At 72.8% G+C, this 56306-nt stretch carries 52 protein-coding genes and 1 pseudogene (1 of these 53 running past the window's edge); 28 read left to right on the plus strand and 25 right to left on the minus strand.

Annotated features, from left to right (window positions below):
• Positions 1-127: 127 nt before the first annotated feature.
• Positions 128-1777 (minus strand): DNA repair helicase XPB, encoded by a 1650-nt coding sequence (locus tag ACFVST_RS20110; protein WP_390153556.1) that lies wholly within the window; start codon positions 1775-1777, stop codon positions 128-130.
• A gap of 124 nt (positions 1778-1901) precedes the next feature.
• Positions 1902-4538, minus strand: a complete 2637-nt coding sequence (locus ACFVST_RS20115; RefSeq protein WP_390153559.1) for a helicase-associated domain-containing protein — start codon at positions 4536-4538, stop codon at positions 1902-1904.
• 194 nt (positions 4539-4732) lie between these two features.
• Between ACFVST_RS20115 and ACFVST_RS20120 the strand changes: the two genes are divergently transcribed.
• From ACFVST_RS20120 to ACFVST_RS20130, 3 genes are all read left to right on the plus strand, one after another.
• A complete protein-coding gene (locus ACFVST_RS20120) occupies positions 4733-5353 on the plus strand; it encodes a hypothetical protein (RefSeq protein WP_390153562.1) in 621 nt (206 codons plus the stop codon).
• A 71-nt stretch (positions 5354-5424) separates the two neighbouring features.
• Positions 5425-6621, plus strand: coding sequence for an HAAS signaling domain-containing protein (locus tag ACFVST_RS20125; RefSeq protein WP_390153565.1), 1197 nt, complete (start codon positions 5425-5427; stop codon positions 6619-6621).
• Positions 6622-6686: 65 nt separating this feature from the next.
• Positions 6687-7304, plus strand: coding sequence for an HAD family hydrolase (locus ACFVST_RS20130; protein ID WP_390153567.1), 618 nt, complete (start codon positions 6687-6689; stop codon positions 7302-7304).
• A 7-nt stretch (positions 7305-7311) separates the two neighbouring features.
• On the opposite strand, the gene ACFVST_RS20135 is transcribed toward ACFVST_RS20130, so the two are convergent.
• Positions 7312-7581 carry a hypothetical protein gene (locus ACFVST_RS20135; RefSeq protein ID WP_390153734.1) on the minus strand — a complete coding sequence of 90 codons (270 nt, stop codon included), beginning with the start codon at positions 7579-7581 and terminating at the stop codon, positions 7312-7314.
• A gap of 194 nt (positions 7582-7775) precedes the next feature.
• On the opposite strand from ACFVST_RS20135, the gene ACFVST_RS20140 reads away from it, so the two are divergent.
• Complete coding sequence (locus ACFVST_RS20140; protein ID WP_390153570.1) at positions 7776-8159, plus strand: cold-shock protein; 384 nt, start codon at positions 7776-7778, stop codon at positions 8157-8159.
• A 27-nt stretch (positions 8160-8186) separates the two neighbouring features.
• On the opposite strand, the gene ACFVST_RS20145 is transcribed toward ACFVST_RS20140, so the two are convergent.
• The 4 genes from ACFVST_RS20145 to ACFVST_RS20160 form a co-directional block, all read right to left on the minus strand.
• Positions 8187-9080, minus strand: coding sequence for a 1,4-dihydroxy-6-naphthoate synthase (locus ACFVST_RS20145; protein ID WP_390153573.1), 894 nt, complete (start codon positions 9078-9080; stop codon positions 8187-8189).
• Positions 9049-9792 (minus strand): futalosine hydrolase, encoded by a 744-nt coding sequence (locus ACFVST_RS20150; RefSeq protein ID WP_390153576.1) that lies wholly within the window; start codon positions 9790-9792, stop codon positions 9049-9051. The genes ACFVST_RS20145 and ACFVST_RS20150 overlap by 32 nt, the downstream gene beginning before the upstream one ends.
• Positions 9793-9875: 83 nt before the next feature.
• Positions 9876-10376 (minus strand): DUF2771 domain-containing protein, encoded by a 501-nt coding sequence (locus ACFVST_RS20155; protein WP_390153579.1) that lies wholly within the window; start codon positions 10374-10376, stop codon positions 9876-9878.
• 92 nt (positions 10377-10468) lie between these two features.
• Positions 10469-11914, minus strand: a complete 1446-nt coding sequence (locus ACFVST_RS20160; RefSeq protein ID WP_390153582.1) for an MFS transporter — start codon at positions 11912-11914, stop codon at positions 10469-10471.
• A gap of 491 nt (positions 11915-12405) precedes the next feature.
• On the opposite strand from ACFVST_RS20160, the gene ACFVST_RS20165 reads away from it, so the two are divergent.
• The 3 genes from ACFVST_RS20165 (at position 12406) to ACFVST_RS20175 (ending at position 17702) form a co-directional block, all read left to right on the plus strand.
• Positions 12406-13317 (plus strand): DUF3027 domain-containing protein, encoded by a 912-nt coding sequence (locus ACFVST_RS20165; protein ID WP_390153585.1) that lies wholly within the window; start codon positions 12406-12408, stop codon positions 13315-13317.
• Between the two features lie 237 nt (positions 13318-13554).
• On the plus strand, positions 13555-16620 hold the full coding sequence (locus ACFVST_RS20170) for a sacsin N-terminal ATP-binding-like domain-containing protein (RefSeq protein WP_390153588.1): 3066 nt from the start codon (positions 13555-13557) through the stop codon (positions 16618-16620).
• Positions 16621-16841: 221 nt separating this feature from the next.
• On the plus strand, positions 16842-17702 hold the full coding sequence (locus ACFVST_RS20175; RefSeq protein ID WP_390153591.1) for a DUF5707 domain-containing protein: 861 nt from the start codon (positions 16842-16844) through the stop codon (positions 17700-17702).
• 40 nt (positions 17703-17742) lie between these two features.
• Here the strand turns inward: ACFVST_RS20175 and ACFVST_RS20180 are convergent, their stop codons facing one another.
• Together ACFVST_RS20180 and ACFVST_RS20185 are read right to left on the minus strand one after the other, a co-directional pair.
• Positions 17743-20175, minus strand: coding sequence for an HAD-IC family P-type ATPase (locus ACFVST_RS20180; RefSeq protein WP_390153594.1), 2433 nt, complete (start codon positions 20173-20175; stop codon positions 17743-17745).
• 118 nt (positions 20176-20293) lie between these two features.
• Positions 20294-20578 carry a DUF2530 domain-containing protein gene (locus tag ACFVST_RS20185; RefSeq protein WP_390153597.1) on the minus strand — a complete coding sequence of 95 codons (285 nt, stop codon included), beginning with the start codon at positions 20576-20578 and terminating at the stop codon, positions 20294-20296.
• Positions 20579-20828: 250 nt separating this feature from the next.
• Between ACFVST_RS20185 and ACFVST_RS20190 the strand changes: the two genes are divergently transcribed.
• Positions 20829-22271, plus strand: a complete 1443-nt coding sequence (locus ACFVST_RS20190) for an NCS2 family permease (protein ID WP_390153600.1) — start codon at positions 20829-20831, stop codon at positions 22269-22271.
• A 27-nt stretch (positions 22272-22298) separates the two neighbouring features.
• Here the strand turns inward: ACFVST_RS20190 and ACFVST_RS20195 are convergent, their stop codons facing one another.
• The gene (locus ACFVST_RS20195) at positions 22299-22484 is read right to left on the minus strand and encodes a CopG family antitoxin (protein ID WP_390153603.1); all 186 of its coding nucleotides are present in this window, start codon (positions 22482-22484) and stop codon (positions 22299-22301) included.
• A gap of 174 nt (positions 22485-22658) precedes the next feature.
• Between ACFVST_RS20195 and ACFVST_RS20200 the strand changes: the two genes are divergently transcribed.
• Complete coding sequence (locus ACFVST_RS20200; RefSeq protein ID WP_390153606.1) at positions 22659-23096, plus strand: MarR family winged helix-turn-helix transcriptional regulator; 438 nt, start codon at positions 22659-22661, stop codon at positions 23094-23096.
• Between the two features lie 75 nt (positions 23097-23171).
• The gene (locus ACFVST_RS20205; RefSeq protein WP_390153609.1) at positions 23172-24524 is read left to right on the plus strand and encodes an MFS transporter; all 1353 of its coding nucleotides are present in this window, start codon (positions 23172-23174) and stop codon (positions 24522-24524) included.
• A gap of 58 nt (positions 24525-24582) precedes the next feature.
• Here ACFVST_RS20205 and ACFVST_RS20210 read toward each other — a convergent pair whose 3' ends face one another.
• Entirely contained in the window at positions 24583-25242 is a 660-nt protein-coding gene (locus ACFVST_RS20210; RefSeq protein ID WP_390153612.1) for a TetR/AcrR family transcriptional regulator, read from the minus strand.
• Positions 25243-25342: 100 nt separating this feature from the next.
• On the opposite strand from ACFVST_RS20210, the gene ACFVST_RS20215 reads away from it, so the two are divergent.
• Positions 25343-26131 (plus strand): SDR family oxidoreductase, encoded by a 789-nt coding sequence (locus ACFVST_RS20215; protein WP_390153615.1) that lies wholly within the window; start codon positions 25343-25345, stop codon positions 26129-26131.
• A 227-nt stretch (positions 26132-26358) separates the two neighbouring features.
• On the opposite strand, the gene ACFVST_RS20220 is transcribed toward ACFVST_RS20215, so the two are convergent.
• The gene (locus ACFVST_RS20220; protein WP_390153736.1) at positions 26359-26814 is read right to left on the minus strand and encodes a VOC family protein; all 456 of its coding nucleotides are present in this window, start codon (positions 26812-26814) and stop codon (positions 26359-26361) included.
• A gap of 147 nt (positions 26815-26961) precedes the next feature.
• Between ACFVST_RS20220 and thpR the strand changes: the two genes are divergently transcribed.
• From thpR to ACFVST_RS20245, 5 genes and pseudogenes are all read left to right on the plus strand, one after another.
• Positions 26962-27531, plus strand: a complete 570-nt coding sequence (gene thpR / locus ACFVST_RS20225; RefSeq protein ID WP_390153618.1) for an RNA 2',3'-cyclic phosphodiesterase — start codon at positions 26962-26964, stop codon at positions 27529-27531.
• 185 nt (positions 27532-27716) lie between these two features.
• On the plus strand, positions 27717-32315 hold the full coding sequence (locus tag ACFVST_RS20230) for a DUF6531 domain-containing protein (RefSeq protein WP_390153621.1): 4599 nt from the start codon (positions 27717-27719) through the stop codon (positions 32313-32315).
• Positions 32316-32342: 27 nt separating this feature from the next.
• Positions 32343-32543 (plus strand): annotated as a pseudogene (locus tag ACFVST_RS20235) (RHS repeat-associated core domain-containing protein); the annotation flags it as partial.
• On the plus strand, positions 32517-32987 hold the full coding sequence (locus ACFVST_RS20240) for a putative adhesin (RefSeq protein ID WP_390153738.1): 471 nt from the start codon (positions 32517-32519) through the stop codon (positions 32985-32987). The pseudogene ACFVST_RS20235 and the gene ACFVST_RS20240, both read left to right, overlap by 27 nt.
• Before the next feature lie 32 nt (positions 32988-33019).
• Complete coding sequence (locus tag ACFVST_RS20245; protein ID WP_390153625.1) at positions 33020-33433, plus strand: hypothetical protein; 414 nt, start codon at positions 33020-33022, stop codon at positions 33431-33433.
• Positions 33434-33968: 535 nt separating this feature from the next.
• Here the strand turns inward: ACFVST_RS20245 and ACFVST_RS20250 are convergent.
• From ACFVST_RS20250 to ACFVST_RS20260, 3 genes are all read right to left on the minus strand, one after another.
• On the minus strand, positions 33969-34958 hold the full coding sequence (locus ACFVST_RS20250) for an aldo/keto reductase (RefSeq protein WP_390153628.1): 990 nt from the start codon (positions 34956-34958) through the stop codon (positions 33969-33971).
• 90 nt (positions 34959-35048) lie between these two features.
• Positions 35049-35297, minus strand: coding sequence for a hypothetical protein (locus tag ACFVST_RS20255; protein ID WP_390153631.1), 249 nt, complete (start codon positions 35295-35297; stop codon positions 35049-35051).
• Positions 35298-35495: 198 nt separating this feature from the next.
• On the minus strand, positions 35496-36185 hold the full coding sequence (locus tag ACFVST_RS20260) for a GDSL-type esterase/lipase family protein (protein ID WP_390153740.1): 690 nt from the start codon (positions 36183-36185) through the stop codon (positions 35496-35498).
• A gap of 119 nt (positions 36186-36304) precedes the next feature.
• On the opposite strand from ACFVST_RS20260, the gene ACFVST_RS20265 reads away from it, so the two are divergent.
• Positions 36305-37291: a WD40 repeat domain-containing protein gene (locus tag ACFVST_RS20265; protein ID WP_390153634.1), complete on the plus strand. Its 987-nt coding sequence runs from the start codon at positions 36305-36307 to the stop codon at positions 37289-37291.
• A 63-nt stretch (positions 37292-37354) separates the two neighbouring features.
• On the opposite strand, the gene serC is transcribed toward ACFVST_RS20265, so the two are convergent.
• On the minus strand, positions 37355-38473 hold the full coding sequence (gene serC, locus ACFVST_RS20270; protein WP_390153637.1) for a phosphoserine transaminase: 1119 nt from the start codon (positions 38471-38473) through the stop codon (positions 37355-37357).
• Between the two features lie 247 nt (positions 38474-38720).
• On the opposite strand from serC, the gene ACFVST_RS20275 reads away from it, so the two are divergent.
• Positions 38721-39587, plus strand: a complete 867-nt coding sequence (locus ACFVST_RS20275) for a helix-turn-helix domain-containing protein (protein ID WP_390153640.1) — start codon at positions 38721-38723, stop codon at positions 39585-39587.
• 23 nt (positions 39588-39610) lie between these two features.
• On the opposite strand, the gene ACFVST_RS20280 is transcribed toward ACFVST_RS20275, so the two are convergent.
• Positions 39611-40480, minus strand: coding sequence for a LysR family transcriptional regulator (locus ACFVST_RS20280; RefSeq protein ID WP_390153643.1), 870 nt, complete (start codon positions 40478-40480; stop codon positions 39611-39613).
• Between the two features lie 229 nt (positions 40481-40709).
• On the opposite strand from ACFVST_RS20280, the gene ACFVST_RS20285 reads away from it, so the two are divergent.
• From ACFVST_RS20285 to ACFVST_RS20295, 3 genes are all read left to right on the plus strand, one after another.
• On the plus strand, positions 40710-41756 hold the full coding sequence (locus ACFVST_RS20285; RefSeq protein ID WP_390153646.1) for a DMT family transporter: 1047 nt from the start codon (positions 40710-40712) through the stop codon (positions 41754-41756).
• Between the two features lie 168 nt (positions 41757-41924).
• Positions 41925-42725, plus strand: a complete 801-nt coding sequence (locus ACFVST_RS20290; protein WP_390153649.1) for a TIGR03084 family metal-binding protein — start codon at positions 41925-41927, stop codon at positions 42723-42725.
• A gap of 223 nt (positions 42726-42948) precedes the next feature.
• Positions 42949-43602 (plus strand): protein kinase, encoded by a 654-nt coding sequence (locus tag ACFVST_RS20295; RefSeq protein ID WP_390153651.1) that lies wholly within the window; start codon positions 42949-42951, stop codon positions 43600-43602.
• A 62-nt stretch (positions 43603-43664) separates the two neighbouring features.
• Here the strand turns inward: ACFVST_RS20295 and ACFVST_RS20300 are convergent, their stop codons facing one another.
• The 3 genes from ACFVST_RS20300 to ACFVST_RS20310 are packed head-to-tail and all read right to left on the minus strand — an operon-like array spanning position 43665 to position 44973.
• Positions 43665-43880, minus strand: a complete 216-nt coding sequence (locus ACFVST_RS20300; protein ID WP_390153654.1) for a DUF397 domain-containing protein — start codon at positions 43878-43880, stop codon at positions 43665-43667.
• Between the two features lie 50 nt (positions 43881-43930).
• A complete protein-coding gene (locus ACFVST_RS20305; protein ID WP_390153657.1) occupies positions 43931-44146 on the minus strand; it encodes a DUF397 domain-containing protein in 216 nt (71 codons plus the stop codon).
• Positions 44143-44973 (minus strand): helix-turn-helix domain-containing protein, encoded by an 831-nt coding sequence (locus ACFVST_RS20310; RefSeq protein WP_390153660.1) that lies wholly within the window; start codon positions 44971-44973, stop codon positions 44143-44145. Before ACFVST_RS20310 ends, ACFVST_RS20305 begins: the two co-directional genes overlap by 4 nt.
• A gap of 146 nt (positions 44974-45119) precedes the next feature.
• On the opposite strand from ACFVST_RS20310, the gene ACFVST_RS20315 reads away from it, so the two are divergent.
• Genes ACFVST_RS20315 through ACFVST_RS20325 form a run of 3 tightly spaced genes read left to right on the plus strand, consistent with a single transcriptional unit; the run spans position 45120 to position 46134 of the window.
• Positions 45120-45374, plus strand: coding sequence for a hypothetical protein (locus tag ACFVST_RS20315; protein ID WP_390153663.1), 255 nt, complete (start codon positions 45120-45122; stop codon positions 45372-45374).
• Positions 45371-45655, plus strand: a complete 285-nt coding sequence (locus tag ACFVST_RS20320) for a hypothetical protein (protein ID WP_390153666.1) — start codon at positions 45371-45373, stop codon at positions 45653-45655. Before ACFVST_RS20315 ends, ACFVST_RS20320 begins: the two co-directional genes overlap by 4 nt.
• A complete protein-coding gene (locus tag ACFVST_RS20325) occupies positions 45655-46134 on the plus strand; it encodes a hypothetical protein (RefSeq protein ID WP_390153669.1) in 480 nt (159 codons plus the stop codon). Before ACFVST_RS20320 ends, ACFVST_RS20325 begins: the two co-directional genes overlap by 1 nt.
• Before the next feature lie 60 nt (positions 46135-46194).
• Here ACFVST_RS20325 and ACFVST_RS20330 read toward each other — a convergent pair whose 3' ends face one another.
• Positions 46195-47304, minus strand: a complete 1110-nt coding sequence (locus tag ACFVST_RS20330; protein ID WP_390153672.1) for a citrate synthase 2 — start codon at positions 47302-47304, stop codon at positions 46195-46197.
• 305 nt (positions 47305-47609) lie between these two features.
• On the opposite strand from ACFVST_RS20330, the gene pdxH reads away from it, so the two are divergent.
• A complete protein-coding gene (gene pdxH, locus ACFVST_RS20335) occupies positions 47610-48251 on the plus strand; it encodes a pyridoxamine 5'-phosphate oxidase (protein ID WP_390153743.1) in 642 nt (213 codons plus the stop codon).
• A gap of 445 nt (positions 48252-48696) precedes the next feature.
• Positions 48697-50178, plus strand: coding sequence for a PAS domain-containing protein (locus ACFVST_RS20340; RefSeq protein ID WP_390153675.1), 1482 nt, complete (start codon positions 48697-48699; stop codon positions 50176-50178).
• Here ACFVST_RS20340 and ACFVST_RS20345 read toward each other — a convergent pair.
• Complete coding sequence (locus tag ACFVST_RS20345) at positions 50166-50921, minus strand: SIS domain-containing protein (protein WP_390153678.1); 756 nt, start codon at positions 50919-50921, stop codon at positions 50166-50168. The two genes, ACFVST_RS20340 and ACFVST_RS20345, sit on opposite strands and share 13 nt — an antisense overlap.
• A 243-nt stretch (positions 50922-51164) precedes the next feature.
• Between ACFVST_RS20345 and ACFVST_RS20350 the strand changes: the two genes are divergently transcribed.
• Positions 51165-51857: an iron dependent repressor, metal binding and dimerization domain protein gene (locus tag ACFVST_RS20350; protein WP_390153681.1), complete on the plus strand. Its 693-nt coding sequence runs from the start codon at positions 51165-51167 to the stop codon at positions 51855-51857.
• A 344-nt stretch (positions 51858-52201) separates the two neighbouring features.
• Here ACFVST_RS20350 and ACFVST_RS20355 read toward each other — a convergent pair whose 3' ends face one another.
• The 3 genes from ACFVST_RS20355 to ACFVST_RS20365 all read right to left on the minus strand — a co-directional run bounded on the left by ACFVST_RS20355 (position 52202) and on the right by ACFVST_RS20365 (position 55539).
• Positions 52202-53869 carry a transporter gene (locus ACFVST_RS20355; protein ID WP_390153684.1) on the minus strand — a complete coding sequence of 556 codons (1668 nt, stop codon included), beginning with the start codon at positions 53867-53869 and terminating at the stop codon, positions 52202-52204.
• Positions 53866-54648: an ABC transporter ATP-binding protein gene (locus ACFVST_RS20360; protein ID WP_390153686.1), complete on the minus strand. Its 783-nt coding sequence runs from the start codon at positions 54646-54648 to the stop codon at positions 53866-53868. Before ACFVST_RS20360 ends, ACFVST_RS20355 begins: the two co-directional genes overlap by 4 nt.
• 153 nt (positions 54649-54801) lie before the next feature.
• On the minus strand, positions 54802-55539 hold the full coding sequence (locus ACFVST_RS20365) for a bifunctional DNA primase/polymerase (RefSeq protein WP_390153689.1): 738 nt from the start codon (positions 55537-55539) through the stop codon (positions 54802-54804).
• A gap of 254 nt (positions 55540-55793) precedes the next feature.
• Between ACFVST_RS20365 and ACFVST_RS20370 the strand changes: the two genes are divergently transcribed.
• On the plus strand, positions 55794-56306 hold the beginning of the coding sequence (locus ACFVST_RS20370) for a transcriptional regulator (RefSeq protein ID WP_390153692.1). The gene runs 867 nt beyond the window's last position; 513 of the gene's 1380 nt are visible here — the first part of the coding sequence; it begins with the start codon at positions 55794-55796; the stop codon falls past the right edge of the window.

Here is a 56306-nt window from a genome sequence, read left to right on the forward strand (position 1 = left end):
GGGGTCTGGTGCGTGCTCTCGGTGCGCCGGCCAAGCGCCCTCGTACTGGACGTACTTGGGCGTTTGGCCGGTGCGGCGAGAGTGCGTGCCAGGGCACGCGACGCCGCGGAGATCCAAACGACACGGCCTAGACCTCCATGTCCCCCGTCAGCAGATCGTCCGCGTCCACGATCCGGTAGGCGTACCCCTGCTCCGCGAGGAAGCGCTGGCGGTGGGCGGCGAAGTCCTGGTCGATGGTGTCTCGCGCGACCACCGAGTAGAAGCGGGCCTCATGCCCGTCCGCCTTCGGCCGCAGCACCCGGCCCAGCCGCTGCGCCTCCTCCTGCCGCGAGCCGAAGGTGCCCGACACCTGGATCGCCACCGTGGCCTCCGGCAGGTCCACCGAGAAGTTCGCCACCTTCGACACCACCAGCACCGACAACTCGCCCTGCCGGAACGCCTCGAAGAGCTTCTCCCGCTGCGCGTTGCTCGTCTCGCCCTTGATCACCGGGGCGCCCAGATGCTCCCCCAGCTCGTCCAACTGGTCGATGTACTGGCCGATCACCAGCGTCTGCTGCCCGGTGTGCCGCCGCACCAGCGCCTCGGTCACCCGCCGCTTGCTGTCCGTCGTCGCGCAGAACCGGTACTTCTCCTCGGTCTCCGCCGTCGCGTACGCCAGCCGCTCGCCGTCGGTGAGATTGACCCGGACCTCGACGCAGTCCGCGGGCGCGATATAGCCCTGCGCCTCGATCTCCTTCCACGGCGCGTCGAAACGCTTCGGCCCGATCAGCGAGAACACGTCCGACTCCCGGCCGTCCTCCCGCACCAGCGTCGCCGTCAGACCCAGCCGCCGCCGCGCCTGGAGGTCCGCGGTGAACTTGAACACCGGCGCCGGCAGCAGATGCACCTCGTCGTAGACGATCAGGCCCCAGTCCCGCGAGTCGAACAGCTCCAGATGCGGATACACGCCCTTCCGCCGCGTCGTCAGCACCTGGTACGTGGCGATGGTGACCGGCCGGATCTCCTTGCGGGTGCCGCTGTACTCGCCCACCTCGTCCTCGGTGAGCGAGGTGCGGCGCACCAGCTCGTGCTTCCACTGCCGGGCCGACACCGTGTTCGTCACCAGGATCAGCGTGGTCGCCTTCGCCTGCGCCATCGCGCCCGCGCCCACCAGCGTCTTCCCGGCCCCGCACGGCAGCACCACCACACCCGAGCCGCCGTGCCAGAAGTTGTCCACCGCCTGCCGCTGGTACGGCCGCAGCGCCCAGCCGTCCTCGTGCAGGTCGATGGCGTGCGCCTCGCCGTCCACATAGCCGGCCAGGTCCTCCGCGGGCCAGCCCAGCTTCAGCAGCGTCTGCTTGATCTGGCCGCGCTCCGAGGGGTGCACCACCACGGTGTCCGGGTCGATCCGCGCCCCCACCAGCGGCTTGATCCGCTTGGAGCGCAGCACCTCCTCCAGCACCGGCCGGTCCGTGGTGCTCAGCACCAGGCCGTGCGCGGGATGCCGGGTCAGCGTGAGCCGCCCGTAGCGGTCCATCGTCTCCGCGACGTCCACCAGCAGCGCGTGCGGCACCGGATAGCGGGAGAACTGCACCAGGGCGTCCACCACCTGCTCCGCGTCATGCCCGGCGGCCCGCGCGTTCCACAGGCCGAGCGGTGTCACCCGGTAGGTGTGGATGTGCTCGGGCGCCCGCTCCAGCTCGGCGAAGGGGGCGATGGCGCGGCGGCAGGCGTCGGCGTCCTCGTGATCCACCTCAAGGAGCAGGGTTTTGTCGGACTGGACGATCAAACAGGACACAGACACCTCCGGCGGGCCGCGGTCGGGGGCCCGAACCCCGCCCCCGGGCCGGGCTCAACGCCAAAGACCCGAGTCTACTTCCCGCCCCCCGGCGCACGGGCTGCGCTGTGCCGCCCGGCCCCGGTCAGGCCGTGAGCTCCGCGACGCCGGTGATGCGGTGCAGGGGATAGGTACGGACCTCGTCGGCGGTGTGGTCGAAGGCCGTGACGAAACCGCCCTCCACCCGGATCGGGGCGATCACCCGCTGGCTGGCCGCCCCGTCCGCGTTCACATAGCCGATCCACAGCGCCTCCCCGGTGAGGACCGCCGCCTGCATGGTGGCCAGGGTGTCCGCGGAACTGGTCCGCGGCGGCTCACCGGCGCGCGCCGCGGCCGAGGCGGGCAGCTCTTTGCGGGGAGCCGTGGACGCCAGATCCCCCGCCCGGATCGCCCGCACCGCCGCCCCCAGCAGCGTCGCGTCCGGCAGCGGCGGGCCCTCCGGCACCGGCTGGGGCGCGCTCCGCGGCGGCGTACGGTGCGAGTGGGCCCGCGCGATCAGCACATCGCCCTCCGCGGACTCGGCGGCCGGTGCGAAGCCCAGCTCCCGCAGCCCCTCCAGCAGCGCCCGCGGCTCGGCCTGCGCGGCGAGCACGGTGGGCGCCAGCCGCCGCAACCGCAGCCCCTGGGACCGCTTGTCCGCGAGGATCTCCCCGAGCACCGCCTCGTCCTCGCACCGCACATACGAGGACGCGGCCCCCACCCGCAACCGCCCGTGCCGCCGCGCCACATCGTCGATCAGATACGTCAGCGGCTGCGGCACCGGAGTCTTCGAGTGCGCCGCGAGGAAGGCGTGCAACTCGGCCGTGGACCGCCCCGCGTCCAGCGCCCGCCGCACCGAGCCGGGCGTGAAGCGGAACACCGTCGCCCCGCCCTTGGACTCGACCTCGGCCAGTACGTCCAGGGTGTCCGCGAGCGGGCGCCGGAGAGGACCGGGCGCCACCGCCGTCAGATCGGCCTGGAGCAGGATGTGGTCCACCGGCTCCGGCAGCAGCGGCGCCAGCAGCCCGGCCGCCTCCGCGGCCCGCCCCGCCCTGGCCGCCTCGGCCGGCCCCTGCTCCGGGCCCACCTCGGAGACCGCCACCCCGGCCGGCGGGAGCGGCGCCCAGGTGTCCTCCGCGGCATCGCCGAGCAGGGCCCGGCCGGGCCCGGCGAGCGCGCCGCGGCCGGTGACGCCCAGCAACTCCGCCTCGGTGAGCGTCCAGCGGGCCAGTCGCAGTGGCAGGTCCTCGCCCGCCCTGCCGGAGCCCGCGTCGTCGGACACCGGGCCGCGGCCCATGGCGGAGCGCAGCGGCCGCTCCCACCGCAGCCGGTCGAGCAGCGACTCCGGGTCGGCCGCCGAGCCGGGCGGCAACCCCCCGAGGAGCGCCAGCACCCGGTGCCGTACCTCGGGTGCCGTGGAGCGGTCCAGGCCCGGGCCCAGGGCGGACAGCGAGCGGTCCCGGCTGTCCCGGCCGCCCACCAGGCCCGCGGTACGGGTGGCCGCCAGCCAGGCCGAGGCCAGTACCGCCCACTGCTCGGCCGCGGGCAGATCGAGCCAGGTGTCGTACGCCGGGGTGGCCGCGTACCGCTCCGGCTCCCGGCGGGCGCCCTCGCCCTCCGCGTCCCGCGCATGACCGCCGTCCGAGGCCAACAGGCCCGCCGCGTAAGCGAGTTCGAGCCAGAAGGCGGCCGTGTCCTCCGGTACGTCCAGGGCCTGCGCGGTGCGCTTGAGGTCCCGGACGCTCAGCCCGCCGGCCCGCAGCACCGCGGGCCCGCCCTCGTCCCAGTCCCGCAGCAGCTCCGCCACGGTGGCGACCGCCGCCCACGCCTGACCGGCCGCCGCCCGGTCCACGCCCTGCGGATCGTGCGCCCGGGACACCACCGGCTCGGGCGGCAGCGGATCCGGCGCCCGGTGCACCCGGCCGCCCCGCAGCCGCAGCGCCGCCTCCCGGGGCAGCACCACCGTGCCCGGCGCCGTCGGCAGCAGCAGGCCGCGATCCAGCAGCCAGCGCAGATGCGCCGCCGGCTCCGCCGTCACCTGCCCGTACGGCGGCCCCCACACCAGCCGCTCCAGCACCCGCAGCGACTCCGAGGGGGCCTCGGCCAGCAGCGCCGCCATCCGCTCCCGGTCCGTGAACAGCTCCGTCAGCGACCCGACCGCGGACACCGCGTCATGCGTACTGGACAGCCCCGCGGTCGCCACGATCTCCTGTACCCGCCCCGGCGACATCCCCGCGGTGGCCTCCGCGACGGTGGGACCCAGACCGGTGGGGGAGGGGTGCTGCGGGGACGGGGCCAGCAACTCCCTTGCGGTACGCACCAGTCGGAGCCGCTCGTCGTCGCCCCAGACCAGCGCCTGCTCCCGCAGCGTCGCCACCGCACCCGGCAGCGCCCGCGCTACGGCGCCCTCGCTTCCCTCGTCGCCCTCGCCCCCCTCGCCGTCCGGGTCCGGTACGTCGTCCCCGGTGAGGAGGGCGAGCAGGGTGGCGTACCCGGTCGGTTCGGTGGCGACGGCCAGGGCCTCGGCGGTCTGGAGCGCGAAGCGGTCCAGCCGGCCCAGGGCGCGCAGCACCGAGGCCCGGGTGCCGGCCCGGGTGGCGAGCTGGGTGAGATCCCCCGGCACCGGGCTGAGCAGATCGGGCCGGGCGCGCAGCAGCGCGGCGAGCGAGGTGTCGTCGCGCAGGCGCAGCGCCTCGGCCAGGGAACGCGGGACGGAGCTGCCCGCCGGTGAGTGACTGCTCATCCGGCCCACGTTAACGGGTGCCGCCGACATAGGGCTTGAGGCTGTGGACAACCGCGGCATGGGCAGGCCGGGCAGGCACCCGGCGCCGTACTCAACTGCCTCCGTACACCGTAAAGTTGACCGTTGCAGCGGCGGATGGCCGCTTGCCGGCGGGCAGGGGGGAGTTGGTCCGGGTGCGGGGCAGAGTGCTGGGGGTGGGGGGTGCGCTGGCGGCGTTGGTGATCGCGGGGGTCGCCTGCGGGGCGGGATCCGACGAGGGGCCGTCCACCGTCCATGGCTACCGGGAGATGTGCAAGAAGCCGCGTGCCTTCTCCAAGGCGGCACCGTACGCCCGTTCCGGGCCGCGGCCGGTCTTCGTCTCCGACTTCTGGCCCACGCGGGACTCCTACCCGGACCCACTCGGCACCGTGGACCGCGGGACCTGGGCCCCCGAGAAGCCGGGGAAGGTGCAACTCGTCGCCTGCGTCGACCACATCGGCCAGGGCGAGTACCTCACCACCTGCGACTACCGGGGGCTCCAGGGCAGCGGCATCGGCGGTACGGGCGGGGACGAGGGCTTCGTCGTCTACTACTACAAGGGCAAGTACAAGGTGACCGTCTACGAGGCGCGGACCGGCAAGCGCCGCGGCAGCACCACGGTGCAGGGAGACATCATCAACCCCTCCTACGACCGTCCGCGGGAGTGCCCGGGCATGGCCGCCCAACCGAAGCGGTCCTCCGACAACGAGCGGGAGGGCGACCCCTCGACCGACCAGCTCTACGAAGCCCTCGCCCCGTTCGTGACCGGCCGTGCGGGGGCCGGGTCCGGGAGCTGAGCCCTCGGCGGTGCGGGACGCGGTACCGTCGGGCGCCGGTGTTTCAACGGGCGTATCCCGGAGGGGACTTCGTGGGGATCGAGAGCGACCAGCTCGTCTTCGACTATCTGAGCCGGGTCGGCGATGTGGCCCAGCAGCGGCAGGTGCCGTCGGCCGACCGGGTGCGCCTGGTGGCCGAGCTGCGCGGCGAGATCGACCGCCGCCGCACCAGCGGCTCCGGCGACAGCCCGGCGTCCGTCCGCCGCATCCTGTCCCGCCTCGGCAGCCCCGACGAGGTGGTGTCCGCGGCCGGTACGGGTTCCGGCGGCGGTTCCGGCGACGTGGACGGCGAACCGGAGGCCGGGGCACGCCGGGACCAGGCCCCCGCCGCCCCCCGCCCGCGCCCGCCGTCCCTCCTGTCGTCCCGCCGCCGGTCGAGGGCCGCCGCCCGCCCCGAAGAAGCCCCGCACCCCGCCGTACCGGTGCAGTCCGGCGGAGAGGACGGGAACCGCGGTGGCGGTGCGGAGGAGGGGGATGGGGACCGGTCGCCGCTGCCCCGGATGCTGCGCCGCAAGCCGCCCAAGCAGGAGCCGCCCGAGGACCCGGAACCCGCGCCCGCGCCCCCGCATCTCGCCGGTACCGAGGACCTCGGCCCCGCCGCCGGTACCCCCGACTGGTGGCGGCACGACGGCGAGGCCCTCGGCGGCGCCGACGCCGTACCGGGCTTTGTCGGCGGCGTGGAGATCCCCGAGATACTGGCCCCGCCGCCGGCCTCCGATGAGGACAAGGACAAGGCCGGCGACAAGGACAAGGCCGGGGGCGACGGGGAGAAGAAGGCGCCCGGGGGCGGGGCGACCGAGGCCGCCGGGAGTGCACCGGAGGACGCGAAGAGCGGCAAGGCCCGCCGCGGCCTCGGGCTGCTGCGCCGCGGCTCCTCCGCCGCCGGGCGCGGCCTGAGCAATCCGCTGCTGGTGATCGCCGCCGCCGCCCTGGTGGTGGGCGGCATCCTCGGCAACTGGTTCGCCCTGGCCCTGGGTTGGGTCATCGCCTACGCCTCCCGCCGGCTCAGCCGTATCGAGTCCAAGGTGGCCGTGCTGGGGCTGCCGGGGCTGGCGCTCACCGCGGGGGTGGTGTGGCTGTGGGGCCGTGAGGACGGACGCTGGGGCGACCCGGTGCGCCACGGCCACCTCGGCGACGCGATCTCCGGGACCTGGCCGTGGGTGGTGCGCGGCGCGGCCCTCGCCTCCGCGCTCTACCTCCTCTGGCGCTCCCAGCGCGCCCGCGGCTGACCCCCGGTACGCGCCCCGGCCCGCCCTCCGCCGGGGCGGGCGGGCGCGGCGGGCACACTGGTGGGATGAACTCCACCGCGCCCACCGTCGGCTTCGACCTCGATATGACGCTCATCGACTCGCGGCCCGGCATCTACGCCACCTGGCGGGCGGTGTCCGCGGAGACCGGCGTCCATGTCGACGCCGATCTCGCCGTCACCCGGCTCGGCCCGCCGCTGGAGGAGGAGTTGGCGCACTGGTTCCCCGCCGACCGGATGGCGGAGGCCGCCGAGCTGTACCGGGCGCTCTACCCGGCGCACGCCATCGCCCCCAGCGTCGCCATGCCCGGCTCCCGGGAGGCGCTGGCCGCGGTGCGCGAGAGCGGCGGCCGCACCATGGTCGTCACCGCCAAGTACGAGCCCAGCGCCAAGCTGCATCTGGAGGCGCTCGGCCTCGATGTGGATCTGCTTGTGGGCGGCCTGTGGGCGGAGGGCAAGGCGCTCGCGTTGCGCGAGCACGGCGCGCGCGTCTACGTGGGCGACCACCTCGGCGATGTACGCGGGGCACGTGCTGCGGGCGCGGTACCGGTGGCCGTCACCACCGGTCCGTGCGGCGCCGAGGAACTGCGGGCCGCGGGCGCCGAAGCCGTACTGCCCGACCTGACCGCCTTCCCCGCCTGGCTCCGCGAGTACGGCACCCCGTAGGCGGGGCTCAGCCCGGCATCGCGGCGCGGGCGGCGCGGCGCTGGGCGGCGATGGACCGCAGCACACCCGCCCCCGCCACCAAGAAACCCACCCCCATCAACATGCTCAGCCCGAACATGTACGTCGGGAACGGCTTCGCGCCGAGGAGCAGCGGTGCCACCGTGACCAGCGTCGCCAGGGCGCCCACGAAGAACACCACCGCACCCGCCCGCACCAGCCGGTCTCCCGGCCGGGGGCCACCGCCGGGGGTGCCTTCGCCGCCGTCGTTCGTCTCCAGGGTTTGTCCACGCACCCGACCAGGGTAGTTCCCAGCGCACGGGAACGGACCGGTGCCGTCTTGTCACCAGGCGGGGGGCCGTTAGCCTTGGTGACGGCGGGTCCGGCGACCCGCTGCACTGCTGTCAGGAGCCGTTCTCCCGTACGGAATCCCCCGTGCGGACCGCGGCCTGAGTACGAGGACGAGGACTTCAGGTGCCCACCGGCAAGGTCAAGTGGTTCAACAGTGAGAAGGGCTTCGGCTTTCTCTCCCGCGACGACGGCGGTGACGTCTTCGTCCACTCCTCCGTACTCCCGGCCGGTGTGGACACCCTGAAGCCGGGCCAGCGGGTGGAGTTCGGGGTGGTCGCCGGGCAGCGCGGGGATCAGGCGCTGTCCGTGGCGGTCCTCGACCCGACGCCTTCGGTGGCGGCCGCCCAGCGCCGCCGCCCCGATGAACTCGCCTCCATCGTCCAGGACTTGACCACCGTGCTGGAGAACATCACCCCCATGCTGGAGAAGGGCCGCTACCCCGACAAGGCGGCCGGCAAGAAGATCGCCGGCCTGCTGCGCGCGGTCGCCGACGAGCTCGACGTGTAGGCGTCACGGCCCCGGCGGCGGGAGGGGTCAGGGGAAGGACAGCGCGTCCGGGGCGAGGGGGGGTACCAGGCCCTCCTCGGCCGCCCGGGTCAGCAGTCCGCGGATCGCGGCGTAGCCGTCCTCGCCGAGATCCTCGGTGAACTCGTTGACGTACAGCCCGATGTGCCGCTCCGCCACCGCCGGGTCCATCTCCTGCGCATGGGCCAGCACATACGGCCGGGACACCGAGGGATCGGCCCAGGCGGCACGCACCGACGCCCGTACGGTGTCCGCGAGTTGCCTCAGCGCGGCCTCGCCCAGCGACCGGCGGGCGATGATCGCGCCCAGCGGGATCGGCAGCCCCGTCGTCGCCTCCCAGTGCTCGCCCAGGTCGGCCAGCTTGTGCAGCCCGTAGTCCTGGTACGTGAAGCGGGCCTCGTGGATGACGAGTCCGGCGTCGACCTCGCCGTCCCGTACCGCGGGCATGATCCGGTCGAAGGGCAGCACCACGATCTCGCCCACCCCGCCCGGTACGGTCGCCGCCGCCCACAGCCGGAACAGCAGATAGGCCGTGGACCGCTCGCCGGGCACCGCGATCCGGGCGCCCGCCAGCTCCCGCCCCGGCTCCCGGGTCAGCACCAGCGGCCCGCAGCCCCGCCCCAGCGCCCCACCGCACGGCAGCAGCGCGTACTCGGTGAGCACCCACGGCAGCACCGCGTACGACACCTTCAGCACATCGAGTTCACCGCGCTCCGCCATGCCGTTGGTGAGGTCGATGTCGGCGAAGGTGACATCGGGGGCGGGCGCGCCGGGGATCCGGTCGTGCGCCCAGGCGTCGAAGACGAAGGTGTCGTTGGGGCACGGGGAGAAGGCGATCCGAAGGGCGGCGGAGCCGTCGGCGTGCGCCGGGTCAGCGGGGGTCGTGCGGTGCTCGCTGGTCATGCTCGTTCCCACTCTCCAGGACAGATGTGAACTTCCCGAACGCGGCGGTGAGCGCGGCCAGCGCGTCACCGATCCGCCAGGCGCCCCGGTCCCGCGGGCCGACCGGATTCGACACCGCCCGGACCTCCAGCACCGGCACCCCCTGAGCGGCGGCCGCCTCGGCCACCCCGAAACCCTCCATCGCCTCCGCCAGCGCCCCCGGATGCCGGGCCCGCAGCACCCCGGCGCGGGCCGCGCTGCCCGTCGCCGTCGACACCGTGAGCACCGTGCCGTACGCCGCGCCCGCCGCCTCGGCCGCGGCCCGCGCCAGACCCGGCGGCGGACGGTGGGTGACCGTGCCGAAGCCCAACGCCGTCACCGGGAGGAAACCGGCGCCGTCCGCCGTCTCCGCGCCCAGATCGGCCGCCGTCACCGCGTCCGCCACCACCACCGAACCCACCGGCGCCACAGGCGCGAACCCACCGCCCACCCCGGCCGACACCACCAGCGTGTACGGCTCACCCGCGAGCGCCGCCGCGGTCAGCGCCACCGCCGTACCCGCCGCCGCCCTGGCCGGGCCGACCCCGGCCGCCAGCAGATCCCAGCGGGCCGCCGCGGTGCGCAGCCGGTACGCCACGGCGCCCGGCAGCGGCACCGGGTGCGCGGCGGCGTCAAACGCGCGCGCCACCGCGTCCCGCTCGGGCGGGACCGCGGTGGCGACGAGGATCCGCACGGGCGCACCGGCCGGGGCCGGGCGGTCCGTGCCGCGCGGGTCGGGCGAACCGGGGGAACCAGGGGAACCAGACAAAGGGGGCGTCAGGAGTTCTTCTCCAGCTTGAACGACCACAGGCCGGTCGCCTTGCCGCCCTTGCCTTCGAGGATGCTGACCGTGGTGTGCGAACCGGTCGCGCCGTACTGCTGGTTGAAGAAGACGCTGCCCGGGATGGTGCGGTAGGTCTTGTTGCTCTCGTCGGTCAGCGGCTGACCGTTCAGCAGGACCGTCCAGCCGCTGTCCGCGATCTCCGGCTCCACACCGAAGGCGACCGTCGCGTCCGGGTCGACCTTGATCGAGTGCAGGTCCTTGTTCTTCAGGCACTTCTGGAGGTCCGCGGCCTGGATCTGGTTGCCGTCGTTGTAGCAAGCGGCCTCGGAGCGCACCGAGTTGTCGCCGACGGTGACGGTGGCGATCGGCGTGGGCTTGTCGCAGGCGGTCAGGACGAGCAGGCCCGCGGCGACGGCACCCAGGGCGGCGAACGTACGGCGGCGGCCCGCCGGGACTGACTTCGTTTGCGGCTGGGCCGCGCGCAGCGTGGTCATGGGCGGAAGGTTATCGGGCGGGGTACCGGCGCCTGCCACGCGGGGGGCGGCGGCGCGCCACCCGCCCCGGCCGCGGTCGCCGCCGGGTGCGGTCAGACCACCCGGCGCTTCGACGGCGGGCCGTGCCGCGCCGCCTTCAGCAGTCCCCGTACGGTCGTCAGCCAGCCCGTGCCGACGATCGCCGCGGCCACCGACAGGCCGAGCGTCCCGTTCAGCGGCAGGGCGATCCCGATGCCGCCGCCCACCACCCACGACATCTGCAGCAGCGTCTCGGAGCGGGCGAACGCGGAGGTGCGCACCATCTCCGGTACGTCCCGCTGGATCAGGGCGTCCAGCGAGAGCTTCGCCAGCGCCTGCGCCAGCCCCGCCACCGCCGCCAGCCCCGCCACCAGCGCCGTACTGAAGAACAGCGCCGCCAGCACCGCGATGCCCGCGACCACCGCCACCACGGTCACGATGATCACCTCGGGCGCGCGGGCCTTCAGCCAGGCGCCGACCGCCGTACCCAGCGCGTTCCCGGCGCCCGCCGCCACCCCCACCATGCCCAGCGACACCGCCGCGCTCTGCCCCGCCAGCGGATGCACCCGCAGCAGGAACGCCAGGAAGAAGATGAGGAAGCCGGACAGTCCGCGCAGCGCCGCGTTCGCGGCCAGGGCGTGGGTGACGGCGGGCCCCACCGTGCGCAGCCCCGGCTTGGGCGCCCTGGCCGGACGGAAGGGGCCGGCGCTCCGGCGGGAGGTGGAGCCGCTGTCGTCCGGATGGGGCCGGGGCCGGGGGCGGATGTGGTCCTCGTCGGCGGCGAGCAGCGCACGGCTCTCGCCCTTCGCCGAATCGACCTTGGGCGGCAACTGGAACGAGAGCACCGTGCCCGCGACGAAGATCAGGAACGCGCCGATCAACGGGCCCCGCACCCCCAGCAGATGCAGCCCCGCACCGATCGGCGCCGCCACCCCCGTCGCCAGCAGACCGCCCAGCGTCACCCGCGAGTTCGCCTTCACCAGCGAGAAGGCCGGCGGCAGCAACCGCGGCACCACCGCACTGCGCACCACCCCGTACGCCTTCGACGCGACCAGTACGCCGAGCGCCGCCGGATACAGCTCAAGGCCGCCCGTCGCCACCGCGCCCGACAGCAGCAGTGCCAGCGCCGCGCGGGCCAGCATCGCGGTGGCCATCGCGGCGCGGCGGCCGTGCGGCACCCGGTCCAGCAGTGGGCCGATCACGGGGGCGAGCAGGGTGAACGGGGCCATGGTGATGGCCAGATAGAGCGCCACCCGGCCGCGGGCCTCGTCCGTCGGCACCGAGAAGAAGACGGTGGAGGCCAGCGCCACGGTGATCATCACGTCGCCGGCGCCGTTCACCGCGTGCAGTTCGATCAGCTTGCCGAGGCCGGACTCGCCGGCCCCGTGCGCATGGGTGGCGCGGCGGACGGTACGGGCGGCGGCGGTGAAGGGCAGTCGCACCGCACGCCCCAGCGCACGGGCGGCCCGGCGACCCGGACCCCACCCGCCTTCCGCATCGGACGATCTGGCGGCTGCCACCCCGTCATAGTGCCCGAGATGTGGGGGAGTCGTGAGAGGGCCCTCCGGCGGAACGGGGAACGCGGGGTGCGGGAGGCGGGGGTGAACGAGGGTGCGCGGGGGCTGCTGGGTGGCGGGGCGGGTGTTCGTTTCGGGGGGTGTGCGGTGGTTCGGGGTGGTTCGGCTCGGGGGTGCGGTCGTGATGCGGTCGCGGTGTGCGCCCGGTCGACGGCGGGGGGTGCGTGTTCCATGGCGCGGAGGTGCGCGTTCCGTGGAGCGCGATGCGGTGTGGGCCGCGACGGCGGAAAGAGGTAGCGTGCGTAGCGCGCCTGCGGCGGTGGGTCCCGGCCGCGCGCCTCGACGCCATCCCGCACAATGGATGACGTGGGTGCGCCCGGGGACGGCCGGGCGCGGACGTCGACGCGGCCCCCCGGTCCGCTCCGTCCGTACCCGTCACGCGGTCACCGCCGGGACGGCGCACCCGTGATCGGCGTAGGAGAGAAGCGATACCTGTGAGCGCAGCCACAACGCGAAGCCGCACCCCTGACCGCCTGTGCGCCGAGGCGGTCGACCTCGCGCGGGCGGCCGCCGAGGAGACGGCCGCGCCGTCCGTCGTCGGTGAGCACGTCGGCGTGGTGGCCGAGGGGGACCGGGTCGTCACCCACCTCTTCGAGTGCCGGGAGCCGGGGTACCGCGGGTGGCACTGGGCGGTCACCGTCGCCCGCGCTTCCCGGGCGAAGGTCGTCACCCTGGACGAATCGGTCCTGCTTCCCGGGGCGGAGGCGGTGCTGGCGCCGGAGTGGGTGCCGTGGAGCGAGCGGCTGCGGCCGGGGGACATGGGGCCCGGCGATCTGCTGCCGACGGATGCGGACGATCTGCGGCTGGAGCCCGGGTACTCCGGCGAGGACGAGCCGCCGCCGAACTCGGCCGTCTCGCACGAGATGGCGGACCTGGTGGAGGCGGAGGACGCGGAGGTCACCGCGGGGCCGCCGGCGGGGCTGCCGGTCGCGCCGGGCCGGGGGTCGGTGGCCGCGGTCGCCGGGGAGCTGGGGATGGGGCGGGCGCGGGTGCTGTCCCGGTACGGGTTGCACAGTGCGGCCGATCGCTGGGAGGAGGCGTACGGGGCGAAGACGCCGATGGCTCAGGCGGCGCCGGCCTCTTGTGTGTCCTGTGCGTTCCTGGTGCCGTTGGCGGGGTCGTTGCGGCAGGCCTTCGGGGTGTGTGCCAATGAGTTCTCGCCGGCGGACGGGCGGGTGGTGTCGCTGGCCTACGGGTGCGGGGGGCACTCCGAGGCGGCGGTGATGCCGCGGCCGCCTAAGCCGGCGGAGCCGGTGGTGGATGAGACTCTGGTGGATCCGTTGCCTCTGCGGTCGGATGATTCGGATTCGGCTTCGGCGTCGGGGGAGGATCTGGGGCACTCGTAGTTCGGCTCGCGGTTGGGCCTGCGGGTGCGGAGTTGTGGGTCGGGGGTGCGGGGGGGATGTCCGTCCTCGGAGCCGGTACGTGGACGTGGTCCGTTGGTCTGACGCCTACTTGCACCGGCTCCTGCGGGCGGACATCCCCCCACACCCCCTTCGGTGCGTTCTCGGCTTTCCCGGTCGCGGGGTGTCCCCGTGCTCTCCCGGTACGCTCTGCGGGCTGTCCGTTGGAAGGAGTGTGCTGTGAGCCGGCCCGAGGGGGCGGATGCCTTTGGTACCGCCCGGTTGACCCGTCGTGTGCTGGACGCCTGGACCGCGTCCCCTGCTCGTTTCCGTGAGGACGCGAACGCTGAGGAGGACTTCGCGGTCGGGGGGTACCGGGACCGGCTGGTGGTGGAGCTGGCGCAGAACGCGGCGGACGCGGCCGCGCGGGCGGGGGTGCCGGGGCGGTTGCGGTTGACTTTGCGGGACGGGGTGCTGGCCGCGGCGAACACGGGGGCGCCGCTGGACGCGGCGGGGGTGGAGTCGCTGTCCACGTTGCGGGCCTCGGCGAAGCGGGACGTGGCGGCGGTGGGGCGGTTCGGGGTGGGGTTCGCCGCGGTGCTGGCGGTGAGTGATGAACCGGCGGTGGTCGGGCGCGGTGGCGGGGTGCGCTGGTCGCTGGCGGAGGCGCGGGAGTTGGCGGCGGGGACCGGGGCGCTGGCGGAGGAGTTGCGTCGCCGGGAGGGGCATGTGCCGTTGCTGCGGCTGCCGTTGGCGGCGGAGGGGACGGCGCCGGAGGGGTACGACACGGTGGTGATCCTGCCGTTGCGGGATGCGGCGGCGACGGATCTGGTGGAGCGGTTGCTGGCGGGGATCGACGCGGCGCTGCTGCTGACCTTGCCGGGGCTGGCCGAGGTCGTGGTGGAGGGGGAGGCGGGTACGCGGACGCTGCGGCGGCGTGTCGAGGGGCCGTACACCGTGGTGGAGGACTCGCGGGACGGGGACAGCCGGTGGCGGACGGTGGTGCGGGGCGGTGAGGTGGACGCGGGGCTGCTGGCGGACCGGCCGGTGGAGGAGCGGCTGCGGCCCCGCTGGTCGGTGACCTGGGCGGTGCCGGTGGACGGGGAGGGTGCCCCGGTGCGGCCGGTGACGGAGGCGGTGGTGCACGCGCCGACGCCGAGTGATGAGCCGCTGGGTGTGCCGGCGCTGCTGATCGCTTCGTTCCCCTTGGACACCGCGCGCCGGCATGTGGCGCCGGGTGCTTTGACCGATTTCGTGGTGGCGCGGGCCGCGGAGGCCTATGCGGAGTTGCTGGGGGAGTGGCGGCCGGTGGGGGCCGGGCTGATCGATCTGGTGCCGGGGCCGCTGGGGAAGGGCGAGTTGGACGGGGCGCTGCGGGCGGCGGTGCTGGAGCTGCTGCCGCGTACCGCTTTTCTGCCGCGGGCGGTGGAGGGGGAGGAGTTCTCGGGGCCGCTGCGGCCACGGGAGGCGGAGGTCGTGGAGGGTGCGGGGGCGGAGACGGTGCGGGTGCTGGCGGAGGTGCTGCCGTGCCTGCTGCCGGCGGGACTTGAGCGCCGGGTGGAGTTGCGCACGCTCGGGGTGGCGCGGGTGCCGTTGACGGAGGCGGTCGACCGGCTGGCGGGGATCGAGCGGGAGCCGGACTGGTGGCGGCGGCTGTACGACTCGCTGGCGGGGGTGGACCCGGACCGGCTCTCGGGGCTGCCGGTGCCGTTGGCGGACGGGCGGACCACGATCGGGCCGCGGCAGGTGCTGGTGGGTGCGGCGGGTGCCGGTGAGCGGCTGGCGTTGCTGGCGCGGCTGGGGTTGAAGGTGGCGCATCCGGCGGCTTCGCATCCGCTGCTGGAGAAGCTGGGGGCGCTGCCCGCTTCGCCGCGAGCGGTGCTGACCACGCCGCAGGTGCGGGCGGCGGTGGCGGCCTCGCTGGACGACGAGGTGTGGGACGAAGAGGCGCTGTCCGCCGAGGAGTTGGCGGAGGTGGTGCTGACGCTGGTGGCGGAGGCGGGTCTGGAGCCTGGGGACGAGCCGTGGCTGGGCGCGTTGGCGTTGACCGACGAGGAGGGGGAGTTGACGGCGGCGGGTGAGCTGGTGGTACCGGGGAGCGCCTTCGCCGGGGTGATGCGGCCGGACGAACTTCTGTGTGTCGACGGGGAGTTGGCGGAGCGCTGGGGGGAGCGGGTACTGGCGGGGTGCGGGGCGCTGGCCTCGTTCGCGCTGGTGCGGGCCGGGGATGTGGTGCTGGACCCGGACGAACTGGAGCCGCGGGAGGGCGACTTCGCGGAACCGGACGACGCGGGGCTGCTGGACGCGGTCGACGTGTGGTGCGAGGACGTACTGGACCGGTTGCCGGAGTCCGTGGTGCCGCCGGTGGCGACGGAGATCGTGGCGGTGCGGGATCTGGAGCTGGTGGACGAGGAGCGGTGGCCGCAGGCGCTGGCGCTGCTGTCGCGGCCGCCGCTGCGGGACGCGCTGACGCAGCGGGTGCGGGTGCTGCTGCCGGACGGGACCAGCGAGTCGGTCCGCCCGTACACGGCGTGGTGGCTGCGGGGGCATCCGGTGCTCGGCGGGCGGCGTCCGGCGGGGCTGCGGGCCGAGGGTGGTGATCCGCTGCTGGTCGGCCTGTACGAGGGGGCGGACGCGGCGGGCTTTGACGATGAGCAGGTGCTGCGGGCGCTGGGGGTGCGGACCTCGGTGGCGGCGCTGCTGGACGAGCCGGGCGGCGCGGCGGAGCTGCTGGACCGGCTGGCCGACCCGGAGCGTCCGGTGTCCGCGGGCCAACTCCACGGGCTGTACGGGGCGTTGGCGGAGCTGGAGCCGGAGGGGGTGACGCTGCCGGAGGAGTTGCGCGCGGTGGTCGACGGCGAGGTGCGGGTGGTGGACGCGGGCCGCGCGGTGGTCGCGGACGCGCCGGATCTGCTGCCACTGGCGGGCGGCCTGCCGCTGCTGCCGGTGGACCCGCGGCGCGCCGCCGAGCTGGCCGAGCTGCTCCAGGTACGGCGGCTGAGCGAGGCGGTGACCACGGGCGTCGCCGGGGAGGGCGTACCGCATCCGGTGCCGGAGGCGGTGCGGGCGCTGCTGGGTCCGGCGGCTCCGGAGTCGTACCGGGAGTATGAGGAGTTGCTGGTGGGCGGGGTCGAGGTGGACTGGCACCGGGCGGCGGACGGGGTGCTGCACGCGGCGACGCTGGAGGGGGTGGCGGCGGGTCTCGCCTGGGCGGCGGGGCAGTGGCCGCGGCGGTTCGAGGTGGCGGCGCTGCTGGAGGACCCGTCGCGGACGGGGGAGCTGGCGCGGGACCGCTGGTTCGACTGACGGTTGGTGGGGGCGGGGGCGTCGACTGGCGGTCATGGACGGGTGGTTGGCCGGCTCCCGGTTGACGGCTCTGGAAACGCGGTCACAGTTTTTTCACAACTGGTACAACCCGGAAGTGGGTTGGGACGTCTGCTTCTGCGAGTCAACAGACTCCTCGCTCACTCGGGCCCCGCGTGACGGCATCAGCACCGCGGAGCCCTCTCCACAACTGGGGAAAAGATATGCGTATTCGTGCCACGATGGCCGCCGCGACCGTGTCCGGCGCCCTGGCTCTCACCGCATTCGTTGTCCCGGCCGCGCAGGCCGACCAGGCGCCCGGCTTCCACAAGCCCGAGGCCGCCGACCGTTTCCACACCGCGCCGCAGAAGGCCCGTACCGCGCTCGCCGCGGACGAGCCCACCATCGGCAAGGTGACCATCAACGGCGGCTCCGACATCGCGGTCGGCACCACCAACAAGAAGAACTTCACCGTCTCCGTGACCGCCTCGCACCCCGAGGGCATCGCCGACGCCTATGTGGACTTCTGGCACGGCACCAACGTCGAGAGCGACATCGACGGCCTGTTCTTCTCGAACGAGGAGGAGGCCACCTGCACCGCCACCTCGGCCACCACCTCCACCTGCAAGCTGACCTTCACCGTCGACCCGCAGGTCGACCTGTACAAGAACGCCCTGGCCGGCACCTGGCACGTCACTGTCGGCGCGCTCGCCGGTGACGGCACCAGCGTGTACTGGAACGACTTCCACACCACGGCCCGGGTGCAGCGTTACTCCAAGCTCACCGTCAACGCCTCGCCGGAGCCGGTGAAGAAGGGCAAGACGGTCACCGTGGTGGGCAAGCTGAGCCGCGCCAACTGGGAGGACCACAAGTACCACGGCTACACCGGGCAGCCGGTGAAGCTCCAGTTCCGTAAGAAGACCTCCACCACCTACAGCACCCTCAAGACCATCAAGTCCAACAGCACCGGCAATCTGAAGACCACCTCCACGGCCACCACCTCGGGCTACTGGCGGTACTACTTCACCGGCACCTCCACCACCCCGGCGGTGAAGGCGGCCGGTGACTACGTCGCCGTGAAGTAGGTCTGACCGAACGCGGGCCGGGGCTGCGAGCAGCCCCGGCTCAGGCGGGGAAGCGGCGGCCGACCAGTTTCCAGAGGAACTCCAGGGCGACCGCCGCGACCGCCGCCACCGCCACCGCGGTCCACGGCATCACGGTGCCGACCAGCCGCAGCGCGAAGAAGTGCTGGAGCGACGGCACCACCAGCACCAGCAGGAACGCCGCCCCCATCGCCACCACCAGGCAGATCCGCCACCAGGTGTAGGGCCGGGCGATGATCGCCAGGATCCACAGCGAGATCAGGAACAGCGTCAGGGTGGCCGCACTGGTCTCCGCGCCCAGCGACCCGGCCCCCGTGTAGTGGTGCCGCGCGATCAGATACACCGCGAAGGTGGCGAGCCCGGCGACGACCCCGCCGGGGATCGCGTACCGCATGACGCGGCGGACGAAGTGCGGGCGGGCGCGCTCCTTGTTGGGGGCGAGGGCGAGGAAGAACGCGGGCACGCCGATGGTGAGCGTGGACAGCAGCGTGAGATGCCGCGGCAGGAACGGATACTCGACCTGGGTGACGGCCACCAGGATCGCCAGCAGCACCGAGTAGACCGTCTTCACCAGGAAGAGCGTGGCGACGCGGGTGATGTTGCCGATGACGCGGCGGCCCTCGGCGACCACCGACGGCAGGGTGGCGAAGCTGTTGTCGAGCAGCACGATCTGCGCCACGGCCCGGGTGGCCTCCGAGCCCGACCCCATGGCGACCCCGATGTCGGCGTCCTTCAGCGCCAGTACGTCGTTGACGCCGTCCCCGGTCATGGCGACGGTGTGGCCGCGGGACTGGAGGGCGCCCACCATGTCCCGCTTCTGCTGCGGGGTGACCCGGCCGAAGACGGTGTGCTCGTCCAGGGCGGTGGCCATCTCCTTCTGGTCGGTGGGCAGGGTGCGGGCGTCCACGGTCTGCCCGGCGGGCATCCCCAGCTTCCCGGCGACGGCGCCGACCGAGACCGCGTTGTCCCCGGAGATCACCTTGGCGGCGACCTCCTGCTCGGCGAAGTACCCGAGGGTGGCGGCGGCGTCCGGCCGCAGCCGCTGCTCCAGTACGACCAGGGCGGCCGGGCTCGCGTCCGACGCCACCTCCGGGTCGTCCAGCGGGCGCCGGGCGCGGGCCAGCAGCAGCACCCGCAGGCCCTGCTCGTTCAGCCCGGCCAGGTCCGCCGGCTCCGGGCCGGACGCCGGCAGCAGGACGTCGGGGGCGCCGAGCAGCCAGGTCGTCCCGGAGCCGGGGCCGGTCTCGCCGCGGGCCGCGCCGGCGGGGGCCTCGCTGAAGGTGGCGCCGGCGTACTTGCGGGCGGAGGAGAACGGCAGGGACTCGGTGCAGTGCCAGTCCGCGGTGTCCGGGTAGGTCTCGATGATCGCCTGGAGGCTGGCGTTGGGCCGCGGGTCGGCGGCGCCGAGCGCGCCCAGCACGGTGTGCAGCAGCGTCTCGTCGGTGCCGTTCAGGGGGCGCAATTCGGCCACGTCCATGCCGCCCTCGGTGAGGGTGCCGGTCTTGTCCAGGCAGACGGTGTCGACCCGGGCCAGGCCCTCGATCGCGGGCAGCTCCTGCACCAGGCACTGCCTGCGCCCCAGCCGGATCACCCCGACCGCGAACGCCACCGAGGTCAGCAGCACCAGCCCCTCCGGCACCATGGGCACGATGCCGCCGACGGTACGGGCGATGGACCCGGCCAGATCGTTGTGCTTGCCGACGAGCTGGCTGAGGATCAGCCCGATCGCCGTCGGCACCATCATCCAGGTGACGTACTTGAGGATGGTGGAGATGCCGGTGCGCAGCTCGGACTGGACGAGGGTGAACCGGGAGGCCTCTTCGGCGAGTTGGGCGGCGTAGGCCTCGCGGCCCACCTTGCGGGCGGTGAAGGCGCCGCCGCCCGCGGTCACGAAACTGCCGGACATCAGGGGGTCGCCGGGCTGCTTGACGACCGGGTCGGCCTCGCCGGTGAGCAGCGACTCGTCGATCTCCAGACCGTCCGCCTCGGCGCACTCGCCGTCCACCACGATCTTGTCGCCGGGGCCGATCTCGATCACGTCGCCCAGCACGATCTCGCTGGTCGGCAGGGAGACGGGGGCGTCGTCGCGGCGGACCACCGGCCGGGACTCGCCGATCACCGCGAGGCTGTCCAGGGTCCGCTTGGCGCGCAGCTCCTGGATGATGCCGATGCCGGTGTTGGCGATGATCACAAAGCCGAAGAGGCCGTCCTGGATGGGAGCGACGGCCAGCATGATCACCCACAGGATGCCGATGATGGCGTTGAAGCGGGTGAAGACATTGGCGCGGACGATATCGGCCGTGGACCGGCTGGAGCGCAGCGGTACGTCATTGACCTCACCGCGTGCCACCCGCTCGGCGACCTCGGCGGCGGTGAGTCCGCGGGCCCGCTCGCCGCCGGGTATCGGGGCCGGATGCACGGGGTCCAACTCGGCGCCCGCGTCGATACGTGTCATGGGATCGACCGTACGGCGCGCGCCGACCGTTCACCGCTTGAGCCCCCCCTTTTTCCGCGACGGGGCCGTGACGGTTTCCGCGGCAGGAGGGACCGCCGGGGCTGTCGCGGCCCGTGGTTCAGGTCTCCTCGTGGCTGTCGTCGCTCCGCTCGGCCCGTTTGATGGCGGCGTCGCGGCGGCGTACGTACCAGATGCCGATGAGGCCGAGGCCGCCGCCGGCCAGGCAGGTCCACACCCACCAGGCGTGCCCGCGGTCGTCGAACCAGTCGTAGAAGGGCAGTTGGACCAGGAAGAGGACGAACCAGAGGAAGGTGCCGCCGGTGATGGTGGGGACGACGGGGCCCTCCAGTGGCTCCGGGGCCTCGTGCCGGTAGCCGCCCGCGGGGGCGCCAGGGTGAGTCATGGGGCCAGCTTACGAGCCGGGGCGCGGGGCCGGGAGGAGAGGTGCGTACGCGGGGAGAGGCCTGTGACCAGCGGGGTCTACGCGCGGAGATAGCGATCTTCCCGTTGGATGTTCATACTCGAACGGCTTGAGGTTGGCTGAATTACTTCGTCGGAAGCCACGAAGAACCCCCGAAGGACCCCCAAAGAACCCCCCGGGGGACCAGCAGCCCGCCCGCTCGTTCCCCGAGTCCCTTCCCCCGAGGTAACGCATGTCCACGCCGGTCGCCGACAAGGCCGACAACCCGCCGCCGAGCGCCCCCGACTCGGCGCTCGACCGCTATTTCCGGATCAGCGAACGCGGCTCGTCCCTGCCCCGCGAGATCCGCGGCGGTTTCGCCACCTTCTTCGCCATGGCCTACATCATCGTGCTGAACCCGATCATCCTCGGCAGCGCGAAGGACATGCACGGCCACCACCTGGACAACGGCCAGCTCGTCACCGCCACCGTCGTCACCGCCGCCTTCACCACTCTGCTGATGGGCGTCGTCGGCAACGTCCCGATCGCGCTGGCCGCCGGGCTCGGCGTCAACACCGTGGTCGCGCTCCAGCTCGCGCCCAGGATGACCTGGCCGGACGCGATGGGCATGGTGGTGCTCGCCGGCATCGTGGTGATGCTGCTGGTCGCCACCGGGCTGCGGGAGCGGGTGATGAACGCGGTGCCGTTCTCGCTGCGCAAGGGCATCGCCATCGGCATCGGCCTCTTCATCATGCTGATCGGCCTGGTCGACTCCGGTTTCGTCTCCCGCGTCCCGGACGCCGCGCAGACCACCGTGCCGCTCCAACTCGGCCTCCACGGGCACCTCGACGGCTGGCCGGTGCTGGTGTTCGTCCTCGGGGTGCTGCTGACGCTGGGGCTGCTGGTGCGCAAGGTGCCCGGCGCCATCCTCATCAGCATCGTGGTGATGACGGTGACCTCGGTGGTCATCGACGCGGTGGCCAAGGTGCCGTCCTGGGGCCTGACCGTCCCCAAGTGGCCCGGAAACCCGGTCACCACACCGGACTTCGGCCTGGTCGGCAAGGTCAGCCTGTTCGGCGGCTTCGAGAAGGTGGGCGTCCTCACCGGGGTGCTCTTCGTCTTCACCGTGCTGCTGTCGTCGTTCTTCGACGCCATGGGCACCATCATGGGCATCAGCGACGAGGCCCATCTCACCGACGAGAACGGTCAGATGCCCGGGATCAGCAAGGTCCTCTTCGTGGACGGCATCGCCGTCGCGTCCGGCGGGTTCACCTCCTCCTCCGGCACCACCTGCTTCGTGGAGTCCACCGCCGGAGTCGGCGAGGGCGCCCGGACCGGCTTCGCCAACCTGGTCACCGGCGCGCTCTTCGCGGTCGCGCTGTTCCTGACGCCGCTCGCCACCATGGTGCCCTCGCAGGCCGCCACCCCGGCGCTGGTCGCGGTCGGCTTCCTGATCCTGTCCGGCTCCATCCGGCAGATCGACTGGGGCGACTGGACCGTCGCCATGCCGGCGTTCCTCACCATGGTGATGATGCCGTTCACCTACTCCATCACCAACGGGATCGGCATCGGCTTCCTCAGCTTCACCGCGCTGCGCATCGTGGCCGGCCGCGCCCGCGAGGTGCCGGTGGCGATGTACGTGGTGTCGGCGGTCTTCGCCTTCTACTACCTGATGCCGGCCCTCGGCCTCACCTGACGGCGGCCCCGGAGGCGGGGCGCGGGATCAGCCCACGTTCCCGTAGAAACGTTCCGTCTCCTGGACGGCTGCGCTGAAGCGTTCGTCGAAGTCGGCACGGATGAGCGTCCGGACCACGAAGTCCTGGACGCTCATTCCTCTTTTCGCGGCGTGCTGCTTGATCCGCTCCAGCAGTTCGTCGTCAATCCGCAGGCTGAGCACGTTGGTCCCCATGCCCACGAGGGTCGCGGGCGGGCGCCGCGCTGTCTCTCACTTTCCGTGCTTTATCCACTCTTTCGGGTGAGGACGGAGGGCGTCGGGGTTGCCGTGAGCGGTGTGACGGGCATCGCGTCCGGGGCGGCCCGCGGCATTGGTCTTTAGTCAAGGTAATGAGTTACTCTAAAGAACATGCCGGATCTCACCCATGGCGACGACGCAGCCGCCGTGAACTCACTGCGCTCCGCGATCATGCGGTTGTCCCGTCGGCTCAAGCACCAGCGGGTCGACGAGTCGCTGAGCCCCACCGAGATGTCGGTGCTCGGCACCCTCGCCCGCTGCGGCTCCGCCACCCCGGGCGAGCTGGCGCGCAGAGAGCATGTGCAGCCGCCGTCGATGACCCGCATCGTGGCCCTCCTCGAAGCCAAGGGACTGGTCCGGCTCGATCCACACCCCGAGGACCGCCGCCAGAAGGTCGTCACCCAGACCGAACAGGCCGAGGCCATGCTGGAGGAGAGCCGCCGGCGCCGTAACGCCTGGCTGGCCGGCCTGGCCGAGGGCCTCGACGACGACGAGTGGGCCAAGCTCAGAGCCGCGGCCCCGGTACTGGAGAAGCTCGTCCACCTGTGAGCGCGCGGCACCCCCTGCACGGGTAGCAGCCGCCCGCCGCCGACCAAGACCACCACCGCCGAGGAGGCGAAGCACTTGAGTACGGGATCCGGAGCACACTCCGCCCCCGCTCCCCACGACAAGGCCGACATCGCGGGCGCCCCGGCACAGCGGGGAGGGATGTTCGCCTCGCTGCGCATCCGCAACTACCGGCTCTTCGCCACCGGCGCCGTGGTGTCCAACACCGGCACCTGGATGGCGCGCATCACCCAGGACTGGCTGGTCCTCAGCCTGACCGGCTCGTCCGCCGCGGTCGGTGTCACCACCGCCATGCAGTTCCTGCCGATGCTGCTCTTCGGCCTGTACGGCGGCGTCATCGCGGACCGCTTCGCCAAGCGCACCCTGCTCTTCTGCACCCAGTCCGCGATGGCCATGGGCGGACTGGCGCTCGCCGCGCTCACCCTCAGCGGCCATGTCCAGGTGTGGCACGTCTATCTCGTCGCGTTCTGGACCGGCCTGGTCACCGTCGTGGACAACCCGACCCGGCAGTCCTTCGTCTCCGAGATGGTCGGCCCCCGCCAGGTCCGCAACGCGGTCAGCCTCAACTCGGCCAACTTCCAGTCCGCGCGCCTCATCGGCCCCGCCGTCGCCAGTGTCCTCACCGCCGCCGTCGGCCCCGGCTGGGCCTTCCTCGTCAACGGCCTCTCCTTCCTCGCCCCGCTCACCGGCCTGGCCCTGATGCGCACCCGCGAGCTGTACGAGAACCCGCGGACCCCGCGCGGCAAGGGCCAGTTGAGACAGGGCCTGAACTACGTCTCCAAGCACCCCGAGCTGATCTGGCCGATCGTCCTCGTCGGCTTCGTCGGCACCTTCGGCTTCAACTTCCCGATCTGGCTCAGCGCCTACGCCAACGAGGTCTTCCACGGCGGAGTCGGCATGTACGGCCTGTTCAACACGCTGATGGCGGTCGGCTCGCTGGCCGGGGCGCTGCTCGCGGCCCGCCGCCGCTCGACCCGGCTGCGGGTCCTGGTCGGCGCCGCGATCGGCTTCGGCGCCCTGGAGATCCTCGCCGCCTGGTCGCCCGACGTGTATGTCTTCGCGCCGCTGATCGTCCTCACCGGCATCCTCGGCCTCACCGTCAACGTCACCGCCAACTCCACCGTGCAGATGGCCTCCGAACCCGAGATGCGGGGCCGGGTGATGAGCCTGTTCATGATGGTCTTCACCGGCGGCACACCGCTGGGCGGCCCCCTCTTCGGCTGGCTCGCCGACGCCTACGGGGTCCGCGTCAGCCTCACGCTCGGCGGCCTGATCTGCGCCGCGGCCGCGCTGGGCGTCGGCCTGATCCTGGCCCGCGCGGCCAACCTCCGCCTCCAGGTCGACCTCCGCCGCGGCCGCCGCCACCTGGCCTTCGTACCGCGGGAGAAGCAACTCGCGGCGGCGGTCTGAGGGGGTCCCCGGCGGTCGGCTCTCGTCGGTCAGCCCTCGCCGGTCGGTTTCTCTTCGGTCATTTGTCGTCGGGCGGGGGCCAGAAGGCGAGGGCGAGTTCGGCGGTGCCGGTGAGTTCCGCGGCGGTGGCGCCGTCGCGGGAGCGCTGGGACATGCCCTGGATCACGGCGGCGAAGTAGGCCGCGAGCCCCTTGGGGTCGGTGCCGGGAGGCAGTCCCTCCACACGCTCGGCGGCGCGCAGTCTGGCCTCGAAAGCGGTCAGGTTGGCGTTGCGCCGCTCCCGTAGGAAGGCCGCCACCTCCTCGTCCCGCTCGGTCACATTGGAGGCGGCGCAGATCACCAGGCAGCCCGCCGGATGGGACGGGTCCGTGTACACCTCGGCCGCCTCCCGCAGGATGCGCAGAAAGGCGCCCCGGGCGGTGGCCTCCTCGGCCAGCGCGACGCCCATGAACGCCCCCGCCGGTGAGCTGCCGTACGCCGTCACCGCCTCCTGGAACAGGGACTTCTTGTCGCCGAAGGTCGCGTAGAGGCTGCCCGGGCGGATACCCATCGCCTCGGTGAGGTCGCCGATCGAGGTGGCCTCGTAGCCGCGCTGCCAGAAGAGGCGGGTGGCGGCGCCCAGGGCGGTGTCCCGGTCGAAGGCCGGCGGCCGGCCGCGGCGGGGCGGCGCCGCCGTGGCCCGCCCGCTGCTGCTGCTCGTTCCACTCATGCCCCTCATTTTAGAGCGTCCACTCAAAAAGTCATGGTACTTTCTTTCTTGAGCGATCACTCAAGAAATGCCCGCCGTCGTATCGACGGACCTGAGAGGACATACGGACATGGCACACACCAAGGCGTCGGCGCTGGAAGGCAAGACCGCGCTGGTCACCGGCGGCAGCCGCGGCATAGGCCGGGCCATCGCGACTCGGCTCGGCCGCGACGGCGCGCTCGTCGCCGTCGCCTACGGGCGCGAGAAGGAGGCGGCGGAGGACGTCGTCGCCGGAATCCGCGCGGACGGCGGGCGGGCCTTCCCGGTACACGCGCCGCTCGGCGAGCACGGCGACGCCGCCCGGCTCTGGTCCGCCTTCGACGAGGCGGGCGCCGGACACCTCGGCGAGGGGGACGGCGGGGCGGTGGACATCATCGTCAACAACGCGGGTATCGGCACCAGTTCGGACCTGCGGGGGCTCACCGAGGACGAGTTCGACCGGATCTTCGCGGTGAACGTCCGGGCCCCGTTCCTCATCGTCCAGCAGGCGCTGGACCGGCTGCGGGACGGCGGTCGCGTCATCAACATCTCCAGCGGGGTGACCCGGATCGCCCTGCCGGAGATCATCGCCTACAGCTCCACCAAGGGCGCCCTCGACACCTTCACCCTCACCCTGGCCAAGGAACTCGGCCCCCGCGGCATCACCGTCAACGCGGTCGCCCCCGGCTACACCGACACCGACAACACGGCCTGGCTGCACGAGGACCCGCGGGCCGCCGCCGAGGCCGCGGCCGCCTCCGCCTTCGGCCGCGTCGGCCGCCCCGAGGACGTGGCCGACGTCGTCGCCTTCCTCGCCTCCGAGGACGCCCGCTGGATCACCGGCCGCACCCTCGACGCGACGGGCGGCGCCTGCCTGTAGGGGTGCAGGTGCTGTGCGGCGCCGCTAGGCCGTGTCCGGAAAGTCCCCCCGTTGCCCGGAGGGCGGCCTCCGGCTCCCCCAGCCTGGCGGCTGGGAGGTGCCCCCATGGTGCGTGCTCTCGGCGTGCCGGCCGAATGTCCTCGTACTGGAGGTACTTGGGCGTTTGGCCGGTGCGGCGAGAGTGCGTGCCAGGCGTCGCGAGGCAGGGGGGACTTTCCGGACACGGCCTAGGCCACGCAGAACTCGTTGCCCTCCGGGTCCCACAGCAGGACGGCGTAGTGCTCCAGGTCCGGCTCGTCGGTGATGTGCAGTACGGTGGCGCCGGCGTCGGTGAGGCGCCGTACCGCGGTGGTGACGCGCTCGGTGCGGACGGGCAGGGGGACGCCGCGTCCGCCGCCCACCTTCAGGTCCAGATGCAGCCGGTTCTTGGCCGTCTTCGCCTCCGGCACCCGCTGGAACCACACCCGCGGCCCCCGACCCGCCGGATCCACGATCGACTCCGGCACCTCCCCTGCCCCCTCCGGCAACTCCGCCTCCGGCACCCCCATGTCCTGCCAGTACGCCCGCCAGGTGGTATGTCCGCCCGGCGGAGGCTCCGGGACGTATCCGAGTGCCTCGGCCCAGAAGCGCACCAGCCGCCGCGGGTCGGCACAGTCGATCACCAATTGCAGCTCCGTCTCCATGCCCGTCTCCGTGCCCATCTCCATGTCACCCTCGCCACCCTCGTCATCCGCCATACCCGGAGACTGCCAGGCGGGTCTGACAACGGACCTGTACCGGTGGGGCGTTGGCGGTGGGGCCTTACGCGCGGGGCGGGGCAGACTGGCGGTATGAGACTGTTCGCGGCCGTGGTCCCGCCCGGTGCCGTACTGGAGGAGCTGGCGGCCGAGGTGCGGCTGCTGCGGGCGCTGCCCGGGGGTGAGCGGATGAGGTGGACAGAGCCGCCCGGCTGGCACCTCACCCTCGCCTTCTACGGGGAGGTCCCCGAGGACGACGTACCCGAACTGTCGGACCGGCTGGCGCGGGCGGCCCGGCGGACCGAAGCCTTCCGGCTGGCGTTGCGGGGCGGCGGCCGATTCGGCGGGGACGTGTTGTGGGCGGGCGCGGGCGGGGACACCCGGACCCTGAAGCTGCTGGCCGGACGGGCCGAGGCGGCCGGGCGCCGTACCGGCCTGGACCTCGGCCCGCACCGCCCCTACCGCCCCCACCTCTCCCTCGCCCGCAACCGCACCCCGCACGATCTGCGCCCGCACACCGAGGCGCTGGCGGACTTCACCGGCACCGAGTGGACCGTGACCGAGCTGGCCCTCATCCGCAGCCGCCTCCCGCACACCGGCACCCCCGGCGAACGCCCCCACTACGCGGAGGTCGCCTCCTGGCCGCTCCACCCGTCCGGTTAACCTCGACCCGTGGACCCGAAGACCCGTAACCGCATCATGGCCGTCGTGCTTGTGCTGATGTTCCTCGTGGTGGCGGTAGCAGCCGCCGTCGGCTGACGGCGGCTGTCCGGACGACCCCTTGCCCATGCGGCGGCCCGCCCCTAGCATCGCTGTGCGCGAGTGCAAATATCGGGGGTGTCGGGGGAATGGCGCTGTGGATGTCCGCGGCGGCACTGTGGGCCGTGCTGCAACTGCTGTTGCTGTCCTGGCCGGTGCGGGTCGTGCGGTGGCCCACCGTGCTGCTGGCGTTCGGGGTCGGCGCGTACGGCTGCGGTGTGGCGTCCGTGCTACTGGAGCTGGTGGTGGCGCGGCAGGTGGCCGGTGCCCGGCACCAGTCGTTGAGCCGGGTGATGGAGGCCGTCTCGTGGACGACGGCTCCGGTGGCCGAGGAACTGATCAAGCTCGCACCGCTGATGGCCGCCGGCTGGGTGCTGCGGCGCCGGATGCAGTGGGGACTCTCGGATTTCGCGGTGCTGGGCGGTGCGACCGGGGCCGGATTCGGGCTGCTGGAAGCGGTGTTGACGTACGCCGGGGCGGGCGGCAGGGCGGTGTCCGTGGCGGATGCCGGTGGCTGGCGAATCCCGGTGAAGCTCATCGGTCAGCCCTATGTCCCCGGCCCGTCGCAGATCCTCGGGCACTGGTTTCCCGCCGCGAGCGGCACCCTGGACTCCGGTCAGGTGGCGCTGCCGTACGAGCTGCATGTGGTGGCGAGTGTGCTGGGCGGGCTTGGAGTGGGGCTGCTGTGGTGCGGGGGCCGTCCGCTGAGCCGGGCGGCGGGGCTGCTGCCGATCGCCGCAGGGGTGGGCGCGCACGGGGTGTACAACTACTCCGCGGTGTTTGCAGAAAGCAATTCGGCCGAGTGGTGGCGGGAGGGGCTGACCCAGCGGTGGGGGCTGTGGATCGTCCTGGGATGTCTGGCGTTCGCCTGGGGATGGGGCGTGCGGCGGCTCCGCGTCGGAGCCGCGCGTGAGCCTGCCGCGCTGATCGCAGCCGAACGCCAGGGCCGCGGTGCCGGCCAAGCCCTGCTGGCGTACGCGTGGCTTCGCCCTCCGGCCACCTGGATCATCGCCCTGGGGTACGCCCACCACCGCAGGGCCCTGTGCTACGCCTCCGCCCACCCCCGCAGCGATCCCCAACGTCTGGAGTTCCTACGGGAGTTGGTGACGGGCCGCGCGGCCCGGATGGATCAGACGGCCACCGAGGACGCCTGGCGCGGCCTGACCCTGCGCCGGCTGTGGGCGCAGGCACGTGCCCGGCGCACCCGCCTGCCCCGGCACGAGAAGGCCCTGCTCCTGCTCACGGCACTCCTGGCCGTCCCGTCCCTGGCCTATCTCGCGGTCGGCTCCTTTCCCGCTGCCCAGGGTGTGCAGGAGTACTTCACCGACGGCACGGGCCTGCGGCTGCTGGTCGGCGCGGCACTGGCGGGTCTGGCTCTTGCCGGGTGGCGGCTGGTGGCCGCCGTGCACGGATACCGGAGTGCGGCGGCGCAGCCGCTGGGCGAGACCGTCGCCGTGCTGCAGTTCCGGATCGCGGTATGCGCCGGTTCGCTGGTGGTGGGGGCGCTGCTGCTGTACCGCTGGGAGGCGATCGCGGGCGGCGCGGACCCGCTGGAGGCCTACCGGATCCTCGGCCGTGACGGCTTCCTCCTGGAGCGACTCCTCCAGGTCGGACTACCCCTGCTGCTGACCGTCGCCCTCTTCGCCATGCCGTACGCGCTGCCCCTGGAACTGCTCATGGGCGGGGGCCTGGCCGAGAGCCTGCTGTGGGCGGCGGCACCCCGCGTGCTGTCCTCCGTCGCGGCCCGGACGGGCGCCGCCCGGCTGGCGGCTCGCGGCGCTATGCCGTGGATCCGCGGTGCCCTCGCGCGTGGCCGTGGCCCCTTCTCCCGGGGCCTGGACCGGATACGCCACGCCCGCACCGACCCGGTCGACCTGGCCACCGGCCGTATGTTCCTGACGCAGGACGACGCCGAACTGCCGGGGGTGCTGCCCCTGGTCTTCTCTCGCCGGGTGGACTCCGGCTACCGGGCGGGGAACTGGTTCGGGCCTGGCTGGGTCTCCACGGTCGACCAGCGACTGGAGTTCGACGAGCAGGGCGTCGTCTTCATCACCGAGGACAGCCTGCTGCTCCCCTATCCGCACCCCGTACCGGGCGGGCCGCCCGTCCAGCCCGCGGAAGGCGGACCGCGCCCGCTGACCCTCGGCACCGACGGCACCTACACCGTCACCGACCCCGGCACCGGCCACACCAGGGCCTTCACCCTCGCCCGCCCCGGCGCCGGCACCGCTCTGCTCCGCTGGATCGCCGACCGTAACGGCAACCGGATCACCCTCGGCCACGGCCCCGACGACGCCCCCTCCGAACTCGTCCACAGCAGCGGACAGCGACTCCTGATCAGCACCCGCGACGGGCGAATCACCGCGCTCACCCACGACGGAACCCGGCTGCGCTCCTACGGTTACGACGCCGTCGGCAATCTCACCGAGATCACCGGGGCTTCCGGACAGCCGCTGCGCTTCGGCTATGACACGGCGGGCCGGATCACCTCTTGGACGGACACCAACAACCGCTCCTACACGTACACCTACGACGACCGGGACCGGGTCGTGGCCGAGGGCGGTGACGGTGGCCACTTCACCTGCCGCCTCGACTACGACGGAGCCCACCCCGACTTTCCCGGCCATCGGATCACCACGCTCACCGCCGGGGACGGCACCGCGACCCGCCATGTGATCGACGGCGGACAGCAGGTGGTCGCCGAGATCGACGCGGACGGCGCGGTGACCCGCACCGCGTATGACCACCAGGGACGCACCGTCGCCGAGACGGACGCGCTCGGGCGGACCACCGGCTACCGGTACGACAGCGCAGGGCGACTGACCTCGGTGATCCGGCCCGACGGCGGTGAGATCTCCATTGAGCGGGACCCGCACGGCAACCCGGTCCGCGTGGCCGAGCCCGGCGGTGCGACCTGGCGGCAGACCTGGGACGCCCGCGGCAACCGGACGTCCGTCACCGATCCCGCCGGGGAGACGACCCGCTACGCCTATGACGACCGCGGTGCTCTGCACTCCGTCACCGACCCACTGGGCGCCACCACTTACCTGCGCTGTGACGCGGCGGGCCTGCCCCTCGCGGTGATCGACCCGCTGGGCGCGACGACCGGTCTCCGACGGGATGCTTCCGGCCGGGTGGTGGCGCAGACGGACCCGCTCGGCGCCGTCACCCGCTACCAGTGGGACCCGGACGGCCGTCTGCTCAGCCGCACCGGACCCGACGGCGCCGTCGAATCCTGGACGTACGACGGCGAGGGCAACTGCACCACCCACACCACCCCGGCCGGCGCCGTGACCCGCTTCGCCTACGGCCACTTCGACCAGCTCACCGGCCGCACCGAACCCGACGGCGCCCACTACGAGTTCAGCCACGACGCGGAACTCCGCCTCACCCGTGTCACCAACCCCGCCGGACTGGCGTGGAGTTACGCCTACGACCCGGTCGGCTGCCTGGCCCAGGAGACCGACTTCGACGGCCGCACCACCCGCTACGAACACGACCCGGCAGGGCGCCTCACCACCTGGACGACCCCACTGGGACACCGGATCCGGTACGAGTACGACGTCCTGGACCGACCCGTCCGGCAGGACGCGGAAGGCACCGTCACGGAGTTCACCTACGACCCGGCCGGAAACCTGGTGCGCGCGGCCGGAGCGGGCACCGAGCTGACCCGGACCCATGACCCCGTGGGACGGCTGCTCACCGAGACGGTCGAGGGGCGCACCCTCGGCCTGACCTACGACCGCGCCGGGCACCTCATCGCCCGGACCACACCCTCCGGAACCGAGTCCACCTACACCTACGACGTGGCGGGCAACCGCACCGCGCTGACCACGGCGGGCCGTACCCTCACCGCCACCCTCGACGGCGCCGGAAGGGAGACGAGGCGGGAGTGGACGGGCACCGGAGTCGCCCTGGACACCGTCCGGGATCCCACTGGCCGCCCGCTCGGGCGGCATCTCACCGGGCCTGGCGGCAGCCCCCTGCTCCAGCGCACGTACACCTGGCGCTCCGACGGCCACCTCACCGCCACCGGCGACCGGCGATACGCGCTGGACCCGATGGGCAGGGTCACCGCCGTCGCCGCCGAGGGCTGGACCGAGTCCTACGCCTACGACCTGAGCGGCAACCAGGCCCACGCCGCCTGGCCCGGCAGCCACCCCGGCGCCGACGCCGCCGGCCCGCGCACCACCACCGGCACCCGCGTCACCTCGGCGGGCGCCGTCCACTACGAGTACGACGCGGCTGGCCGTACGACCATGCGCCGCCGTACCCGACTCTCCCGCACACCGGAGATCTGGCACTACACCTGGGACGAGGAAGACCGGCTCACCGAGGTCGTCACCCCGGACGGCACCCGCTGGTGCTACCGCTACGACCCGTTGGGCCGCCGCACCAGCAAGCAACGCCTGGCCCCCGACGGCCGGACCGTGGCCGAGGAGACCCGCTTCACCTGGCACGAGGCGACCCTCGTGGAACAGACGACGCACTCCACCGACCGATCCGGCGAGCAGACCCTCACCTGGGAACACGACGAAACCGGACTGACTCCACTCACCCAGACCGCACGCCACCGGCCGGCCGCCGACACCCCTCAGTCGGAGATCGACACCCGCTTCTACGCGATCGTCACCGACCTTGTCGGCACACCGACCGAACTCGTGGACGAGACAGGCGAGTTCGTCTAGCAGCAGCGCTCGACCCTCTGGGGCGTCACCACCTGGAACCGCGACGCCACCGCGTACACCCCCCTCCGCTTCCCCGGCCAGTACCACGACCTGGAAACCGGCCATCACTACAACGTCCATCGCCACTACGATCCGGAAACCGCCCACTACCTCACCCCGGACCCCCTGGGCCTCGCACCGTCCCCGAATCCGACCGCCTATGTGCACAACCCGCTCACCTGGACGGACCCGCTGGGGCTGGCGCCCTGCCTGGTCAGGAGCCCGGGGCGGGCCGCGCCGGACTTCGTGGCAGGCGGAGGCCGCGGCGTCATCGACGTACGAAGGATGGGACGTGCCGACAACCAACTCGTCCTCAGCGGCCATGGCGGGATACGCGCCGGTGACGGAAGCGTGCTCAACATCCCGCCCGGAACGAGTCTCCATGCCTACAGCAGGCACGGAGACTCGATCACTGATTCACTTGGAAACAGGATCGAAACAGGAAATCCCTCCGCTCTGGAAATCTATATACCAGGGGAAAAGATTCCAGACTACTCACTGTTCCCAGGGCATGGCTTGAATATCATGGGAGTTCCCCGCAATATCACGGTAGCGAATGAGGTGCGCCTCTCCGAGTTGCTTCGACCCAACATGGGGCCGGTGCACTGGGCCGCGTGCAGATCCGTATTCTGATATAGCTGATATAGGTGAAAGGCTGTCGCGGTATGACCTACTACGAAGATCTGTCGGTCTACGACTATTTTTCGGACTCGATCCCCGAAGGGGTGAGTGCGTTCAATGTCGGCTGGCTGGAGGCGGGTAGGGGATATGTGAAAGGGGGCAGTTCCGAGTCTTTTCTGGAGTGTTTGGAGACGTTGGTCCGAGATTCCGGTGCCATGAGGACGAGGGGCTGGGAGTCGTGTCAGATTCCTCACCCGGAATCGGGGTGTCCGTACCCTGTGACGGTCGGGGTTTCCGGTGGTGAAGTGATTCTGGGGGACGCGGAGATTCGGGTTGTGGCGCAGTCCGGGGACTGGCTCATCGCGCCGAATCTCATCCTTCATTACGTGCGGGAGCACTCCTACTCTCCGCCGGATGTTTTTGTGGAAGCGGTGCTGGCGGGGAGGGTGGCGGGGTGAGTGAAGAGTTTCCCTCCCCGTGGTGGACGGGGAGCGGGAAGTCGAGTGGGTGATGGTCGTCGACGGGGACGGGCCGTGGTTTTTCGGCTGTTGTCGCCCGAGGGGGTGGAGTTCGAGATAGGCGGCGAGAACGTGTTCAAGGTGTTGCGTTCCATACGGGCCGAGTTGGAGCCGAGGGGGGATCAAGCTCTGCTGCAACGGTGCGCGCATCGATGTCAGGCCTTCGGAGTTCTCCGAAGGCACGGCGGATGGATGATCTATGTTCTGCATGGCTGGCGTCCGCCGACGGTGCGCGATCTTGTGCCCACGCTCGGGCCTGCTCCGGCCGGCCGTGTCGGATCGGTGGCGGAACAGGATGCCTACGGGGAGCGCCCATCTCAAGGGCGGAAGGAGTTGGCTCCACTTCGTCAACCCCGTCTGGTGGCTCTACTTCTTCACGGCGTCGTGGGGGCGGCCGAAGTTCTGATCGGGTAACCGCCGCCCCCGGCACCGTGGTTGTGTGCCGGGGGCGGGGTGTGTGGTGGGGTGGGGGCCGTTACCAGGCGAAGGCCTCCGGTGATGGGCCCGGGCCGGGGAAGATTTCGTTGAGGGTGGTGAGGAAGTCCTCGGGGAGGTCGAGGGCGACGGCGTCGACGGCGGAGGTCAGTTGGGCCTCGGTGCGGGGGCCGACGATGGGGCCGGTCACTCCGGGGCGGGTGAGGAGCCAGGCCAGGGCGACCTCGCCGGGTCGCAGTCCGTGTTTGTCGACCGCGTCCTCGTAGGACTGCACCTGGGCGCGTACCGCCGGGTCGTTGAGGGCGTCCGGGGCGCGGCCGCTGGCGCGGCGGCCGTCCTGGGCCTCCTTCTTGAGGACTCCGCCGAGCAGTCCGCCGTGCAGCGGCGACCAGGGGATCACACCGAGGCCGTACTCCTGGGCGGCGGGGATGATCTCCATCTCGGCGCGGCGTTCGGCCAGGTTGTACAGGCACTGCTCGCTGACCAGGCCGAGGCCGCCGCGGCGGGCGGCGGTCTCGTTGGCCTGGGCGATCTTGTAGCCGGGAAAGTTGGAGGAGCCGGCGTAGAGGATCTTGCCCTGCTGGATCAGGACGTCGATGGCCTGCCAGATCTCCTCGAACGGGGTCCGGCGGTCGACGTGGTGGAACTGGTAGATGTCGATGTGGTCCGTCTGGAGCCGCTTGAGGCTGGCGTCGACGGCGCGGCGGATGTTCACCGCGGACAGCTTGTCGTGGTTGGGCCAGGTCTCGCCGTCCGCGCCCATGTTGCCGTACACCTTGGTGGCGAGGACGACCTTGTCGCGGCGTCCGCCGCCCTGGGCGAACCAGGTGCCGAGGATCTCCTCGGTGCGGCCCTTGTTGTCGCCCCAGCCGTACACGTTGGCGGTGTCGAAGTAGTTGATGCCGGCGGCCAGCGCGGTGTCCATGATGCGGTGGCTGGTGGCCTCGTCGGTCTGGGGTCCGAAGTTCATGGTGCCGAGGACGAGTCGGCTGACCTTGAGTCCTGTACGTCCGAGTTGGGTGTACTCCATGGCACCCCAGCCAACTGCCTGGAGCGCGCTCCAGGCAAGGCCATCCGGGCCGTGCCGGGCGGGGGCGGCACCGACGGGGCAGGACGGGCGTCAGGGCTGGCGGCCGAAGAGGCGCAGCGAGTTGCCGGTGCCGTCCGCGCGGCGTTCCTCGCGGCGCAGCCGGCGGAAGTGGCCACGGACCTCCGACACCTCCCGGGTCAGCGGATGCCGCAGGCCCACATAGGCGTGCAGCCGGGCGTGCAGGTTCTTCAGCATGGCGAGGGCGAGTTCCAGGTCGTCGGACAGCGGGGGCACCTGGGCGGCGATGACCTCGGCGGGGTGGCCGCGCAGCAACTCCATGACCAGGAAGACGATTTCGCGGTCGCCGCGGGCGGCGCGGCCGAAGTCGTGCAGGGTGGCGATGTCGGGGTGGGCGAGGCCGCCGGCGAGGCTGGTCCAACTCGCACGGGCCGTCGATCGTCTCCGGCGGTTCCGGGGTTCCCGGCAGTTCGTGGGTCTCCGGTATCTGCGATGCCTCCGGTGCTTGAACGAGCGGGCTCAGTCCGCCGGTTCGTACGGTGCGCCGAGGGACCAGGCCTGGTGGAGGGTGTCGGCGAAGGCGGCGGCGAGGCGGTGTTCGCCGGAGGGGCTGGGGTGGGTGCCGTCGTAGGTGTCGGTGTGGAGGTCGTAGCCGGGGGGCGGGGGTGCGGCGAGGAGGGGGGAGCGGGGCTCGTCGAGGTCGGCGACGGCCTTCTCCAGGAGGGTGTTGAAGCGGGCCACCTCGGCGGCGAAGAACTCGTCGTGCTCGGCACGGGAGTTGGGTATGACGGGCAGCAGCACCATCCGTATCCGCGGGTTGGCGGCGCGTGCCCCGGCGATGAAGCGGCGCATGTTCGCCTCGGTCTCGGTGGCGTCCGTGTGGAAGCCGAGGTCGATCAGGCCGAGGGAGACGAGCAGGATGTCGGCCCGTTCCGCGGCCACCGCCTCGCCGATCAGCGGCGCCATATGCAGCCAGCCCTCGCCCCAGCCCGCCAGATGCCGCCGGGCGCGGGCGGGGAAGGCGGGGTCGCCGTAGGCGTGGGAGACGGGGGTGTCGGTGGACTTGTCGTAGAGGGTGTCGCGGGGGCCGACGATCTGGAAGGGGCCGCCGTGGGTGGCGCACAGGTGCTGCCACATGCGGTAGCGCCAGGTGAGATCGCCGGCGCTGCCGATCGTCATCGAGTCACCGACGAACATGAACCTGAGCATCCGCATCCGCATATCATCCCGGGCCCCGCCGCCGTGCCCGCCACCGGGTGGTCCGTCGCCGGGCGGTCCCGCACCGGGTGGCGAGCGGACGCCCGCCGCCGGGATGGGAGGCTTGGGGGATGCGTGTTACTTGTGTGGGGGCGGCGCTGGCCGGGGCCTGGCTGCTGGTGGCGCCGGCCGCCGTGGCGCCCGCGGCGGCGGACTCCGGTCCGGACGGCTTCACCATCACCGATCCCCGTATCGCCGAGTCCAGCGGGCTGGCCGCCAGCCGGCTGCATCCGGGCGTCTACTGGACCCACAACGACAGCGGCGACGGCCCCTACCTCTACGCCGTCGACTCCCGCACCGGGAAGACCGTGGCCCGGGTCACCATGAAGGGCGTCGGCGCCCCGCGGGACGTGGAGGCGATCTCGCTGGGCCCGGACGGCGACCTCTACGTGGGGGACATCGGCGACAACCTGGACGGCTCCTGGGACCACGTCTGGATCTACCGGCTGCCCGAGCCGGAGAAGCTGCACGACCAGGTGGTGCGCGCCACCCAGTACACGGTGAAGTACGCGGACGGGCCGCGGAACGCGGAGGCGCTGATGGTGCATCCGAAGACCGGCCGGGTGTACATCGCGGACAAGAAGGAGGACGGCGGCCACCTCTACGAGGGCCCGGCGAAGCTGTCCACGGGCGGCGTCAACGTCTTCCGCCGGGTGGCCGCCACCGAACTCTGGGTCACCGACGGGGCGTTCTCCCCGGACGGGAAGCGGCTGGCGCTGCGCGGCTACTTCGGCGGGATCCTCTTCGACTGGCGGAAGAACCGCCCGGTCCGCCACGGCCGCCTCCGCGTCCCCCTCCAGGGCCAGGGCGAGTCCGTCACCTTCACCCCGGACGGCAAGCACCTGATGTACGGCAGCGAGGGCAGGAACAGCGAGGTGGTGCCGGGGCCGGTGCCCGGCGAGGGCGGCGGTTCGGGCAAGGGCGGCGGCGGTGCGGACGCCGGCGGGGACGCGGGCCCACCGCTGCCGGGCGGCGGCTTCGGCAAGGGCGCGCTCGTCGTGGTGGCCGTCCTCGCGGCCCTCTGGGGTCTCAAACGCCTGCTGCGGAAGGCCCGTTGAGGGAAGACGAAGGGGGCGGGCCGCCGTACGCGACCCGCCCCCTTCACCTGCTGTGGCCTGCCCTCAGAGCTGCTCGATGACGTAGTCGACGCACTGGGTGAGGGCCTCGACGTCCGCCGGGTCGATCGCCGGGAACATGGCGATCCGGAGCTGGTTGCGGCCCAGCTTGCGGTACGGCTCGGTGTCCACGACACCGTTGGCGCGCAGCGCCTTGGCGACGGCGGTCGCGTCGATGTCGTCGGAGAAGTCGATGGTGCCGATGACCTGCGAGCGCTTCGCCGGGTCGGTGACGAAGGGGCTGGCGTACTTGGTGTCCTCGGCCCAGCCGTACAGGGTGCGCGCGGAGGTCGCCGTACGCCGCACCGCGAAGTCCAGGCCGCCCTGCCCGTTCAGCCAGTCCAACTGCTCGGCCAGCAGGAAGAGGGTGGCCAGCGCCGGGGTGTTGTACGTCTGGTTCTTGCGGGAGTTGTCGATCGCCGTGGGCAGCGAGAAGAACTCGGGGATGTGCCGCCCGGAGCCGTGGATCCGCTCGGCGCGCTCCAGGGCCGCCGGCGAGAACACCCCGAGCCACAGCCCGCCGTCGGAGGCGAAGGACTTCTGCGGCGCGAAGTAGTACACGTCCGTCTCGGCCACGTCCACGGGCAGGCCGCCCGCGCCGGAGGTGGCGTCCACCAGGACGAGGGAGCCCTCGTCGGAGCCGGCCGGCCGCTTGATGGGCATGGCGACACCGGTGGAGGTCTCGTTGTGGGTGAGGCCGTACACATCGGTGCCGGCCTCGGCGCTCGCCTCGGGGTGGGTGCCCGGGTCGGAGGTGATGACGGTGGGCTCGTCCAGCCAGGGGGCGAGCTTCGCGGCCTTGGCGAACTTCGAGGAGAACTCGCCGAACGACAGATGCTGCGACTTCCGCTCGATGAGGCCGTGGGTCGCGATGTCCCAGAAGGCGGTGGAGCCGCCGTTGCCCAGGATCACCTCATAGCCCTCGGGAAGGGAGAACAGCTCGCGTACGCCCTCGCGCACCCGGCCGACCAGGTTCTTCACCGGGGGCTGGCGGTGCGAGGTGCCGAGCAGGGAGGTACCGGTGGCGGCGAGGGCGTCCAGCGCCTCGGTACGCACCTTGGAGGGACCCGCGCCGAAACGGCCGTCCGCGGGCTTGATGTCAGCAGGAATCCGGATCTCAGCCACGCCCGCGAGGGTAACGCCTCCGCCCGCGGCCACGGCGGGCTGTCCGTCCGATGAGACGTGCCCGTGTCGCCCGAGGTCAGGGGGCGGAGGGGAGGCGGGGCGGCGGTCGGCGGCGGCCTTCATCGGTGTTGATCTCCAACTGCGCGCCGCGGTGGGCGAGTTCACACCGGGGAGTCCATCGCGGTCCCCTGTCGCGGGTGGAGGTATGTGGCAGAATTTCGCGCATGGTCGGGCGCGGAGGTGGGGTGTGAGCGAGCCGCGGTCGGCGCCCACGATCGGTCAGTTGGTCCTCGGCAGACAGCTCCGCGCACTGCGCGAGAAGGCCGGTCTCGGCCGGGAGGACGCCGCCAAGCTGCTCCGCGTCACCCCCGCCACGGTACGCCGGATGGAGATGGCCGAGACCGCCCTGAAAGTCCCCTATGTGCGGCTGCTGCTGCCCGCGTACGGCATCCCGGAGTCGGATGTCGAGGTCTTCCTCGCCCTGGTGGACGAGGCGAACCGGCCCGGCTGGTGGCACCGCTTCCACGACATACTCCCTGACTGGTTCAGCGGCTACGTCAGCCTGGAGGAGGCCGCCACCACCATCCGCACCTACGAGCCGCACTTCGTGCCCGGCCTGCTCCAGACCGAGGACTACGCGCGTTGCGTGCTCACCACCGGCTCGGTGGGCAGCCTTGATCCGGCCAGGTTGGAACGCCATGTGGCGCTGCGGCTGGAACGCCAGGCGCTGCTGACCCGGGCGGAGGCGCCGCCGAAGTTCTGGGTGGTGCTGGACGAGACGGTGCTGCTGCGCCCGGTGGGCAGTGCGAAGGTGATGCGCGAGCAGCTCGACCGGCTGCTCGAAGTCACCGAACTCCCGCATGTCACCGTCCAGTTGGCCCAGTTGAGCGCCGGCCACCACCCGGGTACGTACAGCCCCTTCGTGCTGTTCAGGTTCGGGGTGCCCGAGGTGCCGGACATGGTGTACGTCGAGTATCTGACCGGGGCGCTCTACCTGGACCAGGAGCGGGAGGTGGCGGAGCACAAGGAGGCCATGGACCGGATGGTCACCCACGCCGAGACCGCCGGCCGCACCCGCGAACTCCTCCACCACCACCGCCGCACCCTGCACTGACCTGCCGCTTTCCCCGTGTACCGCTAGCTGTCCTCGCGGGGGAGGCTGCGGGCGAGGGCGACCAGGGCCGGGATCGACGGATGGCCGGGGCCGTCCCGCCAGGCCAGGACCACCGGCAGCGGCGGCGCGTCGGTGAGCGGCAGATAGGCCACCCCCTGGTGTGGATGCATCCCGGCGGTGGACGCGGCGGACACCCCGCTGCCGCGGCCCGCGGCGATCGCGGTGAGCCAGTCGTCGGTGTTGGCCACGGTGAGCGCGGCCGTGGGCCGCTGCCCCGGTGGCCACAGGTCGAGGGTGGTGCTGCCGGAGACCGCGTTGAGGACGACGGTGCCGCCGGAGAGGTCGGCCAGGCTGAGGGCGGTGCGGTCGGCGAGCGGGCTGTCGGAGGCGACGGCCGCCACCCGGTCCTCCGCGTAGAGGAGTTCGGTGAGCAGGCCGGGGGCGGTGACCGGGCCGCGCAGCAGCGCCGCGTCCACCTCGCCCCGGGTGAGGCCCGCGGTCCGGTCGTCGATCCGCAGCAACTCCAGTGGTACGTCCGGGTGTTGCTCGGCCCACCGGCGCAGCAGCGGAGTGGTGTACGGGCCGAAGGCGGACCAGGCGTGGCCGAGCCGCAGCGGCCAGTGGCGCAACCGGCCCGCGTCCAGGGCCTCGTCGAAGGCGGCGACCGCGGCGGCCGCCTTGTCGCGGAAGGCGCGGCCCTCGGCGGTGAGCGCCAGATGGTGGGTGGAGCGGTCCACGAGCCGGACGCCGAGCGCCTGCTCCAGCGCGGCGAGGGCGCGGGAGACGGCGGGCTGGGAGAGGCGGAGCACGGCCGCGGCCCGGGTGACGTTGGTCTCCTCGGCGACGGCGAGGAAGCAGCGGAGATGGCGGATGTCGATACCCAACGCGGTCACCGCCCCCGATCCGGAACAGGCTCATGCGTTCACGTGGCCATGCGTTTCGAGCATAACGGGAGCGCAGGCTGCATTTCACTGGCGGGCGGGGGCTCTCTAGCTTGGTGAGGGCGGGCTCGTCCCGCAGGCGCGGTACATTATGTTGCGCCTCTTGGTGCAGTACAGATGACGTACAACGTACGACGGACGACGGGTGGACGAGCATGACGACGGACGAGGGTGTGACGAGGTGACCGAAGCCGTGGCCGGTACCGCTGCGGGGACTGCCGCGAGTACCGCTGCCGGTACTGCCTCCGGTACCGCTGCCGAGGCCGGAGCCCCGGGCGCCGGAAGCGAAGCCGCCGCCCCCGGGACCGGAGCCGCCCCCGGAACCGCCGCCCCCGCCCGGCTCCGCGGCGGGCTCGGTCCGGTGGCGATGGTCGTCGCCGGTGGGCTCTCCGTGCAGTTCGGTGCCGCGCTCGCGGTGCTGTTGATGCCAAGCACGGGACCTTCGGGTGTGGTCACGCTGCGGCTCGGGGTCGCCGCCGTCATCATGCTGCTCGTCTGCCGCCCGAAGCTGCGCGGCCACTCCCGCGCCGACTGGGGCACCGTCCTCGCCTTCGGCCTCGCCATGGGCGCCATGAACAGCCTCTTCTACCAGTCCTCCGCGCGCATCCCGCTCGGGGTGGCCGTCACCCTGGAGGTGCTCGGTCCGCTCGCGCTCTCCGTGATCGCCTCCCGCCGGCTGCTGAACGCGGTGTGGGCGGCGCTCGCCCTGACCGGGGTCTTCCTGCTGGGCGGCGGCGGATTCGACGGGCTCGATCCGGTGGGCGCCGCCTTCGCGCTCGGCGCCGGTGCGATGTGGGCCCTGTACATCGTCTTCAGCGCCCGCACCGGCCGCCGTTTCCCGCAGGCCGACGGGCTGGCGCTGGCGATGGTGGTGGCCGCGGCGCTGTCCCTGCCGCTCGGGGTGGCCGAGGCCGGTGGCAAGCTGCTCGACCCGGTGACGCTGGGCCTCGGCGCGGCCGTCGCGGTGCTCTCGTCGGTCCTGCCGTACACCCTGGAACTGCTCGCGCTGCGGCGGCTGCCCGCGCCCACCTTCGCCATCCTGATGAGCCTCGAACCGGCCATCGCCGCCACCGCCGGTTTCCTCGTCCTGAGCCAGGCGCTGTCGCTGACCGACACCCTCGCCATCACCCTCGTCATCGCGGCCAGCATGGGCGCGGTCCGCACCCAGACGCGCCGCCTCCGCCGCCGCCGGGGCCGGACCCCGGACGGCGCGGAGGCGGCGGGCTGACGTCCTGTACCACTGCTCCGCACTACGGCTCAGCGGGGCTGTCTGGTGCGTCACGTGTGCGGCCGGCCACATCCGCGATCCCGCCGGGGGTGGTGGACGCCGGGTGGTGCGAGCATGTTGCCGGCGCCGCCGGAGGGGCCGCTGCCCGGTGCCCGTGAGAGGAGCCCTGTGTCCGACCCACTGCCCGTACTCGACGACCTGCGGGACGAGAGCCGCCAACTCGACGGGATCGTAGGGGAGTTGGCCCCGGAGCAATGGGCGGCGGCGACGCCCGCCGCCGGGTGGAGCGTGGCCCACCAGATCGCCCATCTCACCTGGACCGACCGCGTCGCCCTGCTCGCCGCCACCGACCCGGAGGCCTTCCGTGCCGAGGTGGAGAAGGCCCGCGCCGACCCGGACGGTTTCGTGGACCAGGGTGCCGAGGAGGGCGCGCTGCTGCCGCCCGAAGCGCTGCTGGCCCGGTGGCGGGACGGCAGGCAGCGGCTCCAGCGGGCACTGCGCTCCGCCCCGCCCGGCACCCGGCTCCCCTGGTACGGGCCACCGATGGCGGTGACCTCGATGGCCTCCGCCCGCCTGATGGAGACCTGGGCCCACGGCCAGGACATCGCCGACGCCCTCGGCGTGACCCGCCACCCCACCGCCCGCCTCCGCCATGTGGCCAGACTCGGCGTCCGCACCCGCGATTTCGCCTTCGCCGTACGGGAGTTGGCGCCACCCCGCGAGGAGTTCCGGGTGGAACTGACCGCCCCCGACGGCTCGACCTGGACCTACGGCCCCCCGGACGCACCCCAGCGCATCACCGGACCGGCCCTCGGCTTCTGCCTCCTCGTCACCCAGCGAATCCACCGCACCGACAGCGGACTACGAGCGGACGGCCCGGACGCAGACCACTGGCTCAACCTCGCCCAGGCCTTCGCGGGGCCTCCGGGGGCGGGGCGGGCTGCGGGGGCGTGGGATGCGGGGGTGTGACGGGGGACCGAGGAGCGCGGCGGCAAGACCCGCTGCTCAGTGTGGCTGCACCCCGAGGAACTGAACGGACCATGGACAGTGATCTCCCCGAATCCGCGATCCTTCCACTGATCGAGGAGCACAGGGGTCCAGCGGCCCGGATTCGCCGACCGAGCGCGGCTTCAGCTCGGATCTGACGGCTGTTGTCGACTGCGCGGAGGGGCCGCCCTTCTTCGTCAAGGCGGTGCGTAATCGGCCGGGCGGTCGGCGGGAGTCCCTCGTCAGGGAGAAGCGGATCAACGCCCAGCTCGGGCGCATCTCGCCGCACCTGTTGTGGGATGTGGAGTCAGCGGACTGGCTGGTTCTGGGCTTCGAAGTGGTCGAAGGACGGTCGGCCGACTTCGCGCCCGGGTCGCCCGATCTTGTCCCGGTGGTCGACGCGATCGGTGAGATCGGTCGGCTGCCCCTCCCGCGGATCGCGCGGGGCTGGGCCGAGACGCGATGGGACCGGTTCGCTTCGGATGGTTCGGAGGCCGGGCTGTTCCGGGGCGACTCGCTTCTCCACACGGACGTCGGTCCGAGCAACTTCCTTGTGGCGAAGGGGAGAACGCGGGTCGTGGACTGGGCGTGGCCGACCCGGGGCGCGGCGTTCATCGATCCCGCGCTCCTGGTCCTCCAGCTCATCGCCGCCGAGCACACCCCGGCTGGTGCCGAGAAATGGGTGGACCGGCTGCCCGCGTGGCGCACGGCGCCCCCGCAGGCCATCGACGCCTTCGCCGCCGCCAACCTGCGGATGTCCCGGGCCGCCGCCGACCGGAAGCCCGACGCGAACTGGCTGAAGGCCATGGTCGACGGGTGCCGGGCGTGGACCGGACACAGAGGGGTCAGCGCGGAGTAGGACGACAACACGCGGACGGCCCCCGCCGGTTGGCGGAGGCCGTCTGCCGGGGGCTGCCCGGGTCAGCCGTGGTGCTTGGCGTACTCCACGAGGCTGGTGAATCCTGCGCCGGTGAGGGTGAGTTGGGGTCCGCTGGGGTTCTTGCTGTCGCGGACGAGGAACTCACCGGTCGCCGCTGCGTGTTCGGGCGCCCACTCGATGCACTCGCCGCCTTCGCCGCCGCTGTATGTGCTCTTGACCCATCGCAGGGGCCGGGGCTGGTGTGTGCTGCTGCTCATGGTGTGCTCCTCCTCCGTGACGTTCCGGGTTGCGGCTGGTGGGGAGTTGGTTACCCGCGGTGGTGCTTGGCGAACGCTACGAGGCTGGTGAATCCTGCGCCGGTGAGGGTGAGTTGGGGTCCGCTGGGGTTCTTGCTGTCGCGGACGAGGAACTCACCGGTCGCCGCTGCGTGTTCCGGCGCCCACTCGACGCACTCGCCGCCATCGCCGCTGCTGTATGTGCTCTTGACCCATCGCAGGGGCCGGGGCTGGTGCGTGCTGCTCATCTGGTGTATTCCTCCGCGATCTCTCGAATCAGAGCCAGGGACTCTTCCGGGTCACGAGCCGAGGCCCGCAGACGCTCGTACTTCGCGCGTGCGTCGTCCACCGCCGTGGCGGAGTCCGTCACATGTCCCTGCCCCATGCTCTCCGAGTACAGGACTGTCGCCCCGTCGTCTGGTGTCAGCAGGATAAACCGCAGGGCCGATGCAGGGGCACCCGCCTTGGAGCGGAGAATCTGGAGCGTGATGTGAGGGTTTCCTGCGGCTGAGGAAAGGTGACGGAGCTGCTCGGCCATGACCTCCCGTCCGCCCACCTCCGTCCGCAGGGTGGACTCGTGCAGGATCACCCAGAGCAGGGGCGGGGTGTCCCGCTCCATGACCTCCCGACGGGCCAGCCTGGCCGCGACCCTGGCCTTGATCTGCTCGTCGGTCTCACGCGGATGCGCGGACCGGAAGGTGGCTTCGGCGTAGCCCGGGGTCTGCAACATGCCCATGATCAGCGCGTTCGAGTAGTCCTCGATCCGGCTGGCCTGCTTCTCCAGGTTGATGTACGGCACGAACCAGCCGGGATGCCCGCGCTCGCTGACTCTGACCAGCAGCCGGGCGAAGTACCCGGAGGTGTTGAAGAACCGGTCGCACCCTTCCGCGAAGTGCATCGACGGCCGCGCCCTGCCGTTCTTGACCTTGGAGACGTACGGCTCCTTGTAGCCCGTGGCGTCGGCCAGTTGACGCTGGGTGGCACCCCGGTGGGCCAGCGCCGCCTCCACCTCGCGCCCGAACCACTCCAGGCCGTTCGCAGGCTCACCGTTCAACTCGGGTGATGGTTCGGTCATCCGTTCAACTCCCGTTCTTTCCAGGCCGGTTGGAAACGCTTTTGCCCTGGTCAGCGTACGTCGTGACGGTAATGCTGGGAGCACAGAACGTAAGTATCCGCCCCGTGTGAGGGACGGATGAACGACGATGAACGGAGTGGCTGACCATGGAGACGTCACGCGGTCGGCAGGAGTCGGCACGGGACAGGATCAGTGAAGCCGAGTGGGCGTGCGGGGAGTTGCGGGACGCGCTCGGGCAGGCCGGGGTGACGTTGCCCTCGCTCGGCCTCGATCCCGTCTCCTTCGCGGGGAACGGGATGAACGGGCTGCCCGTGCTGGTCGACCTGGGGCGCTGCAACGTCGCCACGGCCCGCGCGCTCGCCGCCGCCCTCCGCCCCGGCACGGGCGAGGCGGCGCGGTGACCAGGCGGGTGTTCCGCTACGTCCCGTTCACCATCGAGCAGGACCGGTCGGCGGAACCGGAGTACGAGGCCCGTTGCGTGGCCGGTGACGAGACGGAGTGCGGGGCCGGGTCCGGCACGTACGGCGGCCCGGGGCCCGTGGAGGAGTGGCAGCGCAGGCACACCCAGGAGACCGGACATCTGCGCTACCGCCGCGACTTCGGTGACTACGCGGTGCTGCGGCCTCCCGAGCGGCCCGCGGGACTGCCCCAACGGACCGGTACGCGCGGGGGGTTGGCGTGATGTTCGCCCCGTCGGTCGAGCGGCCCTGGCGCGACGGGTGGCCCCTGGTCGCGCAGCCGGACGACGGCAACGGGTGGGAGGCGGGCGAGTGCTGGCTGTTCTGCCGCCGTACGGGCGTGGCCGTGCTGTGGGTCGGCTCGGTGATCACACCGGGGGCCACGGGCGATGTGTACGCCTGCGGCGCCTGCCTCGCCGAGCTGGAGCGGATGGTCCGCGTCAGGGCGCACGGCCTGGACCGGTCCGAGGGCCGTACCCCGGCACCGCCTCCCACCCTCGCCGTGCCGACCGGGCCGCCCCCACCGCCCGCCCTGCCCGGTGACCGTTCCGGCGGTCGCCACCGCGCACCCCGCCGGTCCCGGGACAAGGACGCCAAGTCGACCGGCACCGGTATCCGCGGCCGCGCGTGCGAGCACCGCTGGACCGAGCTGCGCGGCGGCAAGACCCACTGCCAGGACTGCCACGCCCAGCTCTACCTGTGACCGCCGCCCCACCCGGACCCGGCTGCCATCGACTCGGCGGCCGGTTCCCGCCCGCGCCGCCTACCGCGCGACCGTCGACACCCCTTCGTAGCCGGGGACCTCACGCGGGTCGCGTACGCCGGGGCCGATGTAGCGGGCGGAGGGGCGGACCAGGCGGCCGGTACGTTTCTGCTCCAGGATGTGGGCGGCCCAGCCGGCGGTGCGGGCGCAGGTGAACATCGAGGTGAACATGGACGCCGGGACCTCCGCGAAGTCCAGCACGATCGCCGCCCAGAACTCCACGTTGGTGGCGAGGACGCGGTCCGGGCGGCGCGCGTGCAGCTCCGCCAGCGCCGCCTTCTCCAGCGCCTCCGCCACCTCGTAGCGCGGCGCGCCCAACTCCCGTGCCGTGCGCCGCAGTACCCGGGCCCGTGGGTCCTCCGCCCGGTACACGCGGTGCCCGAAGCCCATCAGCCGCTCACCGCGGTCCAGGGCGCCGCGGACATAGGCGTCGGCGTCCCCGGTCCGCTCGATCTCCTCGATCATGTGCAGCACACGGGACGGGGCCCCGCCGTGCAGCGGCCCGGACATGGCGCCCACCGCGCCCGACAGCGCCGCCGACACATCGGCGCCGGTGGAGGCGATGACGCGGGCGGTGAACGTGGAGGCGTTCATGCCGTGTTCGGCGGCGGACGTCCAGTAGGCGTCGACCGCGGCCACATGCTTCGGGTCGGGCTCGCCCCGCCAGCGGCGCATAAAGCGCTCGGTGACGGTGGACGCCTGGTCGATCTCCCGCTGCGGCACCATCGGCCGCTGCTGCCCGCGCGCGGACTGCGCCACGTACGACAGGGCCATCACCGCGGCTCTGGCGAGGTCGTCGCGGGCCTGTTCGGCGTCGATGTCGAGCAGCGGTTTCAGGCCCCACACGGGGGCGAGCAGGGCGAGCGCGGACTGCACGTCCACCCGGACGTCACCGGAGTGCACGGGGATGGGGAAGGGCTCGGCGGCCGGCAGCCCCGGGTCGAAGGCGCCGTCGACCAGCAGCCCCCACACATGGCCGAAGTCGACCTGGCCGACCAGGTCCTCGATGTCGACGCCCCGGTACCGGAGGGCGCCGCCCTCCTTGTCCGGCTCGGCGATCTCCGTCTCGAACGCGACGACTCCCTCAAGTCCGGGTACGAAGTCGGACATCAGGCGGCTCCTTGGTTCTGCCCGCGGGACGCGGAGGCTGTCGGGACAGTGCACGGGTCCTGGGACGGTGCACGCGCGGCGGGCCCCCTGGGACGTGGACGCCCGGTCCGGATCCCCGGCCCGCTGGGGCCCGCCCGGCAGGGCAGGTCCCGGGCTCGTGGTCCGGTCCGCTCCTCCCGTCATGCCCCGTGGGCGGGCTCATCACCCCACCCGGTTCCGGCGGGCTGCCGAGGCGGTACGGGAGACGCGGGTGCGGGGTGGGGCGGGCGGTGCGGCAGGATGACCGGGTGACCGACCCCGCCGCGATGCGCAAGCAGTACCGAACCGAGGGCCTCGCAGAGGACGAGCTGGCCGCCGATCCGATGGAGCAGTTCGCCCGCTGGTTCCGGGACGCCACCCTGGCCGTGGAGGGGGGCGTGCTCTACGAGCCGAACGCCATGGTGGTCTCCACCGCCGACGCCGAGGGCCGCCCCAGCTCCCGCACCGTCCTGCTGAAGCAGTACGACGCCCGCGGCTTTGTCTTCTTCACCAACTACACCTCGCGCAAGGGCCGCGACCTGGCGGAGAACCCGCATCTGGCGCTGCTCTTCCCCTGGCACCCGATGGCCCGCCAGGTCCTCGTCACCGGCACCGCCACCCGCACCGGCCGGGACGAGACCGCCGGCTACTTCCGCACCCGCCCACACGGCTCGCAACTCGGCGCCTGGGCCAGCGCCCAGTCCGCGGTACTCGGATCGCGCGAGGAACTCGACGGCGCGTACCGGGAGTTGGCGGAGCGCTATCCGGAGGGCGAGAAGGTGCCGGTGCCGCCGCACTGGGGCGGCTACCGGGTGGCGCCGCGGACCGTGGAGTTCTGGCAGGGACGGGAGAACCGGCTGCACGACCGGCTCCGCTACCGCCGTAGCGAGAACGGCACCGGCTGGCTGGTGGAACGCCTCAGCCCGTGACCGGCGCGGGGCGCGGGGGACCCGGGAACGCAGACGACCCGCGGGCCATGGTCCCTGCCCGCCGTGTGGCGGGAGGGAGCCGGCCGGACGTACCGGCGGCCCGCGGATCGGGTGACTGCGTGGAATTGGCCGGCTGCGCGCATCGATCGCACGCGGGTCCGGCACCGCACTGAGTGTGATGACGGGCCGCTAGCCCGCAGTCACCTCTCCCGTCCGGTTTGTCATCATCTGCCGAACCACCTCCCTTCCGAGTGGTTCCAGCCTAGACACCCGTGCCCGTCCCGCTCAAGGCTTTTGTTTCGGGGCAGCCCGCCGCCCCGCGCCCCGTACCCGCCGCCGTCCCGTACCTCACCGGACGGTGGCCGCTTGTTCACCACCGCGGAAGCGAGTTGAATGATCCGCAGTGACAGCGATCGGCCCCCAGGGGGCCGGCAGGGGGTGCCTGGTGAGTGCTTCCAGACGCGGCGGAGCCACCGATGAGCTGGGCCCGCAGGGGCCGGAGCCGGACGGGGACGGATCGGAGCTGCTCGCCGCCCTCCTCGACGGTATGGACGCCGCCCTCTGCGCCTTCGACGCCGACGGTGTCGTCACCCACTGGAACCGCGAGGCGGAACGGATCCTCGGCTGGACCGCCGCCGAGGCCGTCGGCCGCCGCGGCCTCGCCGACTGGGCGGTGCGCAGCGCCGACGCCGCCGAGGTGGAGCAGCGGCTGCTGTCCGCGATGAGCGCCCCCGGCCGGCAGGTGCACGAGTTCGCCCTGCTCACCAAGGACGGCGGCCGCGTCCTGGTACGCACCCAGTCCGCCGCGGTCCCCGGCCGGGACGGCAAACCCGCCGGGGTGTACTGCGCCTTCAGCGAGGTGCACACCCAGATAGACCTGGAGCGCTCCATCGCGCTCAGCGAGGCCCTCTTCCAGGACGCCGCCTGGGGAGTCGTCCTGGTCGACGCAGATCTGCGGCCCGCCGTCGTCAACGACCACGCGGCCCGCGCCCTGGGCTCCGGCCGCACCGCGCTCCTCGGCCGCCCGCTGGGCGAGCTGCTCGCCGAGGGCGTGGAGGAGCTGGAGAGCGCCTTCACTCATGTACTGGGCGAGGGCGCGCCGCCCGCACCGGCCGAGATGTGGGTGCGGCTGCGCGAGGGCGCGGCGGACGGGCAGCGGGACAGCGGGGACGACGGGCGGCGCTGCTGGCGCAGCGGTTTCCTGCGGCTGGCCTCGCCGCTCGCCGAGGAGCCCGTGCCGCTGGGCGTCGGCTGGCTCTTCCTGGATGTGACGGACGCCAAGCGGACCGAGCAGGACGCGGCCCGGGTGCGTTACCGGGCACACCAGTTGCACCGCGGGCTGCGGGCCGCCGCCGAGTGCGAGGACCCGGCGGAGGCGGCCGCGGTCCAACTGGACTTCGCCCTGGCCGGGTTCGCCGATCACGCGCTGGTCGACCTGGTGGCGGGCGGACGGGACGAGACGGAGCAGCCGGAGGAGACGGAGCCGGCGGGCGGTGGGGCGGCGGACACCGGGGCCGCGCCGCGGCTGGTGCGGCGGCTGGCCACCCCGTCCGGTACGCCGGGGGCGGCGGCACCGGCCGGGCGGGCTGGTCTGCCGGTGGCGTATCCGGCGGGGCATCCGGCGTTGCAGAGCATCTCCCGGGAGGGCGCGGTGCGGGCCACGGTGGGCGAGCTGCCGCCGGAGCGGGCCCGGGTGTGGGCCGCCGCCCGCCAGTGGCCGCCCGACACGGTGCACGCACTCTGCGCGGTACTGCGCAGCCGCGGCCGCACCCTCGGCGTGGTGACCTTCCTGCGCGCCGCCTCCCGCGCCTCCTTCGAACGCCATGACGTCCCGTACGCGGAGAGCGTCGCGCTGCACCTCGGGGTCGCCCTGGATCTGGGGGCCGCGGCGGACCTGGGGGAGCGGCAGCGGGATCAGGGGCGGTAGAAGATCCGGTCGCGGTACTCGGACATGATGCGGCCGTTCCACTCGTGGCCGCCGTCCACATTGCCGGAGCGGAGCAGCGGCGGCTCGATCCCGCGGTCCGCCAGCTCCCCGGCCGCGGTCGCCATCACGGCCTGGAGCAGCGCACTGGTGACGACGGTGGACGCGGGCGCGAACGGCGCCGGGATGTTCTCCGCGGTCAACTCCGCGTCGCCGACCGGGATCTTGCTGTCCAGCACCAGATCGCAGTGGTCCCGCAGGAAGGTGCCGGAGCTGTGCCGGGAGCCGGTGGTGTCGGCGTAGGCGACGGAGGTCACGCCGATCACGCGCAGCCCGAGGGCGCGGGCGTTCAGCGCCATCTCCACCGGCAGCGGGTTCCGCCCCGACAGCGAGATGATCACCAGCAGGTCGCCGGAGCGGGCGGGGCTGGAGTCGAGTACGGCGGCGGCCAGCCCGTCCACCCGTTCCAGCGCGGAGCCCAGCGTCGCCGGCACCACGTCCACCCCGACCGCGCCGGGCACCGCCAGCAGGTTCATCAGGGCGAGGCCGCCGGCCCGGTAGACCACGTCCTGGGCGGCGAGCGAGGAGTGGCCGGCGCCGAAGGCGAAGAGGCGGCCGCCGTCGGCCACCGTGTCGGCGATCAGCGTCCCGGCCGCCCGGACGGCCTCGGCCTCCTCGTCGCGTACCCGGTTCAGCAGGCCGATCGCGGCGTCGAAGAACCGGTCTGCCAGTCGGCCGTCGCTCATCGGCGCAGCTCCCTCGTGGGTGGGGTGGTGGGCGGTGTGCCGCCGATCACGGTGCGGTCTGGACCACTGCGGTGTCAATACGGTGAGACCGGCGCGGACGCGGCGGAACGCGGGGGAGTACGGTGCCGTTCCCACGGGGCGGTCCGGTTGTCTGCGGTATGCGTCAGAATTGACGGCAGGGCCAGCGCATGTGCCGGTGTCGGATCACCGGGCGTCAAAGGCAGAGCTAATCGAGGGGCACCTATGTCCGGACTGATCGACACCACGGAGATGTACCTCCGCACCATCCTCGAACTGGAGGAGGAAGGTGTGGTGCCCATGCGCGCCCGGATCGCCGAGCGGCTCGACCAGAGCGGTCCCACGGTCAGCCAGACCGTGGCCCGGATGGAGCGCGACGGCCTGGTAGCCGTCGCCAGCGACCGCCATCTGGAGTTCACCGAGGAGGGCCGCCGCCTCGCCACCCGCGTGATGCGCAAGCACCGCCTCGCCGAGTGCCTGCTGGTCGATGTGATCGGCCTGGAGTGGGAGCAGGTGCACGCGGAGGCCTGCCGCTGGGAGCATGTGATGAGCGAGGCGGTGGAGCGCCGTGTACTGGAGCTGCTCCGCCACCCCACCGAGTCGCCGTACGGCAATCCCATCCCGGGCCTGGAGGAGCTGGGCGAGTCCGATCTGGCGGATCCCTTCCTCGACGAGGGCATGGTCTCGCTGGCCGAGCTGGCCCCCGGCGCCGACGGGATGACGGTCGTGGTGCGCCGCATCGGCGAGCCCATCCAGACCGACGCCCAGCTCATGTACACCCTGCGACGGGCCGGAGTGCAGCCCGGCGCGGTGGTGAGCGTCAACGAGTCGGCGGGCGGCGTCCTGGTCGGCAGCAGCGGCGAGGCGGCCGAGCTGCACGACGAGATCGCCTCCCACGTGTTCGTGGCGAAGCGCTGACGGTTCGCCGCCGGGGCGTCGGTGGTCGGGCGGTTGCGCGGACGGTAAAGGGTCCCGGCGCCCGAGGGCGCCGGGACCCGTCCTCCCCGGTGCCGACCCGGAGCCCCGAGCTCCCAGGGTCAGCCCTTCGGACCTCTTTCCCCGAGTGGTCCGCCCTCCCGTGGAAGAACTCCCCGCAGACGCCCGCGCCAATCCCGCCGGGCTGTCACTCATACGGGCGGCGTTGACCGCCGACCCGGACGTTGCGAACGGAAGTTCGGTAGCGTGCGACGCCTCGATGTGACGGGTGAGGGTGAAGTGCCCCTGGCGGCCTGGGAGTTCACCGCACCGCCCCCCAGCGACCCTCACCCCCGGCTGACCGCGGCGAGAATCTCCGGGAGGCGGGCCGCGGTGCGCGGGGCGGAGAGGCGCAGGCCGAGCAGCGCGGCGGCTGTGCCGTATGCCGTGCCGAGGGGGAGGAGGAGCCAGGACCAGGAGGTGGCGCCTGACAGGTGCAGCCAGATCGTGAGGCCCAGCAGCGGGGCGCAGATCAGGGCCGCGGCCACCATGCCGCCCATGATGGACATCCAGGCCAGGCCCGCCTGGCCGGGGGCGACGTTCTTGAAGCCCTCCTGCGGGATCGAGTACGGGAAGGCCGCCGAGGACCAGGCGCCGGTCGCTATCATCGCGCCGAGCAGGGCGAAGGACAGGCCCATGACCTCGGGCAGGCCCTGCCATCTGCCGAGCAGTGCCGAGGTCAGTGCCGAGACGAGGGCCGCGTACGGGACGGTGACCACGGCAAGTGCCCAGGCGCGGCCGCACAGTTCGAGGAAGGCGTCCCGTGGGGAGGAGATGGTGGCCGCCACCATCCAGAACGCGGAGCCGTCCTGCCCGAACTGGTTGTACATCTGCATCCCGAGCATCCCCGCCGCGAAGCAGGCGAAGTACACCGAGCCCGAGCCCTGGGCCGCGTTCACCACCGGGACGAGGAGTCCGACGGCGAGCGAGGTCACCCAGCCCGCCTTCGTCTTGGGGTCCCGCCACACATAGCGCAGGGTGCGGGCGGCGGCGGTGCCGGGGCGGCCGGGGGGCAGCAGCCGGGAGGCGGCGCCCGACCGGCCGGAGTCCCGCCGCTTCGGTCCGGCGGCGGCCAGGGTGGAGCCGTCCGGTGCCGTCATCAGCTTGGTCAGGGAGCGGCGCCACATCACCAGCAGTGCCGCCAGCATCGCCGCGCAGAGCGCCAGTTGGAGCGCGGCTCGGCCGTAGGAGCCGGCTCCCGCCGAGTGCACCGCGCCGAGTGCGGAGGCGGGCGGCAGCCAGTGGAGCACGTCCACCAGCGGATCGAGCCGGTCCATTCCGCCGACCTGGCCCAGGCGCTGGGCGGCGAGGTTCACCACCTGTGCGCCGACGGCGATGATCAGGCCGGAGGCCACCGCCAGGTCGCGGCCGCGGCGGGAGGACAGCAGCCGGGTGTTGGCCGCGGCCACCGTCCGCGCCAGCGCCACACAGGTCAGCAGTACGAGGACCAGCGCCACCACGCCGACCGTCCAGGCGGCGGCGCCGTGGGCCAGGGCCACCACCGAACCGGCCGCCAGGAGCAGTGTGAACAGCGGCCCGATGCCCACCAGGGACGACACCAGCAGCGCCCGTACCAGCGGGGCGGGCCGCAGCGGCAGCATCACCAGCCGGGTCGGGTCCAGTGTCTCGTCGCCGCTGGGGAAGAACAGCGGCATCACTGCCCAGCCCAGCGCCAGTACCTCGGTGAGCAGCAGCACCACCGCGGGCGCGTGCGCCGAGCCGCGCAGCAGGGTCAGACCCGCCAACTGGCCCACCGCCACCAGCAGTACCAGCACCAGCGAGGCCACGTACGCGGCCCGGTGGCCCGCCGAGCGGCGCAGCCCGTTGCCGAGCAGGGTCAGCTTGAGCCGCACCATCAGCGCGGTCAGCCGCGCCGTGCCCACCTCGGCGGCCGTGGGCGCCGGGCCGCCGGTCACCGGGCCGTGCAGCGCGGGTCCGTTCGCCGTGCCGCTCATCGGGGACCGCCGCCCAGCCAGTCCAGGGTGGCCCCGTCGTCCCGCTCGCGGGCGCCCACCAGTTCCAGGAAGGCGGCCTGGAGGGTGGGGGCGTCGCCGCGTACCTCGGCCAGTGGGCCCTGGGCGCGGATGGTGCCCGCGGCCAGTACCGCGACCCAGTCGCACAGCGACTCCACCAGCTCCATCACATGGCTGGAGAAGACGACGGTCGCCCCGGAGGCCGTGTACCGCTCCAGTACGCCGCGGATGGTCTGCGCGGACACCGGGTCCACACCCTCGAACGGCTCGTCCAGGAAGACCACTTCGGGATTGTGCAGCAGTGCCGCGGCCAGCCCGATCTTCTTCCGCATCCCGGTCGAGTAGTCCACCACCAGCTTGTGCTGCGCGCCCGACAGGCCCAGTACGTCCAGGAGTTGGGTGGCCCGCTGGTCGGTCTCCCTGCCGGGCAGACCGCGCAACCGGCCGGTGTAGGCGAGGAGTTCGCGTCCGGACAGCCGCTCGAAGAGGCGCAGCCCCTCCGGCAGCACCCCGATCCGGGCCTTCACCGCCGGAGGGTCGCGCCACACGTCGTGGCCGACGATCTCCACGGTGCCCTCGTCGGGCCGGAGCAGGCCGGTGATCATGGACAGGGTGGTCGTCTTGCCGGCGCCGTTCGGACCGACCAGGCCGATGAAACGGCCGGCCGGCAACTCCAGATCGATACCGGCCACCGCGGTCTGGGCGCCGAAGCGCTTCCAGAGACCGTGGACGCGGACGGCGGCTGTGGGGGCCTCGGTCACGGGTCACCTTCCGGATCGGTGGTGCGATGCGGACGGCCCGAGGGCCGCCCCGACCGACCCTACGGCCCCGCCGGCCCCCGCGGCTGAGCCCCCCGCTCCGGCTCAGCCAACTCCCGGGTACCGCAACGGACTTGGCCCGCTGACCGGTACGGCCTACGCCCGTGCCTCGCGGGCGCAGGCGTAGGCGAGCGGGGGGACGACCTCCTCCGCGTCCGGCAGCCAGCGGTTGGCATCGGTGGGGCGGCGGGCCCACTGGACGGGGCCGCGGCCGCCGAGGCGCGTCGGCGGGGCCGCCAGCCAGCCGCCCTCCCCCAGGGCGGCCAGCCGCAGCGCGGACGGGGCCCAGCCCAGCCGCCGTACCAGGCTCGCGGTCCTGGCCGCGCCGCCCGGCAGGACCAGGAACTGCATCCTGCCGTCCGGAGTGCAGACCACCGGGCCCGCCTGGACGCCCTGCCGCTCCATCCGGGCCAGCGCCAGGAACCCGGCGCCCTCCGGCACCTCCAGTACGTCGAAGGTGCGGCCGGTCGGCAGCAGTACCGAGGCCCGCGGCTGCCGCTGCCACATCCGGCGCACCGTATGGGCGCTGCCGGTGGCCAGCCCCGCCCAGTCGGACTGCGCCGGGTGCGCCCCCGGTGCCGCGCAGGCCGCCGCCCCGCAGGAGCAGCGCTGCCCGCCGCCCGCCGCCACCAGCCAGGTACCGGGGAAGACCTCCCAGTGCCGCTCCTGGGCGCAGCGCACCGCGGCCTCCTCGAAGCTCCCGTCCTCCGCCGAACTCGCCCCGCCCGTACGGCCGTTCGCCGCCGGCTCACCGCGCTGCCCGGGGATCGGCGCCTCACCCGGCGCGCTGTCGGTCGGTACGGCCTCGGTCGGTGCGGAGTCGGTGGCTCCCATGGTCTCTTCCACGCCCTCTCAACTCCCGCCGCCACCAGGGGTTACGGCCCGTCCACACCGCCGCGCCGGGACACAGCGCCGCTCCGGGGGCGCACGGATGCACGCACGGGGGCGCGCACGGGCAGCGGGGCGGGACGCCGGGTAGCCACCGGGAGCAGACCCGACCGGGCGGGACCCGGTCCATCCGACCGGTGCGAGGCCGGGCGCCGAGAGCGGTGCCCGGCGGCGCACCGCCTTCCAGGGGGTAGGACGCCATGGCCGCAAGGCCCCTCGTAGCGCGGCAGCCGAACGAACGGCTGCAGGCGCTCATCCAGGAAGCCGGCTGCTCCAACGCAGGGCTGGCCCGCCGGGTCAACCTGTGCGGCGCCGAGCACGGCCTCGACCTGCGCTACGACAAGACGTCCGTGGCGCGCTGGCTGCGCGGCCAGCAGCCGCGCGGCCGGGCCCCGTCCGTGATCGCGGAGGCCCTCGGCCGCAAGCTGGGCCGCGCCGTCACCCTGGACGAGATCGGTATGGCGGGCGGCCGCAATCTCGCCTCCGGCGTCGGCCTCACCTTCGCGCCCACCGTGCCCGGCGCCATCGAGCAGGTCGCCGAGCTGTGGCGGAGCGACGTGGGGCGGCGGGAGTTCCTCACCGGCTCCGAGGTGGCCGCCTCCGCCCTGGTGGAGCCCAGCCGCGACTGGCTGATCTCCGCCCCCGACCAGCAGGTGGCCCGCAGCAGCGGCGCCCATGTCGGCCCGAGCGATGTGGCCGCCGTCCACGCCATG

Origin of the sequence: Streptomyces sp. NPDC058045 (assembly GCF_042885635.1) — a bacterium.
In the GTDB taxonomy this organism is placed as follows: domain Bacteria; phylum Actinomycetota; class Actinomycetes; order Streptomycetales; family Streptomycetaceae; genus Streptomyces.

Excerpts from the sequence above, each read along its gene's own strand:
- ACFVST_RS20130 (WP_390153567.1), top strand. The coding sequence starts at position 6,687 with ATGAACTCCACCGCGCCCACCGTCGGCTTCGACCTCGATATGACGCTC.
- ACFVST_RS20200 (WP_390153606.1), top strand. The coding sequence starts at position 22,659 with ATGCCGGATCTCACCCATGGCGACGACGCAGCCGCCGTGAACTCACTG.
- pdxH (WP_390153743.1), top strand. The coding sequence starts at position 47,610 with ATGCGCAAGCAGTACCGAACCGAGGGCCTCGCAGAGGACGAGCTGGCC.
- ACFVST_RS20115 (WP_390153559.1), bottom strand. The coding sequence starts at position 4,538 with ATGAGCAGTCACTCACCGGCGGGCAGCTCCGTCCCGCGTTCCCTGGCC.
- ACFVST_RS20250 (WP_390153628.1), bottom strand. The coding sequence starts at position 34,958 with ATGGAGTACACCCAACTCGGACGTACAGGACTCAAGGTCAGCCGACTC.
- ACFVST_RS20355 (WP_390153684.1), bottom strand. The coding sequence starts at position 53,869 with ATGAGCGGCACGGCGAACGGACCCGCGCTGCACGGCCCGGTGACCGGC.
- ACFVST_RS20365 (WP_390153689.1), bottom strand. The coding sequence starts at position 55,539 with ATGGGAGCCACCGACTCCGCACCGACCGAGGCCGTACCGACCGACAGC.
- ACFVST_RS20190 (WP_390153600.1), top strand. The coding sequence starts at position 20,829 with ATGTCCACGCCGGTCGCCGACAAGGCCGACAACCCGCCGCCGAGCGCC.
- ACFVST_RS20155 (WP_390153579.1), bottom strand. The coding sequence starts at position 10,376 with ATGACCACGCTGCGCGCGGCCCAGCCGCAAACGAAGTCAGTCCCGGCG.
- ACFVST_RS20255 (WP_390153631.1), bottom strand. The coding sequence starts at position 35,297 with ATGGAGTTGCTGCGCGGCCACCCCGCCGAGGTCATCGCCGCCCAGGTG.
- ACFVST_RS20245 (WP_390153625.1), top strand. The coding sequence starts at position 33,020 with ATGACCTACTACGAAGATCTGTCGGTCTACGACTATTTTTCGGACTCG.
- ACFVST_RS20300 (WP_390153654.1), bottom strand. The coding sequence starts at position 43,880 with ATGAGCAGCAGCACACACCAGCCCCGGCCCCTGCGATGGGTCAAGAGC.
- ACFVST_RS20260 (WP_390153740.1), bottom strand. The coding sequence starts at position 36,185 with ATGCTCAGGTTCATGTTCGTCGGTGACTCGATGACGATCGGCAGCGCC.
- ACFVST_RS20175 (WP_390153591.1), top strand. The coding sequence starts at position 16,842 with ATGCGTATTCGTGCCACGATGGCCGCCGCGACCGTGTCCGGCGCCCTG.
- ACFVST_RS20265 (WP_390153634.1), top strand. The coding sequence starts at position 36,305 with ATGCGTGTTACTTGTGTGGGGGCGGCGCTGGCCGGGGCCTGGCTGCTG.
- ACFVST_RS20230 (WP_390153621.1), top strand. The coding sequence starts at position 27,717 with ATGGCGCTGTGGATGTCCGCGGCGGCACTGTGGGCCGTGCTGCAACTG.
- ACFVST_RS20325 (WP_390153669.1), top strand. The coding sequence starts at position 45,655 with ATGTTCGCCCCGTCGGTCGAGCGGCCCTGGCGCGACGGGTGGCCCCTG.
- ACFVST_RS20305 (WP_390153657.1), bottom strand. The coding sequence starts at position 44,146 with ATGAGCAGCACGCACCAGCCCCGGCCCCTGCGATGGGTCAAGAGCACA.
- ACFVST_RS20330 (WP_390153672.1), bottom strand. The coding sequence starts at position 47,304 with ATGTCCGACTTCGTACCCGGACTTGAGGGAGTCGTCGCGTTCGAGACG.
- ACFVST_RS20350 (WP_390153681.1), top strand. The coding sequence starts at position 51,165 with ATGTCCGGACTGATCGACACCACGGAGATGTACCTCCGCACCATCCTC.
- ACFVST_RS20315 (WP_390153663.1), top strand. The coding sequence starts at position 45,120 with ATGGAGACGTCACGCGGTCGGCAGGAGTCGGCACGGGACAGGATCAGT.
- ACFVST_RS20180 (WP_390153594.1), bottom strand. The coding sequence starts at position 20,175 with ATGACACGTATCGACGCGGGCGCCGAGTTGGACCCCGTGCATCCGGCC.
- ACFVST_RS20195 (WP_390153603.1), bottom strand. The coding sequence starts at position 22,484 with ATGGGGACCAACGTGCTCAGCCTGCGGATTGACGACGAACTGCTGGAG.
- ACFVST_RS20145 (WP_390153573.1), bottom strand. The coding sequence starts at position 9,080 with ATGACCAGCGAGCACCGCACGACCCCCGCTGACCCGGCGCACGCCGAC.
- ACFVST_RS20345 (WP_390153678.1), bottom strand. The coding sequence starts at position 50,921 with ATGAGCGACGGCCGACTGGCAGACCGGTTCTTCGACGCCGCGATCGGC.
- ACFVST_RS20210 (WP_390153612.1), bottom strand. The coding sequence starts at position 25,242 with ATGAGGGGCATGAGTGGAACGAGCAGCAGCAGCGGGCGGGCCACGGCG.
- ACFVST_RS20310 (WP_390153660.1), bottom strand. The coding sequence starts at position 44,973 with ATGACCGAACCATCACCCGAGTTGAACGGTGAGCCTGCGAACGGCCTG.
- thpR (WP_390153618.1), top strand. The coding sequence starts at position 26,962 with ATGAGACTGTTCGCGGCCGTGGTCCCGCCCGGTGCCGTACTGGAGGAG.
- ACFVST_RS20220 (WP_390153736.1), bottom strand. The coding sequence starts at position 26,814 with ATGGAGACGGAGCTGCAATTGGTGATCGACTGTGCCGACCCGCGGCGG.
- ACFVST_RS20215 (WP_390153615.1), top strand. The coding sequence starts at position 25,343 with ATGGCACACACCAAGGCGTCGGCGCTGGAAGGCAAGACCGCGCTGGTC.
- ACFVST_RS20185 (WP_390153597.1), bottom strand. The coding sequence starts at position 20,578 with ATGACTCACCCTGGCGCCCCCGCGGGCGGCTACCGGCACGAGGCCCCG.